51 protein-coding genes (2 of these 51 cut by a window edge) are annotated in these 56841 nt (G+C 66.1%); 22 read left to right on the forward strand and 29 right to left on the reverse strand.

Going from position 1 to position 56841, the window contains the following annotated elements:
* On the reverse strand, nucleotides 1-73 hold the 5' end (the start) of the coding sequence (locus tag FVD38_RS05960; protein WP_147933957.1) for a DnaJ domain-containing protein. The gene continues 221 nt to the left of window position 1, outside the view; the window shows 73 of its 294 coding nt (coding positions 1-73); the start codon lies at nucleotides 71-73; its stop codon lies beyond the left edge, outside the window.
* Between the two features lie 165 nt (nucleotides 74-238).
* Here FVD38_RS05960 and FVD38_RS05965 point away from each other — a divergent pair, with 165 nt between their 5' ends.
* From FVD38_RS05965 to FVD38_RS05980, 4 genes are all read left to right on the forward strand, one after another.
* Nucleotides 239-1993 carry a glutamine--tRNA ligase/YqeY domain fusion protein gene (locus tag FVD38_RS05965; protein WP_147933958.1) on the forward strand — a complete coding sequence of 585 codons (1755 nt, stop codon included), beginning with the start codon at nucleotides 239-241 and terminating at the stop codon, nucleotides 1991-1993.
* A gap of 166 nt (nucleotides 1994-2159) precedes the next feature.
* Complete coding sequence (locus FVD38_RS05970; RefSeq protein WP_147933959.1) at nucleotides 2160-4352, forward strand: metallophosphoesterase family protein; 2193 nt, start codon at nucleotides 2160-2162, stop codon at nucleotides 4350-4352.
* 230 nt (nucleotides 4353-4582) lie between these two features.
* Nucleotides 4583-6424, forward strand: a complete 1842-nt coding sequence (locus FVD38_RS05975) for a sensor histidine kinase (RefSeq protein ID WP_229493433.1) — start codon at nucleotides 4583-4585, stop codon at nucleotides 6422-6424.
* A 258-nt stretch (nucleotides 6425-6682) separates the two neighbouring features.
* Complete coding sequence (locus tag FVD38_RS05980; RefSeq protein WP_147933960.1) at nucleotides 6683-7348, forward strand: glycine-rich domain-containing protein; 666 nt, start codon at nucleotides 6683-6685, stop codon at nucleotides 7346-7348.
* Nucleotides 7349-7407: 59 nt separating this feature from the next.
* Here FVD38_RS05980 and FVD38_RS05985 read toward each other — a convergent pair whose 3' ends face one another.
* Together FVD38_RS05985 and FVD38_RS05990 are read right to left on the reverse strand one after the other, a co-directional pair.
* A complete protein-coding gene (locus tag FVD38_RS05985) occupies nucleotides 7408-7680 on the reverse strand; it encodes a hypothetical protein (protein ID WP_147933961.1) in 273 nt (90 codons plus the stop codon).
* A gap of 169 nt (nucleotides 7681-7849) precedes the next feature.
* Nucleotides 7850-8737: an NAD(P)H-binding protein gene (locus FVD38_RS05990; RefSeq protein WP_147933962.1), complete on the reverse strand. Its 888-nt coding sequence runs from the start codon at nucleotides 8735-8737 to the stop codon at nucleotides 7850-7852.
* Between the two features lie 149 nt (nucleotides 8738-8886).
* Here FVD38_RS05990 and FVD38_RS05995 point away from each other — a divergent pair, with 149 nt between their 5' ends.
* Nucleotides 8887-9915 (forward strand): CDP-6-deoxy-delta-3,4-glucoseen reductase, encoded by a 1029-nt coding sequence (locus FVD38_RS05995; protein ID WP_147933963.1) that lies wholly within the window; start codon nucleotides 8887-8889, stop codon nucleotides 9913-9915.
* A gap of 76 nt (nucleotides 9916-9991) precedes the next feature.
* A complete protein-coding gene (locus FVD38_RS06000; protein ID WP_147933964.1) occupies nucleotides 9992-11239 on the forward strand; it encodes an MFS transporter in 1248 nt (415 codons plus the stop codon).
* 17 nt (nucleotides 11240-11256) lie between these two features.
* Here the strand turns inward: FVD38_RS06000 and FVD38_RS06005 are convergent, their stop codons facing one another.
* On the reverse strand, nucleotides 11257-12879 hold the full coding sequence (locus FVD38_RS06005; protein WP_147933965.1) for a methyl-accepting chemotaxis protein: 1623 nt from the start codon (nucleotides 12877-12879) through the stop codon (nucleotides 11257-11259).
* 310 nt (nucleotides 12880-13189) lie between these two features.
* Here FVD38_RS06005 and FVD38_RS06010 point away from each other — a divergent pair, with 310 nt between their 5' ends.
* On the forward strand, nucleotides 13190-13567 hold the full coding sequence (locus tag FVD38_RS06010; protein ID WP_147933966.1) for an HPF/RaiA family ribosome-associated protein: 378 nt from the start codon (nucleotides 13190-13192) through the stop codon (nucleotides 13565-13567).
* 40 nt (nucleotides 13568-13607) lie between these two features.
* Here the strand turns inward: FVD38_RS06010 and FVD38_RS06015 are convergent, their stop codons facing one another.
* Complete coding sequence (locus FVD38_RS06015) at nucleotides 13608-14432, reverse strand: helical backbone metal receptor (RefSeq protein ID WP_147933967.1); 825 nt, start codon at nucleotides 14430-14432, stop codon at nucleotides 13608-13610.
* Nucleotides 14433-14546: 114 nt separating this feature from the next.
* On the opposite strand from FVD38_RS06015, the gene FVD38_RS06020 reads away from it, so the two are divergent.
* Both FVD38_RS06020 and sbcB read left to right on the forward strand, forming a co-directional pair.
* Nucleotides 14547-15509, forward strand: coding sequence for a GGDEF domain-containing protein (locus FVD38_RS06020; protein WP_147933968.1), 963 nt, complete (start codon nucleotides 14547-14549; stop codon nucleotides 15507-15509).
* 96 nt (nucleotides 15510-15605) lie between these two features.
* Complete coding sequence (gene sbcB / locus FVD38_RS06025) at nucleotides 15606-17051, forward strand: exodeoxyribonuclease I (protein WP_147933969.1); 1446 nt, start codon at nucleotides 15606-15608, stop codon at nucleotides 17049-17051.
* A 152-nt stretch (nucleotides 17052-17203) separates the two neighbouring features.
* On the opposite strand, the gene pyrF is transcribed toward sbcB, so the two are convergent.
* On the reverse strand, nucleotides 17204-18028 hold the full coding sequence (pyrF, locus tag FVD38_RS06030; protein WP_147933970.1) for an orotidine-5'-phosphate decarboxylase: 825 nt from the start codon (nucleotides 18026-18028) through the stop codon (nucleotides 17204-17206).
* A gap of 149 nt (nucleotides 18029-18177) precedes the next feature.
* On the opposite strand from pyrF, the gene FVD38_RS06035 reads away from it, so the two are divergent.
* The 3 genes from FVD38_RS06035 to FVD38_RS06045 are packed head-to-tail and all read left to right on the forward strand — an operon-like array spanning nucleotide 18178 to nucleotide 20135.
* Nucleotides 18178-18789: a LemA family protein gene (locus tag FVD38_RS06035; protein WP_147933971.1), complete on the forward strand. Its 612-nt coding sequence runs from the start codon at nucleotides 18178-18180 to the stop codon at nucleotides 18787-18789.
* Between the two features lie 6 nt (nucleotides 18790-18795).
* A complete protein-coding gene (locus FVD38_RS06040) occupies nucleotides 18796-19623 on the forward strand; it encodes a TPM domain-containing protein (RefSeq protein ID WP_147933972.1) in 828 nt (275 codons plus the stop codon).
* Entirely contained in the window at nucleotides 19623-20135 is a 513-nt protein-coding gene (locus tag FVD38_RS06045) for a TPM domain-containing protein (RefSeq protein ID WP_123071534.1), read from the forward strand. Before FVD38_RS06040 ends, FVD38_RS06045 begins: the two co-directional genes overlap by 1 nt.
* Here FVD38_RS06045 and FVD38_RS06050 read toward each other — a convergent pair.
* From FVD38_RS06050 to FVD38_RS06070, 5 genes are read right to left on the reverse strand one after another with little or no spacing between them, the layout of a single operon-like run.
* Entirely contained in the window at nucleotides 20125-20742 is a 618-nt protein-coding gene (locus FVD38_RS06050) for a hypothetical protein (protein ID WP_147933973.1), read from the reverse strand. The genes FVD38_RS06045 and FVD38_RS06050 overlap by 11 nt on opposite strands.
* Nucleotides 20739-21251: an RNA polymerase sigma factor gene (locus tag FVD38_RS06055; RefSeq protein WP_147933974.1), complete on the reverse strand. Its 513-nt coding sequence runs from the start codon at nucleotides 21249-21251 to the stop codon at nucleotides 20739-20741. Before FVD38_RS06055 ends, FVD38_RS06050 begins: the two co-directional genes overlap by 4 nt.
* Nucleotides 21251-22429 carry an ABC transporter permease gene (locus tag FVD38_RS06060; protein ID WP_147933975.1) on the reverse strand — a complete coding sequence of 393 codons (1179 nt, stop codon included), beginning with the start codon at nucleotides 22427-22429 and terminating at the stop codon, nucleotides 21251-21253. The genes FVD38_RS06055 and FVD38_RS06060 overlap by 1 nt, the downstream gene beginning before the upstream one ends.
* Nucleotides 22426-23160: an ABC transporter ATP-binding protein gene (locus tag FVD38_RS06065; RefSeq protein WP_147933976.1), complete on the reverse strand. Its 735-nt coding sequence runs from the start codon at nucleotides 23158-23160 to the stop codon at nucleotides 22426-22428. The genes FVD38_RS06060 and FVD38_RS06065 overlap by 4 nt, the downstream gene beginning before the upstream one ends.
* A gap of 8 nt (nucleotides 23161-23168) precedes the next feature.
* Nucleotides 23169-24566 (reverse strand): alpha/beta hydrolase, encoded by a 1398-nt coding sequence (locus FVD38_RS06070; protein ID WP_147933977.1) that lies wholly within the window; start codon nucleotides 24564-24566, stop codon nucleotides 23169-23171.
* A gap of 140 nt (nucleotides 24567-24706) precedes the next feature.
* On the opposite strand from FVD38_RS06070, the gene FVD38_RS06075 reads away from it, so the two are divergent.
* The 4 genes from FVD38_RS06075 (at nucleotide 24707) to FVD38_RS26415 (ending at nucleotide 27685) form a co-directional block, all read left to right on the forward strand.
* Nucleotides 24707-25474 (forward strand): SDR family NAD(P)-dependent oxidoreductase, encoded by a 768-nt coding sequence (locus tag FVD38_RS06075; protein WP_147933978.1) that lies wholly within the window; start codon nucleotides 24707-24709, stop codon nucleotides 25472-25474.
* 631 nt (nucleotides 25475-26105) lie between these two features.
* Nucleotides 26106-26408: a hypothetical protein gene (locus FVD38_RS06080; RefSeq protein ID WP_147933979.1), complete on the forward strand. Its 303-nt coding sequence runs from the start codon at nucleotides 26106-26108 to the stop codon at nucleotides 26406-26408.
* Nucleotides 26409-26451: 43 nt separating this feature from the next.
* A complete protein-coding gene (locus tag FVD38_RS06085; protein ID WP_229493434.1) occupies nucleotides 26452-26892 on the forward strand; it encodes a VanZ family protein in 441 nt (146 codons plus the stop codon).
* A gap of 160 nt (nucleotides 26893-27052) precedes the next feature.
* Nucleotides 27053-27685: a hypothetical protein gene (locus FVD38_RS26415; RefSeq protein WP_187271482.1), complete on the forward strand. Its 633-nt coding sequence runs from the start codon at nucleotides 27053-27055 to the stop codon at nucleotides 27683-27685.
* A 57-nt stretch (nucleotides 27686-27742) separates the two neighbouring features.
* On the opposite strand, the gene FVD38_RS06095 is transcribed toward FVD38_RS26415, so the two are convergent.
* From FVD38_RS06095 to FVD38_RS06115, 5 genes are all read right to left on the reverse strand, one after another.
* Nucleotides 27743-29554 (reverse strand): glycoside hydrolase family 2 protein, encoded by a 1812-nt coding sequence (locus FVD38_RS06095; protein ID WP_147933980.1) that lies wholly within the window; start codon nucleotides 29552-29554, stop codon nucleotides 27743-27745.
* Nucleotides 29541-30641, reverse strand: coding sequence for a galactokinase (gene galK, locus FVD38_RS06100; protein ID WP_147933981.1), 1101 nt, complete (start codon nucleotides 30639-30641; stop codon nucleotides 29541-29543). The genes FVD38_RS06095 and galK overlap by 14 nt, the downstream gene beginning before the upstream one ends.
* The gene (locus FVD38_RS06105) at nucleotides 30638-31726 is read right to left on the reverse strand and encodes a M24 family metallopeptidase (RefSeq protein ID WP_147933982.1); all 1089 of its coding nucleotides are present in this window, start codon (nucleotides 31724-31726) and stop codon (nucleotides 30638-30640) included. Before FVD38_RS06105 ends, galK begins: the two co-directional genes overlap by 4 nt.
* Before the next feature lie 11 nt (nucleotides 31727-31737).
* The gene (galT, locus tag FVD38_RS06110) at nucleotides 31738-32832 is read right to left on the reverse strand and encodes a galactose-1-phosphate uridylyltransferase (protein ID WP_147933983.1); all 1095 of its coding nucleotides are present in this window, start codon (nucleotides 32830-32832) and stop codon (nucleotides 31738-31740) included.
* Nucleotides 32833-33233: 401 nt separating this feature from the next.
* A complete protein-coding gene (locus tag FVD38_RS06115) occupies nucleotides 33234-34754 on the reverse strand; it encodes a dipeptidase (RefSeq protein WP_147933984.1) in 1521 nt (506 codons plus the stop codon).
* A gap of 122 nt (nucleotides 34755-34876) precedes the next feature.
* Here FVD38_RS06115 and FVD38_RS06120 point away from each other — a divergent pair, with 122 nt between their 5' ends.
* Nucleotides 34877-35749: a pirin family protein gene (locus tag FVD38_RS06120; protein WP_147933985.1), complete on the forward strand. Its 873-nt coding sequence runs from the start codon at nucleotides 34877-34879 to the stop codon at nucleotides 35747-35749.
* On the opposite strand, the gene FVD38_RS06125 is transcribed toward FVD38_RS06120, so the two are convergent.
* Nucleotides 35740-36129: a hypothetical protein gene (locus FVD38_RS06125; RefSeq protein ID WP_147933986.1), complete on the reverse strand. Its 390-nt coding sequence runs from the start codon at nucleotides 36127-36129 to the stop codon at nucleotides 35740-35742. The genes FVD38_RS06120 and FVD38_RS06125 overlap by 10 nt on opposite strands.
* A 407-nt stretch (nucleotides 36130-36536) precedes the next feature.
* On the opposite strand from FVD38_RS06125, the gene FVD38_RS06130 reads away from it, so the two are divergent.
* Nucleotides 36537-37562 carry an asparaginase gene (locus tag FVD38_RS06130; protein WP_147933987.1) on the forward strand — a complete coding sequence of 342 codons (1026 nt, stop codon included), beginning with the start codon at nucleotides 36537-36539 and terminating at the stop codon, nucleotides 37560-37562.
* 130 nt (nucleotides 37563-37692) lie between these two features.
* Nucleotides 37693-39294 (forward strand): methyl-accepting chemotaxis protein, encoded by a 1602-nt coding sequence (locus FVD38_RS06135; RefSeq protein WP_308616740.1) that lies wholly within the window; start codon nucleotides 37693-37695, stop codon nucleotides 39292-39294.
* A gap of 138 nt (nucleotides 39295-39432) precedes the next feature.
* On the opposite strand, the gene FVD38_RS06140 is transcribed toward FVD38_RS06135, so the two are convergent.
* Together FVD38_RS06140 and FVD38_RS06145 are read right to left on the reverse strand one after the other, a co-directional pair.
* A complete protein-coding gene (locus tag FVD38_RS06140; RefSeq protein WP_147933989.1) occupies nucleotides 39433-40290 on the reverse strand; it encodes a hypothetical protein in 858 nt (285 codons plus the stop codon).
* Nucleotides 40291-40411: 121 nt separating this feature from the next.
* Entirely contained in the window at nucleotides 40412-40936 is a 525-nt protein-coding gene (locus tag FVD38_RS06145) for an alpha/beta fold hydrolase (RefSeq protein ID WP_147933990.1), read from the reverse strand.
* 109 nt (nucleotides 40937-41045) lie between these two features.
* Between FVD38_RS06145 and FVD38_RS06150 the strand changes: the two genes are divergently transcribed.
* On the forward strand, nucleotides 41046-41924 hold the full coding sequence (locus FVD38_RS06150) for a hypothetical protein (RefSeq protein ID WP_147933991.1): 879 nt from the start codon (nucleotides 41046-41048) through the stop codon (nucleotides 41922-41924).
* On the opposite strand, the gene FVD38_RS06155 is transcribed toward FVD38_RS06150, so the two are convergent.
* The 8 genes from FVD38_RS06155 to FVD38_RS06190 form a co-directional block, all read right to left on the reverse strand.
* Nucleotides 41825-42514 (reverse strand): fumarylacetoacetate hydrolase family protein, encoded by a 690-nt coding sequence (locus FVD38_RS06155; RefSeq protein ID WP_147933992.1) that lies wholly within the window; start codon nucleotides 42512-42514, stop codon nucleotides 41825-41827. The two genes, FVD38_RS06150 and FVD38_RS06155, sit on opposite strands and share 100 nt — an antisense overlap.
* Nucleotides 42515-42594: 80 nt before the next feature.
* Nucleotides 42595-44823: a hybrid sensor histidine kinase/response regulator gene (locus tag FVD38_RS06160; protein WP_147933993.1), complete on the reverse strand. Its 2229-nt coding sequence runs from the start codon at nucleotides 44821-44823 to the stop codon at nucleotides 42595-42597.
* Between the two features lie 140 nt (nucleotides 44824-44963).
* Nucleotides 44964-45947: a LysR family transcriptional regulator gene (locus tag FVD38_RS06165; RefSeq protein ID WP_147933994.1), complete on the reverse strand. Its 984-nt coding sequence runs from the start codon at nucleotides 45945-45947 to the stop codon at nucleotides 44964-44966.
* Between the two features lie 25 nt (nucleotides 45948-45972).
* Nucleotides 45973-46953 carry a galactofuranose ABC transporter, permease protein YjfF gene (yjfF, locus tag FVD38_RS06170; protein ID WP_147933995.1) on the reverse strand — a complete coding sequence of 327 codons (981 nt, stop codon included), beginning with the start codon at nucleotides 46951-46953 and terminating at the stop codon, nucleotides 45973-45975.
* Entirely contained in the window at nucleotides 46950-48044 is a 1095-nt protein-coding gene (locus FVD38_RS06175) for an ABC transporter permease (protein ID WP_147933996.1), read from the reverse strand. The genes yjfF and FVD38_RS06175 overlap by 4 nt, the downstream gene beginning before the upstream one ends.
* Entirely contained in the window at nucleotides 48041-49564 is a 1524-nt protein-coding gene (locus FVD38_RS06180; protein WP_147933997.1) for a sugar ABC transporter ATP-binding protein, read from the reverse strand. The genes FVD38_RS06175 and FVD38_RS06180 overlap by 4 nt, the downstream gene beginning before the upstream one ends.
* Before the next feature lie 7 nt (nucleotides 49565-49571).
* Nucleotides 49572-50534, reverse strand: coding sequence for an ABC transporter substrate-binding protein (locus tag FVD38_RS06185; protein ID WP_147933998.1), 963 nt, complete (start codon nucleotides 50532-50534; stop codon nucleotides 49572-49574).
* 143 nt (nucleotides 50535-50677) lie between these two features.
* Entirely contained in the window at nucleotides 50678-51655 is a 978-nt protein-coding gene (locus FVD38_RS06190; RefSeq protein WP_147933999.1) for a ferritin-like domain-containing protein, read from the reverse strand.
* A gap of 241 nt (nucleotides 51656-51896) precedes the next feature.
* On the opposite strand from FVD38_RS06190, the gene FVD38_RS06195 reads away from it, so the two are divergent.
* Nucleotides 51897-52484, forward strand: a complete 588-nt coding sequence (locus FVD38_RS06195; protein ID WP_147934000.1) for a sigma-70 family RNA polymerase sigma factor — start codon at nucleotides 51897-51899, stop codon at nucleotides 52482-52484.
* Nucleotides 52481-53185: an anti-sigma factor gene (locus tag FVD38_RS06200; RefSeq protein ID WP_147934001.1), complete on the forward strand. Its 705-nt coding sequence runs from the start codon at nucleotides 52481-52483 to the stop codon at nucleotides 53183-53185. The genes FVD38_RS06195 and FVD38_RS06200 overlap by 4 nt, the downstream gene beginning before the upstream one ends.
* A 10-nt stretch (nucleotides 53186-53195) precedes the next feature.
* On the opposite strand, the gene FVD38_RS06205 is transcribed toward FVD38_RS06200, so the two are convergent.
* Together FVD38_RS06205 and FVD38_RS06210 are read right to left on the reverse strand one after the other, a co-directional pair.
* A complete protein-coding gene (locus FVD38_RS06205; RefSeq protein WP_147934032.1) occupies nucleotides 53196-55523 on the reverse strand; it encodes a glycoside hydrolase family 127 protein in 2328 nt (775 codons plus the stop codon).
* A gap of 43 nt (nucleotides 55524-55566) precedes the next feature.
* On the reverse strand, nucleotides 55567-56841 hold the 3' portion of the coding sequence (locus FVD38_RS06210; protein WP_187271484.1) for an alpha-N-arabinofuranosidase. Its footprint extends 273 nt past the window's final position; the window shows 1275 of its 1548 coding nt (coding positions 274-1548); its start codon lies off the right edge, out of view — the gene reads right to left on this strand; its stop codon occupies nucleotides 55567-55569.

Genomic DNA, 56841 nt, shown 5'->3' on the forward strand with positions numbered 1-56841 from the left:
AGCGGTAGACTTTCTTGATCTCGTCGTCGGTGGCGTTCGGCGCGACGCCGAGGATCGCATATAAATTTTCCAACAGAAACTCTCCCGGCAACTATCTTAAAATACGGTAAACAGAGATTATCCTATAGAAAACGCCGGACGTGGCGCGAGCGCCCATGTCCGGCTCGCGACGCGGGCAACCTCAGCCGCCTCCGGGTACGGTAAAATGCCCCCCAACTTACCCTTCCAGAACTATTTCATGAGCAACGACAAGAATACCCCGGCGCCGGGCAATGCACCGTCGTCGAATTTCATCCGTGCGATCGTCGAATCCGACCTGGCCGCAGGCACCCACCAGCGCGACGGCCTGCCGCCGGTCATTACCCGCTTCCCGCCGGAACCGAATGGCTACCTGCACATCGGCCACGCGAAGTCGATCTGCGTGAACTTCGGCCTGGCGCGCGACTACGCCGGCCTGTGCCACCTGCGCTTCGACGACACCAATCCGGAGAAGGAAGACCAGGAATACGTCGACACCATCATGGATAGCGTCAAGTGGCTCGGTTTCTCGTGGGAGCGCGAAGGCCAGCAACACCTGTACTTTGCCAGCGACTATTTCGAGCAGCTGTACAAGATGGCCGAATACCTGATCGAGAAGGGCTACGCCTACGTCGACAGCCAGAGCGCCGAAGACATGGCGAAGAACCGCGGCAATTTCGGCACCCCGGGCACCAACTCGCCGTTCCGCGACCGCCCGTCCGCGGAATCGCTGCAGTTGTTCCGCGACATGCGGGCCGGCAAGTACAAGGACGGCGAGCACATCCTGCGCGCCAAGATGAGCGAGGATGCGATGGCGTCCCCGGTCATGACCAACCGCGACCCGGCCCTGTACCGCATCCGCCATGCGCACCACCACCGCACGGGCGACGCCTGGTGCATCTACCCGATGTACGATTACACGCACCCGATCTCGGATGCGATCGAGAACATCACTCACTCGCTGTGCACGCTGGAATTCCAGGACCACCGTCCGTTCTACGACTGGCTGGTGGCGACCCTGGCCGAGGGCGGCTTCTTCAACAAGCCGGTGCCGCGCCAGTACGAATTCGCGCGGCTGAACCTGACCTACGTTGTCACCTCCAAGCGCAAGCTGCGCGCGCTGGTCGACGACGGCACCGTGACCGGCTGGGACGACCCGCGCATGCCGACCATCGTCGGCCTGCGCCGCCGCGGCTATACGCCGGAATCGATCCAGCTGTTCTGCGAGCGCATCGGCGTCTCGAAGGCCGACGGCTGGATCGACATGGGCACGCTGGAAGGCGCGCTGCGCGACGACCTGGATCCGAAGGCGCCGCGCGCCATCGCCGTCCTGCGTCCCTTGAAGCTGATCGTCGATAACTTCCCTGAAGGCGAGTCGGTGGAATGCTCGTCGCCGGTCCATCCGCACCATCCGGAAATGGGCAAGCGCACCTTCCCGTTCACGCGCGAGCTGTGGATCGAGCAGGAAGACTTCATGGAAACCCCGACCAAGGGTTACTTCCGCTTCACCCCGCCAGTGGGCGACCAGCCGGGCAGCCGCGTGCGCCTGAAGTACGGCTACGTGGTCGAGTGCACCGGCTTCGACAAGGATGCCGACGGTAAGGTGATCGCCGTGCACGTGAAGTACTTCGAGGATTCGAAGTCGGGCACGCCGGGCGCCGATAACTACAAGGTCAAGGGCAATATCACCTGGGTCAGCGCGGCAGGTGCGCTCGAAGCCGAGGTGCGCCTGTACGACCGCCTGTTTACCGATCCGCAGCCGGACGCGGGTGGCAAGGACTTCAAGTCGGTGCTCAATCCGAATGCCCTGGAGACCATTACCGCCTACCTGGAACCGGGATTGAAGGATGCCGTGGCCGACCAGCGCTTCCAGTTCGAGCGTCATGGCTACTTCGTGGCGGACCGCGTCGATTCGCAACCCGGCAAGCCGGTGTTCAATCGTGTGACCACGCTGAAGGATAGCTGGGGTAAGTAAGTCCTTTGCTGCCACGAACGAATCCCGCCCCGGCGTTGCCGCGGCGGGATTTTTACTTTGCGGTGAAGGCGCGCAAGACAAAGGTGACGCCCGAGGCGTCTCCTTGTAACAAAGCGGTCATGCAAGAATGCCATCATGCCGGCCATCTTTCCGACCGGAGACTTGCATGACCCCCTTACGTTTCACCGCCGCCGCTTCCTGCGCCGCCGCCCTTTCCCTGGCCCTGCTGGCCGGCTGCAGCCCCAGCGATCCATCCGATCCCGTCGCGACCACGCCGCCACCGCCGCCAGTGCAGACGCCGGACCCTGCGCCCGCTCCGGTGCCGACGCCGGTCGCCTTCATGAGCGACGTGCACTTCCAGAACGTCTACGGCGACTTCAAGAACAGCCAGTTCGCCGGCATCCCGACCAAGGATGGCAAGAACGCGACCATCCGCACGATGTACGCGCAGCTGACCTCGACCCGCCTGTTCAACGAGAATTACTTCGCCTTCTTCGCCGCGCTGGACGACGCCTACGCCAAGGGCATCCGCGTCGTGGCGCTGCCGGGCGACTACACCGACGACGCCCAGCCGATGAACGTCGACGGCATTGCCGAGATCATGAAGACCTATCAGGCCAAGGGCATGCGCTTCTTCCTGGCGCCGGGCAACCATGATCCGGTCGAGCCCTACGACGACAACGAAGCCGGCAAGAACGACTTCCTGACCAAGGAAGGCAAGGAACAGAAGATCTACGCGACCGGCAATCCGGCCTGCGTCGCCAAGGACCCGACCGTGATCTGCACCGACCAGATCATGGAACAAGGCACCGAACGCCTGATGACCAAGATGGCGGAATTCGGCTTCATGCCGAACAAGGCCGACCTGCTGTGGGAAACCCCGTTCAGCAAGTACGCTGGCGGCAAGTACAGCTATGACGAAGCGCTGGCCCAGGCCGCGGTGAAGAACCGCCAGTTCGAGATTTGCCTCGAAGGTTCGGGCGGCGCCTACAAAGCGGCCGGCGAAGCCAAGCTGGGCAAGGCCTTCACCAAATGTACCGAGATGATCGACAGCACCTACCTGGTGGAGCCGGTCAAGGGCCTGTGGCTGCTCTCGATCGACGCCAACGTCTTCGTCCCGAACGCGAAGTTCGATCCGGCCAAGCCGCACGACTTCAAGGGCTACGACGGCGCCGGCAACGCCGGCTGGAACAAGGTGATCACCCACAAGATGTTCCTGATGGACTATATCAAGTCGGTCGCCGCCCGCGCCAAGGCGGAAGGCAAGCAGCTGATGGCCTTCTCGCACTACCCGACCATGGACTTCTACGCCAACCAGACCTCGGCCATGAAGGCCGTGTTCAAGTCGGGCGCCTTCCAGACCGCGCGCGTGCCGGACCAGACCGTCGCCAACGCCGTGGCGGCGACCGGCCTGCGCCTGCACGTCGGCGGCCACATGCACTTCAACGGCACCAACGACCACCAGGATGCCGGCGGCAACTACCTGGTCAACGTCCAGTCGCCTTCGCTGGCGGTGTACGGCGCGGCCTACAAGATCGTCACCTACAAGAACCAGGATACGATCGACGTCCAGACCATGCCCCTGAACACGGTGCCGCGCTTTGCCGAGCTGTTCCCGCACTACGTGGTCGAAAACGACTACCTGAAGGGCAGCTCGGCGCCCGTCGACGCCGCCAAGCGCTGGGACCGCGACATCCTCGAGACCCGTTCCTACGGCGAGTACACCCATCAGTACTTCGGTGAACTGTCGCGCCTGCGCTTCATGGACGAATACTGGCCATGCGAGATGAAGGAAGCGGCGATGGCCCTGAATGGCAAGCAGATGCTGATCCTGTCGCAGTTGCAGACGAAGGTGACGCTGGCCCAGCTGAAGGACGCGCCTGGCGTCGTTCCATTGACCGCAGCCTGCGCCGCACCGGGTACCGCAGCCGGCACCGCGGCGCCGGCCTCGACCCTGGCGACCGACTGGGCTGACGCCACCGCGCGCGCCGACAAGCTGGCCAGCGCCGCCGGCCTGCGCCTGGACGACTTCGCCGCCATCTCGGCCTATGATTTCTACGGCGACTTCCACCGCACCGTGTATGCGGGCGAACTGGCCCTGCGCGATATGGGCCAGCAGCGCGTGAACCAGTACAAGCTCCTGATGGCCGCCTTCCCGGCAACGCCGGCGGCGATCGTCAAGGTAGGCGACAAGCCATCCGACCAGAACCCGGTGCACGTGCCGTTCCAGAACCAGTTCAAGCAGGTGTTTGCCATCCTCAAGGGCCTGGGTTCGGCCAAGCCGAGCGACCATTTCACGGTGGACCTGAAAGGCAAGAAGGTCAGCAACGCCAGCAATAATGGGCTGAGCTTCAACTAACTGCCGCTCCGAGTCACCCCAAGGCGCTGCAGCCCATGGCCGCAGCGCTTTTTTTGCAAGAACGACGATGCACTCCCTGAGGCATACGTCGGCAGCCTCACTTCCAGACGTCGTGTTTTTGTAAAACCTAGTAAACCTGATAGCTCCTGTCTCGTCAGACATTGCTTAGCGTACGTAAGTATTGACGCCGAGCGCGACCACGCGCCACCCCGCATTTTCGAGACCACCGCATGCCTTCAGATCGACCTTCCGCGATGTTCGCGCCAGCCACGCTGATCACGGGTGTGCTGCTGTCGCTGGCTTTCGGCGCCGGCGCCTATTTCGCCACAGCGGAGGCGATCGAGAGCGATGCCCACGCGCGATTTCGCGGCATGGCGCGCGCCGCCCAAAACAATATCGATACCCGTATCAAGAGCTATGGCGACGTGCTGCGCGGGGTCGCGGGGCTGTTTCGCGTTAACCCTGACACCACCGCGTCCCAGTTCCGCCAGTACGTCGAGCAACTCGATATCAAGCGCAATTTTCCCGGCATCGTGGTCCTCAATTATGCGCGCATGGTGCGCGCTGACGGCCTGCCGGCACTAAACGAGGAATTGCGTGCACGGCTGGCGAAGCATGGCGTGCACCATCACACGCCGCTCTTGCCCTCATCCGAGCGCGACAGCTACACGGTGCTGGTGTATATGGAGCCGCTGTCGCCCGACCTGTACGACAAGCTGGGCCTGGACCTGGAGGCGCGCGGCATCACCCGGCGCGTCATGGCGCATGCGCGCGACAGCGGCCTGCTGAGCGCTTCCGGCACTCGCATCGCCTTGCGGCCCGAGCCGAACCAGATCGCGCTGGCGTTGCGCCTGCCGGTCTATCGCGGCGACATGCCCGCTTCCAGTGCGGAACAGCGGCGCCTGGCCTATGTCGGCTCGGCCGGCCTGGGGTTCGGGGTTACGCCGCTGGTCAACGGCGTGCTGGACGAGTTCCCGGTCGAAGGCGTGCGCCTGATGTTGACCGAGCTGACCGAGCCTGGCGAACCGGCGCCACGGACCGTCCTCTACGACAGCCTGGCCACCGTCGAACACCCCAAGCCGGCGCCGCCACCCGACGACGGCAGCGTGTTCGCAACCAGCCTGCCGATCGAATTCAACCAGCGCGTATGGCGCGCGGACTTCAGCGTCGCCAAGTCGGCGCTCTACACCCGTTTCGACATGTACTACCCATGGTTGGCATCCTTCGCCGCCAGCATGAGCGCCGCCCTGCTCTACGCCCTGTTCCAGACCCTGGCCTCGTCGCGTCGCAACGCCTTGCGCATGGCCGAGGAAATGACCCGCGAGCTGCGCGCCAGCCAGGCCAAGCTGCAGGCCAGCCACGAAAAGCTGCGCCTGCTGGCGGCGCACGCCGAGCAGATCAAGGAAGGCGAACGCAAGCGCATCGCGCGCGAGATCCACGACGACCTGGCGCAGAACCTGCTGGCGCTGAAGATCGAGGCAGAACTCCTGGCCAATCGCACCCGCGGCGGCCACCGGCGCCTGCACGCGCGCGCCGACGCCACCGTGCGCCAGATCGAGGTCACCATCCGCAGCGTGCGCCAGATCATCAACGACTTGCGTCCCAACGTGCTGGACCTGGGCCTGTCGGCGGCAGTCGACTGGCAGGTGGCCGATTTCGCGCGCCGTACCGGCATCGAGTGCGAACTGGTCGACGACGACGGCGAGCATCGCATCGACGACCATTGCGCGACCGCCTTCTTCCGCATCCTGCAGGAGTCTCTCAACAATGTCGCGCAGCATGCGCGCGCTACCAGGGTCAGGATCGCCTTGCAGCAGCAGGCCGACATGCTCACCATGACCATCCGCGACAACGGCGTCGGCATGCAGCCTGGCAGCCGCAACCGCAACGGTTCGTTCGGCCTGGTCGGAATCGAAGAGCGGGTCGGCATCCTTGGCGGCTCGTTCTCGATCAGCAGCGGGCTCGATTCGGGCACCACGATCGTCGTCACGATCCCGGTGATCGGCATGTACAGGGACCTGGGCATGGACTTCTATCCCGGCAAGGCGTCTCCGATCGCAGTGGCTGCCTGAAGTGACTGGCAATGTGCGTATGGCTGTTGCCAAAAACCCGCAAAGTCCCCGGCATTTGAGCAACCTCAACAATTACTCTGACAGACCGCAGGACAATTCCTATAGCTGTCGCCGGTCAACACACCGGAATTCTTCCTTTATCGAGCATGCAGGAGGCCATTATTGACCATTGAGCAGCACAAGCGCAGTACCTAAGCGCAGCAGGAAAAACAGGGATGAAGCACCACCAACGTCTACAACACAAAACGAGGTGAAACGATGTCGACCAATACCGAATTCTCCGTCTTTGAAGCACTCGACCTGGCCCCGATCAAGATGAAACTGATGCACGTGGAATCGGGCGAAGGCTGGTCCGAACACCGTGCCAATGCCGTCGAGGCCGAGTACCGCCGCTTCCTGTTCCTGATGAAAAAATACCCGGATGCGGGCGCGTCGCCGACCTTCGACGTCGACACCTTCTGGCACTATCACATCCTGGACACCATGAAATACGCCCGCGACTGTGAGGCCACCTTCGGATTCTTCCTACACCACTATCCGTATGTCGGCATGGGCGCCGGCGCCGACGATGGCGAACGCCAGCGTGCCGGCGACCGCATGCGCGACATCTATGAGGCCGAGTTCGGCGTGGTCATCAAAGGCGACGTCGCTTTCTGCGCAGCGCCGGGCAAGCAGGCCAGCGATACCGCATTCTGCGCATTGCCAGGCAAGCAGGCCAGCGATACCGCATTCTGCGCCTCCCCGGGCAAGCAGGCCAGCGCTACCGCGTTTTGCGCCGCCCCGGGCAAGCAAGCCAGCGACACCGCGTTTTGCGCCGCCCCGGGCAAGCAAGCCAGCGACACCGCGTTTTGCGCCGCCCCGGGTAAGCAGGCCAATGCCACCGCGTTTTGCGCTGCCCCCGGCAAGTCCCTGCACACCGCCTGATCTGCCTGCTTGACCCTCGCAGCCGGGATGGCAGCCATGCCGCCATCCCGGCTGTCGCTTTATTCGGCGAGCGCCAGCCCTGCTTCGCTTCCCTTCCTGATCATCAGCGCACGCAATTCGCCGATGCTGAAATCGCTCTCCTCGTGCATGCGGATCAACAGCGTGGCCCCGATCGGCAGCGTGCTGTGGCGGATCTTGCTGATCACGGGTGGCGCGACTTCGAGCAGCCGCGACAGGGCGGCGTCGTTCTTCAGGCGCAGGCGGGAAATGATGGCGTCGAGGACCCGGTTAGGGTCGTACTCGGCGCCGGGTGGAAGGCGGCGAATCGGCATGGCTCTTTCAGTATTATTGTTAATTTGCTATTTAACACGTTGCACCGCGAAAAATTAGCAGAAAGAGGCAAACCGTTAGTATTTATACGGCTGTTTTCGCGGGACGCGAAATTATACAGATAGTCGATAAATAATGTTTACTAATCCATAAGGGCGTTCTCATGGGACGTCATGGGCCCCGGCGCAGGCGCGCCAGCGTCGTGGCGACGTCGGGATGGCGCAGGCGCACCCGCAGTTCGCGGCGCAGGCGCGTGTCGTCCAGCTGCCGCGATTCCGACATGAAGGACAGCAGCATCGGCGACACCGCGGTTTGCAGTTCGGCGCGCGCCAGGCGCGGCGGGCGCTGCATGCCGAAGGCGTCGGCCACGGCATCGAAATAGTCGGCCATCTTCATGCGCGTGCGGTCGACCGCGTGCACCACACGCCCGGGCCGTCCGCGCAGCAAGGCTGCCAGCACGATGCGCGCCAGGTCGTCGGCGTGCACGTGGCTGGTGTAGACGTCGTCCTCGGCACGCAGCGCCGGCGTGCCCTGCTCCAGCCGGCGCAGCGGCAGGCGGTCGTCGGCATAAATGCCCGGCACACGCAGGATGGCCAGCGATGCGCCGGTGGCCAGGGCCCACGCGCGCAGGACGCGTTCGGCGTCCACGCGCCGCCGCGCGCGCGCATTGCGCGGCGCCACCGGGCGGTGCTCATGGACCAGCGCGCCGCCGCAATCACCGTACACGCCGCTCGTGCTCACATACACCATGCGCTCGACCTTTCCCAGCGCTGCCGCCAAGTGGCGCGTGCGCCGATCGTGCTCGCCATCCGCCTGCGGCGGCGCCAGGTGCAGCACCCATGGCGCCAGCCGCCCCAGGCGCGCCAGGGTCGCGGGGCGGTCAAGGTCGGCCACCACCGGCACCGCGCCCAAGGCACGCAACTCGGCGCGGCGCTCGGGCTGGCTGGTCAGGGCGAACACCCGGAACCTGCCGGCCAGCAGCGGCAACAGGCGCATGCCGACGTCGCCGCAACCGACGATGAGCAGGCGGGGACGGGCGAAAGGGGCGCGTTGGGACATGGGTGGGTAGCTGGACAATGCGGATCGCGGCACTTTAGCACAGGGCCGTGCCCGGCAAATCCGGGGCCAGTGTAAAATAACGCCCTGCTTCGACAAAACCGCCATCGGATCAACCACTTGCGCCAGTGCGCACCTACCTCAGACTTCGCATGACCTTCCAGATCACCGTCCAGCCCAGCGGCAGCCAGTTCACCTGCGAAGCCGATGAAACCGTTCTTTCCGCGGCCATCCGCGCCGGCATCGGCCTGCCCTATGGCTGCAAGAACGGCGCCTGCGGCTCGTGCAAGGGCAAGGTGCTCGATGGCGCGGTGGAGCACAAGCCGCACCAGCAGCGCGCGCTGTCCGACATCGAGAAGACCGCCGGCATGTCGCTGTTCTGCTGCGCCGTGCCGAGCACCGACCTGGTGATCGAGGCGCGCGAAGTGGGCGGCAGCTCGGACTACCCGCTGCGCAAGATGCCGACCCGGATCGCCGCCATCCGCCGCGCCGCGCCCGACGTCGCGATCGTCAACCTGCAGCTGCCGGCCAACGAACTGCTGGCCTACCGCGCCGGCCAGTACATCGAATTCCTGCTCAAGGACGGCAAGCGCCGCGCCTACTCGATCGCCAACGCGCCGTCGTTCGAAGGCCCGCTCGAACTGCACATCCGGCACCTGCCGGGCGGCCTGTTCACCGACCACGTGTTCGGCGCCATGAAGGAACGCGACATCCTGCGCTTCGAGGGCCCGCTGGGCACCTTCTTCCTGCGCGAAGAATCCGACAAGCCGATCGTGCTGCTGGCCTCGGGCACCGGTTTCGCGCCGGTGAAGGCCCTGGTCGAGCACCTGATGCACCTGAAGTCGACCCGCCCGGTGCGCCTGTACTGGGGCGGCCGCCGCCCGCAAGACCTGTATATGGACGAGCTGTGCCGCGCCTGGGAAACCACGCTGCCCGACTTCACCTACGTGCCGGTGATCTCGGACGCGCTGCCCGAAGATGGCTGGACGGGCCGCACCGGCTTCGTGCACGCGGCCGTCATGCAGGACGTCATCGACCTGTCGGGACACCAGGTCTACGCCTGCGGCGCCCCGGTCATGGTCGATTCGGCGCGCCGCGACTACACGGCCTTGTGCGGCCTGCCGGAAGACGAGTTCTTCGCCGATTCGTTTACCACCGAGGCGGACCTGGCGGGCGGTTGAACCGCCGCTGGCGGCGCCGACGCGGCGCCGCATCTTCGGGCACAATGATGGGTTATCCCGTCGCCCCGAACAATCCATGTCCCTGCTGTCTCCCTCCGGCCGCCTCGGCGTCCTGCGCAACCGCAATCTCGCCTTCTATCTCTCGGCGCGCTTTCTCGCCACCTTTGCCGTCCAGATGCAGAGCGTGGCGATCGGCTGGCAGGTGTACCAGATCACCGGCAGCCTGTTCGATCTCGGCCTGATCGGCCTGGCGCAGTTCGCGCCGTTCCTGTTATTTATCCTGTGGGCCGGCCACGTGGCCGACCGTTACAACCGGCGCCTGATCGTCATGGCCTGCATGGCGGTGCAGCTGCTGTGCAGCGCGCTGCTGATCGCGTTTACCGCCAGCGGCAGCACGGTCGTGTGGCCGGTGTTCGCGATCCTGGTGGTGTTCGGCAGCGCGCGCGCCTTCATGATGCCGGCCTCGCAGGCGGTGCTAAAGAACCTGGTGCCCGACCGCGAGTTCAGCCAGGCGGTGGCGCTCGGCTCGTCGACCATGCACGTGGCGATGATCCTGGGGCCGATCGTCGGCGGCCTGCTGTATGTGTTGGGCGCGCAGGTCGTGCACATGACCTCGGCCAGCCTGCTGGCGCTGGCGGTGCTCCTGATGACGAACACGCGCAGCATCCAGCAGATCATCAACAAGGCGCCGGTCAGCTGGCACACCCTGCTCGAGGGCCTGCGCTTCGTGCGCTCGCGCCCGATCGTGCTGGGCGCCATCTCGCTCGACCTGTTCGCGGTGCTGTTCGGCGGCGCCACCGCCCTGCTGCCAGCCTACGCCCACGACATCCTGGGCGCCGGCCCCACCGGCCTCGGCTTCCTGCGCACCGCGCCCGGCGTCGGCGCCGCCCTGTGTTCGATCACGCTCGCGATGTTCCCGATCACGCGCCGGGTCGGGGCCTGGATGTTCGGCGGCGTCGCGCTGTACGGCGTGTGCGTGATCGTGCTCGGCCTGACCGACAGCTTCCCGGTCGCGCTGGCCGCCCTGTTCCTGCTCGGCGTGGGCGACATGGTCAGTGTCTACATCCGCCACCTGCTGGTGCAGTACGAGACCCCGGACGAGATCCGCGGCCGGGTCAGCGCCGTGAACTCGGTGTTCATCGGCGCCTCGAATGAGCTGGGCGAATTCGAGTCCGGCGTCACCGCCGGCTGGCTGGGCCTGACGCGCGCCATCCTGCTGGGCGGCGTCGCCACGCTGGTGGTCACCGGGCTGTGGGCGGTGCTGTTCCCGGTGCTGTCAAGGATGGACCGCTTCCCGCACCACGAAAAAGAGCGCGGGAATTAAACTCCCGCGCCCTGGCTTCAGGCCACCGCCAGCGCGCGCTGGTGTGACGCCGACGCTGCCGACGCCGGACGGGCCGCGCCGGCATTGCGCTGGCCGGTCCCCAGGTTGAACACGCTGACCGTCTCGGCCAGCAGCGCCGACTGTTCCTTCAGCGACTGGGCGGCGGCCGCCGCCTCTTCGACCAGGGCCGCGTTCTGCTGGGTCACCGCGTCCATCTCGGTCACCGCCTGGTTGATCTGCTCGATGCCGTTTTCCTGCTCGTGGCTGGCGACCGTGATCTCGCCCATGATGTCGGTCACGCGCTTGACGCTCACGACGATCTCGTCCATGGTGGCGCCGGCCTGGCTCACCAGGCGGCTGCCTTCGTCGACCTTGTTCACCGAGTCGTCGATCAGGGTCTTGATTTCCTTGGCCGCGCTGGCCGAACGCTGGGCCAGGTTGCGCACCTCGCTCGCCACCACGGCAAAGCCGCGGCCCTGCTCACCGGCGCGCGCCGCTTCGACCGCCGCATTCAGCGCCAGGATATTGGTCTGGAAGGCGATGCCGTCGATCACCGAGATGATGTCGACGATCTTGCTGGCCGACGCGTGGATGGCGCCCATGGTCTCGACCACGTCGGACACCACGGCGCCGCCCCGGATCGCGACGTCGGAGGCCGAGCGCGCGAGACCGTTGGCCTGGCGTGCGTGTTCCGCATTCTGCTTGACGGTCGAGGTCAGTTCTTCCATCGACGAAGCGGTTTCTTCCAGCGAGCTGGCCTGCTGCTCGGTGCGGCTCGACAGGTCGAGGTTGCCCGACGCGATCTCGTCCGAGGCGGTGGCGATGGTGTCGGTGCCTTCGCGCACCTGGCTGACGATGTCGCGCAGGTTCGTGTTCATGTCTTTCAGCGCACCCAGCAGCTGGCCGGTTTCATCCAGCGAGGTCACCTCGATGTGGCTGGAGAGGTCACCGGCGGCGACGGTGCGCGCCACTTCCACGGCCCGGTTCAGCGGGCGGGTGATCGAGCGGGTGATCAGCCAGGCGATGGCGACCGCCGCGATCAGGGCGAAGCCGCCGACGCTGAACATCAGCACGCGTGCCTGCGCATAGGCGTCGCGTCCACGGGCCTGGTCTTCATTGTTGCGCGTACTCTGCAGAGTGATGATGTCGTCGATCGAGGTGGTCCAGCCGCGCATGGCCGGCACGAACTCGTTGCGCAGGAAATCCCGGCCAGCATCGAGGTCGTTTTGCCGCGCCAGCGCTTCGCCCTTGGCGATCAGCGGCAGCACCTTGGCGGCGGCCGCAGCGGTGTTGGCCAGCTGGGCCTTGCCTTCATCGGAAGTGATCGACCCATCCAGTAGTCTGGCGCCGGCCTCGTAGGCTTCGCGCGCCTTGGCAATCGCGGTCGACTGTTCCTGCATCTGGGCTTCGTCCGAAATGATCGTCATGTCGCGTACGGCGATCGAGATCCGGCGCAGGTTGTCGCGCATCGCGCCGGCGGCGTCGATGCGCGCATTGTTCACTTCCACGACCTTGACCAGCAAATCGTTCATGGCGCTCAGTTTCTGGACGCCCGTCGCCAGCACGACAGCCAGCAGCACAAGTACCAGGCCAAACGCGAGCGCCAGGCGCTGGCCGATTTTCAGTTGCTTCAATTGCATCTTGTTATTCCTGTTCCTGTCATTGCATTGGCCGTGTAACGCGGAGGCTTCTGCGTGTTTGATCGGTTTTTCCACGCGCAACCTTTTTCGAATCTTGTGACTTTCGAACGTTAAGGCGAAACAATTCGATAGAATTGGCGGTTTCAGGCAATTTTAGTAGGACTATTCCTACAAAAAGAGCAAATAATTTCTATGTGGCAATTCAGCAACAACGATAGAGAATTGGAATTAGCAAGACGCTAACAGAGCGGGCGCGGCGAAAATCGCGAGAGGTGTAAGATGAAGCCGTAACGACTTACAGGAGCCATCCATGCAGATCAACGTAAATACCGATAACACCATCAACAAGCATCAGGGCCTGGACGAGCACGTGCAGGAAGTCGTGCGCACCTCCATCGGCCGTTTTGGCGACCAGGTCAACCGCGTTGACGTTCACTTGAGTAATGAGAACAAGGAGAAAAAGGCGGACGGCGGCAATTCGTGCATGCTCGAAGCACGCCTGACCGGCATTGCGCCGATCGTCATCCACGAGCACGCCACCGACCTGCACCAGGCCATCAACAACGCCGGCGGCAAGCTGGCGCGTGCGCTGGACAGCGCGCTCGGCCGCCTGCACGACAAGCAGCGCGCCGCCTCGATCACGCACACCGAAGATCCAACCGCCGACAAGCACCTGACGGATATGTGATCGTGCTCCAATGAAGCGCAGGCCCGTCCGGGCCTGCACTTCAGCCTGCGCTTCCTTCCAGCATTTCCCTCACTTCGCGCAGATAGCGCAGGCCCGCCAGGGCTCGGCTTCCATACCACGACATCATCTCGCCATCGACCAGCAGCACGGGAATCCCGATCTGCTTTTCCAGCGCGTCCGCGTGCGCCTCGGTAAACCGGTAAGGTTCGGTCGACAGCAGCACGGCGTCGAGCCCGTCCACCAGGGCTTCGGACCAGTCGAAACGGGGATAGCGGGCCGCCCCCAGTTCGGGCACGCGCCAGCCCAGTTCGGCCAGCATGGCGGCGATATACGTATCCTTCGACACGCTCATCCACGGGTCTTGCCAGATGCAGTACAGGACCGTGCGCGCGGGACCGCGCGCCAGCGCGCGCAGCCGCGCCAGTTCATCCTCGAACTGCGCGCACCATAACGCGGCCTGCTCCCGGGCGCCAAAGATGCCGCCCATCAGCCGCGCCAGCGCCAGGTTGTCCTGCGGGACCAGCGGATGCGTGACCACCACGTGCGGCACGAACTGCGCCAGCGCATCGACGGTCGGCTTTTCGTTCTCGTCGATATTGACCACGACGTGGGTCGGGGCCAGCTTGCGGATCTTCTCGAGGTTGACGTCCTTGGTGCCGCCCACTTTGGGGATGTCCGCCACCACCGCCTTCGGGTGGATGCAGAAACCGGTGCGGCCGACCAGCCGCGATGCCAGGCCGAGGTCGCACAGCAGCTCGGTGATCGACGGCACCAGCGACACGATGCGCGCATCCGGGGCCAGCCGATGCGCGTGCCCAAGTGCATCAATGAGCACATCATCCAGCCAATTGTCAGAATCACTCATGCCGTCATGTCACCATTGTTGTTTAAGGCGCGCCGAATACGCATTCCAGGTCCGATAGGCTATCATTTCACCGCTGTAAGGACTCAACCTTACGCGATTCGCTCGAGGCCCCACTTGGAACACATCGGCACCTTCGGTGCTTCCCGTACCACCATCCGCGACCTGCACCTGTTTCGCGACGAGACCGACCCGGCCATCGCCGCGATGGTGGCTGGCTGCGCCGTCGTGCGCATGGCGCGCGGGCGCCGCATCGACGATGGCGGCCAGGCGCGCCTGTACATCGTGCTGTCGGGCGTGCTCGAGATCGCACCCGACGCCCATGCCGGCGACGAGGGCAACACCAGCCGCATCCTCCCGGGCGAGAGTGTCGGCGAACAGGCGGTGCTGGACGACGCGCTGAACCTGGCGGCGATGACGGCGCTCGAGGACACCGAACTGCTGGTGATCGAATCCGATATGGTGTGGACGCTGATCGAGCGGTCGGGCGTACTGGCGCGTAACCTGTTGCGCCTGCTGTCCTTCCGCATCCGCGCCACCAACGCCCTGCTGCGCCGGCGCCAGAAGCTGGGCGAATTCTACCGCCAGCTCTCGCTCAACGACCCGCTCACGGGCCTGTACAACCGCGCCTGGCTCAACGAGATGCTGCCCAAGCTGGCGACGCGCGCGGCCACCGACGGCAGCTCGCTGTCGCTGGTGATGATCGACCTCGACCACTTCAAGCGCTTCAACGACACCCACGGCCACATCGCCGGCGACGCTGCGCTGGCCACCGCCGCGAGCGTGATCCGCGGCGCGCTCCGCCCATCCGACTTTGCGGTGCGCTATGGCGGCGAAGAGATGCTGGCCGTGCTGCCCGATACCACGCCGGACATGGCGACCGGCGTGGCCGAACGCCTGTGCCGGCGCCTGCGCCTGGCCGTCGTGTTCCCCGATATGCGCCTGCCGCTGCCGCACCTGACCGGCTCCTTCGGCGTGGCCAGCCTGCTGCCCGGAGGCGACGAGCGCAGCCTGCTGGCGGCGGCCGACGCCGCCCTGTACCGCGCCAAGGAAGCGGGACGGGACCGCGTCTGCGCCTGACGCAATGGCCCGGACCTTTGCCGCCGGTCGTGACTGTTCCGCGCGGATGTGCCACCATGCCGGTTGACGCCGTGACGGCAGCCTTTATAACAATACATGAGCACGCATACCTTCCTCTGGCACGACTATGAAACCTTCGGCGCAGTGCCGCGCCGCGACCGCCCGGCCCAGTTCGCCGCGATCCGCACCGACGCCGACCTCAACGAGATCGGCGAGCCGATCATGCTGTACTGCCAGCCGGCCAACGACTTCCTGCCCGACCCGCAATCCTGCCTGATCACCGGCATCACCCCGCAGCACTGCCTCGAACAGGGCGTGCCCGAGCACGAATTCGCGCGCCATATCGAAGCCGCCTTCAGCGAGCCGGGCACGATCGGCGTCGGCTACAACACGATCCGCTTCGACGACGAGGTAACCCGCTTCCTGTTCTGGCGCAACCTGATCGATCCGTATGCGCGCGAGTGGCAGCACAACTGCGGCCGCTGGGACCTGCTCGACGTAGTGCGCATGGTGTACGCGCTGCGCCCGGAAGGCATCGAATGGCCGACCCGCGAAGACGGCAAGCCGAGCTTCAGGCTGGAACACCTGAGCGCCGCCAACGGCCTGGCCCACGAAGCGGCGCACGATGCGCTGTCCGACGTGCGCGCCACCATCGCGCTGGCGCGCCTGATCCGCGCCAAGCAGCCGCGCCTGTTCGACTTCTGCCTCGAGCTGCGCCGCAAGGACCGCGTCGCCAGCGAGATGGGACTGCACCTCGACCCGGGCCAGCGCCAGCCTTTCCTGCACGTGTCCGGCATGTTCCCGGTGGAGTACGGCTGCCTGGGCCTGGTCTATCCGCTGGCCCAGCATCCGACCAACAAGAACGAAGTGCTGGTCTGGGACTGCCGCCACGACCCGTCCGAACTGTTCGCGCTCGACGCCGACACCATCCGCACCCGCATGTACACGCGCGCGAGCGAACTGCCCGAAGGCGTGACCCGGCTGCCGATCAAGAGCGTTCACTTGAACAAATCGCCGATGCTGGTCGGGAACCTCAAGACCCTGCGGCCCGAGCTGGCCACGCGCTGGGACATCGACCTGGAGCGCGGCCGCGCGCACGCCGCGCTGGCGGCCGGTGGGCCGGACATGCGAGCGATCTGGGCCCAGGTGCTGGCCAAACCCGGTGCGGGCGAAGCGGTGGACGTCGACGAAGACCTGTACGGCGGCTTCGTCAGCCGCGACGACCGCCGCCAGCTGGAGTCGCTGCGCATGCAGAAGCCCGAGGCGCTGGCAAAGCGCGTCAGCTTCGAGGACGAGCGCCTCAACGAACTCTTGTTCCGCTATCGCGCGCGCAACTTCCCGCACACGCTATCGGAAGACGAGATGCAGTTGTGGGAAGCGCACCGCGCTGCGCGGCTGTTCGAAGGCGCGCATGGGGCGCGCACGGTGGACCAGCTGTTTACCGAGATCGATGCGCTGTCGGAGACGGCGGACGAGCGCGCCGAGGAGATTCTTGGGGCGCTGTACGACTATGCGGAGTCGATTGTGCCGGATCGGTATTGAGCTGGGGGCTGCCCTAATGACTTGGGTTCCCGCCTCCGCGGGAACGACGTTGTTGGAGTGTGGGGTGAGCGTTGGCTTCAACTTCGACCACTCCACTCGGCACGTCGTTCCCGCGAAGGCGGGAACCTAAGTACTCAAGCTCCGCCGCGCTATCAACCGTGGCGATGCGCGTTGATCGCATCGCGCGTCTCGCGCGCCACGCGCCGCGCCGCCGCCGCGAAATCCTCACCCTCCTGCGGCGTCGCATACAGGATCGCGCGCGACGAATTGATCATCATGCCCGCGCCATCCGCCGTGCGGCCCGCCTTGACGGTCGCCTCGACGTCGCCGCCCTGGGCGCCCACGCCCGGGATCAGCAGCGGCATATCGCCGATCAGCTTGCGCACCTGCGCGATCTCGTCCGGGAAGGTCGCCCCCACCACCAGCGCGCACTGGCCGTTGCGGTTCCATTTTTCGGCGACCAGCTGGGCCACGTGCTGGTATAGCGGGCGGCCCGCCACGTCCAGGAACTGCAGGTCGGAACCGCCCGCGTTCGAGGTCCGGCACAGCACGATCACGCCGCGGTCCGGCCATTCCATATACGGTTCGACCGAATCGAAGCCCATGTAGGGGCTGACCGTCACCGCGTCGGCGCCATAGCGCTCGAAGGCTTCACGCGCGTACTGGTGGGCGGTGGCGCCGATGTCGCCGCGCTTGGCGTCCAGCACCAGCGGGATGTGCGGGTAAGTGGCACGCAGGTAGGCGCAGATTTCTTCCAGCTGGTCTTCGGCGCCGAGGGCGGCGAAATAGGCGATCTGCGGCTTGAAGGCGCAGGCCAGGTCGGCGGTGGCGTCGATGATGGCCTTGCAGAACTGGACGATGGCGTCCGGCTGGCCTTGCAGATGGGCTGGCAGGCGCGCCAGGTCCGGGTCGAGGCCGACGCACAGCAGCGAATCGTTGCTGGCCCATGCGGCGGAAAGTTTGTTGATGAAATTCACCTCTAGCCCCTTGTATCTTTGTAAATGCAAACCCATTATTGTACCTGCCGGCGGTCCATCGCCGCCAGTCGGCGCCCGCCCGGACGCCCAAGCATGTCTGTTTCAGGTATATTTTGATCATTCGACAACTTGTACACACAAACATCATCATGACCAATTCCTTCTTCTATCGCTGGACCCGTCTTCTCGGCGGCGCCGTCCTGGCCGGCGCCCTGCTGTCCGGCTGCGGCTACAACGACTTCCAGACCAAGGACGAGGCCACCAAGGCGGCATGGAGCGAAGTGGTGAACCAGTACCAGCGCCGCGCCGACCTGATCCCGAACCTGGTCAACACCGTCAAGGGCTATGCCTCGCACGAAAGCGCCACGCTCGAAGCAGTGACCCGCGCCCGCGCTCAGGCCACCAGCTTCCAGATCACGCCCGAGGTGCTGAACAACCCTGAGGCCTTCCAGAAGTTCCAGCAGGTGCAGGGCGAGCTGTCGGGCGCCCTGTCGCGCCTGATGATGGTCTCTGAAAAATACCCCGACCTGAAGGCCGATACGAGCTTCCGCGACCTGCAGTCGCAGCTGGAAGGCACGGAAAACCGCATCACGGTGGCGCGCCAGCGCTATATCGCCTCGGTCCAGGATTACAACGTGACCGTGCGCCAGTTCCCCAAGAACTTGACGGCGATGGTGTTTGGCTATGAGACCAAGCCCTCGTTCACCGTCGAGAACGAGAAGGCGATTTCGACCGCCCCGACGGTCGACTTCGGCAAGTAAGCCGGCATGACCGCACTGTCGCGTTTCTTCTGCATCCTGCTGCTGGCGCTCCTGACCGGTGCGCCGGCTTTCGCCCAGCTGCAGCCGGTGCCGACGCTGACCACGCGCGTCACCGACCAGGCAGGCATGCTAGACGCCGCCCAGCGCCAGCGCCTGGAAGCCGTGCTGGCCGACTATGAGGCCAAGACCGGCAGCCAGATCGCCGTGCTGCTGGTGAAGTCGACCGAGCCCGAGGCGATCGAGCAGTACAGCATTCGCGTCACCGATGCCTGGAAGCTGGGTCGCAAGGGCGTCGACGATGGCGTGCTGCTGCTGGTGGCGCGGGATAATCCGTCGTCACTGCGCCGCCTGCGCATCGAGGCCGGGCGCGGCGTGCAGGGCGTGCTGACCGACGCCCAATCGAAACGCATCCTGCAGGACGTGATCGCGCCGCACTTCCGGCAAGAACACTATTATGAGGGCCTGGTCGCCGGCGTCGGCGCCATCGCCACCCTGCTCAACCAGGAAGCCTTCCCGGCGCCGCCACCGCAGCAACAGCAGCGCCAGGCGGCGAGCGACGGTGGCTTCCCGCTGTGGGCGATCTTCCTGATCATCATCGGCGCCTCCATGCTGCGCTCGGTGTTCCGGCCACGCCGCGGACGCACCATCGGCACCCGCCGCGGCCAGTCGCACTGGGGCAGCGCCACCACCGGCTTCGTCCTCGGCAACATCATCGGCAATATGAGCCGCGGCGGTGGCGGCGGTTTCGGCAGCAGCGGCGGTGGCTTCGGCGGCGGCGGCTTTTCGGGCGGCGGTGGCAGCTTCGACGGCGGCGGCGCCTCGGGAGACTGGTAATGGGATCGATGACACACAAGATGCGCCGCGCCTGGCGCCACTGGAAGAGCAGCGCGAGCGAAGCGAAACAGGCCTTCCCCGATACGACCCTGGACGCGATCGCCGAGGCGATCGACCTGGGCGAACAGACCCACCGCGGCGAGGTGCGCCTGATCGTCGAGAAGGCACTGCCTTTCGAGGCGGCCTGGGAAGGCGTCACCAACCGCCAGCGCGCGATCGCGCTGTTCGCCGACTATGGCGTGTGGGACACCGAAGACAATTGCGGTGTGCTGATCTACGTGAACCTGGCCGAGCACAAGATCGACATCGTGGCCGACCGCGGCATCGACCGCAAGATCGACGCCGCCACCTGGCAGGCCGTGTGCCGCACCATGACCGAGGGTTTCAGGCAGGGCAGCTTCCATGAAGCGACCCTGGCGGCGGTCAAGCAGGTCAACGAGCTGCTGCGCCAGCACTTCCCGGCCAGCGGCGAGCGGCCGAACGAGCTGCCGGACCGGCCGCTCATGCTGTAGTCGTCCGATCCTGCGTCCCTTCCTGCGGCTCGTCCAGCCATTCGCGCGCCAGGGCGTCGACTTCGGCCAGCTCGGCCTTCATGCGGCGCGCCTTGTCGCGCGCCCACAGCAAGCCGCCAGCCAATAGCATTGTCACCACCGCCGTACTCCACGTGGCCGACCAGGCGTCGCGCGCCGTGAATAGGGTGATGAATGGGGCCGGTAGCATGGGGAAGGTCGTCCAGCGCGTCAGTCGCACCAGGCGCAGGCTCAGCAAGGCGCGGCGGCGGCGCAGCCCAAGCCAGTCGCGCAGGCTGGCGCCCGCCGGCTCGCGCAATGCGGCCAGGCGGGTCCAGGTGAAGCTGATCATCACCACGACCATGAACAACAGGAAGTACACCCACCACAGCAGCATGTAGCCGTTGGCCGTCGCCCGCGGCCAGTCCCGCACCAGCATCACCACAGCCACCAGCGCCAGCGCCCACTCGCCGGCAATCGTCCATAGGATCAGATGGCGCTGGCGCCGCGCACGCGCGATCATCGCCGTCACGTCCGGCATCGGCGGAGCCGCCGGCGCATCCGCGCCCCAGGCATCCTGCAGCCTCGCCCATTCATCCGCATCGTTCATCGTTCCTCCAGCCTTTCCTTGAGCGCAGCCTTGGCGCGGTTCAGGCGCACGCCGACATTATTCACCGAGATGCCGAGCAGCTGCGCGATCTCTTCATAGGACATGCCTTCCAGTGCCAGCAGCACCAGCTGGCGCTGCCCCACCGGCAACTGGCGCAATGCCGCCAACAGGCGTTGCTGCTGCTGGTTCAGGCCGGCCAGGGCTTCCGGCCCCGGCTGCTGGTCGGCCCATTCTTCGTCCAGCTCCTCGTGCTGCGGCTGCGCCACCGCGCGCATCACATGGCTGGCACAGCGCCGGTGCGCGACGCCGACCACATAGGTCTTGATGCTCGATTCGCCGCGAAAGGCCGGCAAGGCCTGCCACACGGCGAGCATGATGTCCTGCACCAGGTCGTCACGCGCGTGGCGGTTGCGCTCGAAGCTGGCGGCGAAGCGCACCAGCATGCCGCCATGCTCGGCCATCAGGCGCTTGAACTCGCGCTCGAACTCGATATCCTGCGAGCCTGCCATCACAGCCCGAATACAAAGCCTTCGCTGCCCAGGCGCCGGCTGCCGAAAGCGATCAGCAAGGCGGTAGCGCCAAGGCAGCCGGCCACCGACAGCGCCAGCATCTGCGGCGCCGGCGCTCCGCCGCTCACCAGCGCGCCCAGCTGCGCGTGCTGGCTGAACAGCGGCAACAGGTGGGCGGCAGGCGGGGACGCGGCCCCGATCTTTTCCACCATCAGCAGCATCGGCGCCAGTTGCAGCAGGTTCAGGTAGATCTGGCCTTCCTTGTGGGTACGGGCGTGCAGCGCCACCACGCATTGCAGGGCGCCCACCAGCAGCGCCAGCGGCAACAGGATCAGCAGCATCTGCGCCTGCATCGCCGCGTCCGGCGCGAAGGCCATGCCCACTTCGTACAGCGGCAGGCGCTCGAGGGCGACCACCGACAGCAGGAGCGCGGCGGCGCTGCTCACATAGCCGAACAGCGAGGCAGTCAGCAATTTACCGATGAACAGCGTACCGGGCGCCACCGGCTGCGCCAATAAAGCCTCGAGCGAGCGCCGTTCGCGTTCGCCGCCGGTCGCGTCCAGCGCCACATGCGAGCCGCCGACGAACAGGCCGAGCAGCCAGAACAGCGGCAAAGCGCCCAGCACCAGCGCCGTGCGGCCGCCCTGCCCGCCCATGTCGCGCAGCTCGAGACGCAGGGCGCCGGCTCGATCCGGCGCCATGCCGGCGCCCAGCAGGCGCTGCCCGGACAGCTGGGCGCCATAGGCAGAAACCAGGGCTTGCACGCGCTGGGCCTGGCGCCGCGCGTCGTTATTGGACATATCGGCCCACAGGGCCAGCGTGGCCGCGCGTCCCCGCGCCAGATCGCGCGGGGACGCGGTCGGCACCTCGAGCACGACGGCGCCGGGCAAGCGTGCGAGCAGGCTGTCCGGGGCCTCCTCGCTCGCCTGCAGCGTGACCCCGGCGGCTTCCAGGTGACGCACGAGTCCCGGCGCGTGAGCGGCGCCGACCAGGTGCAGGGGCCGTCCGCCGGCATCGACCTCGGACGCGATCAGCGCCTTGAGCACGCCCGCCAGCACGAAGGGGCCGAGCAGCGCGAACAGCAGGCCGGCCATCATCGAGCGGCGGTCGCGCACGGCGTCCATCACCTCTTTCGACACCACAATCCACAAACTCTCAACGAATTTTTCACGTCTCATGCCGCAATCCCCTCATCGCTGCCGATCACTTCCACGAAAGCCTGCTCCAGACCGCTGCTGCCGGTCTGCGCCAGCAGCGCCGGCGTCGTCCCCGCAAAACGCACCCGGCCGGCCGCCAGCACCACCACCTGGTCGCACAGCTGGGCCGCTTCTTGCATCACGTGGGTCGACAGCAGCACCGCCGCGCCACGCGAACGCGCCCGCACCAGGGCCTCGCGCACGGCGCGCGTGCTCATCACGTCCAGGCCGCGCGTGGGCTCGTCCAGCACCAGCACGGCAGGATCATGCAGCAAGGCGCGCGCCAGCGCCACCTTGATGCGCTGGCCGGCCGAAAATCCCTTGCAGGCGCGCCCTGCTTCGGCCTCCAGTCCCACCTCCTGGACCACGCGCTCGATGGCGCGTTCGAGCATCGCGCCGCGCATGCCGTGCAGGCGGCCGAAGTAGCGCAGGTGGTCGCGCGGCGTGAGCCGCTCATAGAGCCCGAATTCATCGGTGACGATGCCGAGCCGGCGCCGCGCGGCGAGCGGCGCGCGCGTCACGTCGATGCCGTCGATGGCGACCGTGCCGCTGTCCGGCGCCAGCAGGCCATACAGGATGCGCAGGCAGGTCGACTTGCCGGCGCCGTTGGGGCCTAGCAGCGCGGTGATGGTGCCGGGCCGCGCGGTGAAGCTCACCTCATCCAGGGCCTGCAAGGCCTGGAAGCGCTTGCCGATATTGTTCACGACGATCATGGTGCTCCTTACAGGGTGGGCTGGCCATCGGCCAGCACGAACGGCGGACGGCGGATCGCCGCCAGGCAGGCGCCATCCACGGCGGCCGGGTCGGCATGCTCGAGGAAGGCGGCGATCAGGCGCGGCGCGCAGCCGGCGCCGCTGAAGGTGTGGCCAGCGCCATCGGCCACCAGCACCCGGCTGTGACGCAGGGTGCGGGCCGCCAGATGGGCGTTTTCCGGCGGCGTGACCGGATCGAGGCCGCCTGCCAGCAGCAGGGTCGGGATGTCGGACTTCACAGCGCGCGTCAGTTCCGCACTCAGTTGAGCGTCGAAGCGCGCGGCCGGCCATACCTGGCACCAGTCGCGCCAGCCCCTGGCATAGGCCTCACCGAAACGGCTGCCGGCGCCGTCCTCGCGCATCGCGGCGGCATGGGTGAATGGCGCTTCTTCGGCGCACAGCACCGACAGGGTCTGGCCGAAGGTCATGCCTTCGAGGCTCCAGCCGGCCAGCGCGTCGTACAGGGCCAGCATTGGCTGCGGCCGGCCATTGGCGGCGGCGTGGATGGCGAACGGCAGCACGCTGGCATGCTGGGCGCTGTACATGGCGCCACGCAGCAGTTGCGGCACCGCCGCGGCCTGGTGCGGGCCCAGGCTCGGCAGCGCCAGTACAGCGTCGAGATCCTGCGCCAGGTTCGGGAAAGCCCTTGCGCAGCCCTGATCTGCCGCGCAGTCGGCCAGCAGGCGCTCGAGCGCGGCCTGGGCGTGACGCGACGACAGCAGAATGCGGGCATTGGGAGGGGCCACCGAATCGAGCACCATGCCGCGCACGCTGTCGGGATAGCGCCGCGCATACATCAATGCGGTGCGGGTGCCGTACGAACCGCCCCACAGGCTGAACTGGCGATAGCCGAGCGCGCGCCGCAAGTCCTCGAAATCGGCCAGTGCGGCTTCGGTATGGAAGTGGCGTGGGTCGGCGTCGAGTCCCGCCAGGCAGCCGCGCAGGGCAGCTTGAGCGGCGGTCGTGTCGCCTTGCGCGATCTCCTGTTCGGGCATAGGGCAGCGCAGCGGGTTTGACCTGCCGGTGCCGCGCTGGTCGACCAGCAGGATGTCACGGCGCTTCCTCGCTTCACGGAAGGCGCTGGCCAGGAGCGGCCCGTAATCCGTGGCGGCCTGGCCGGGACCGCCGGCCAGCACCAGCAGCGGGTCGGGCGCCGCCGGTTTCGCGGTGGCCTTGATGCGGGCGAAATGGATGGTGATGCGGCGGCCGGCCGGATTGGCGCGGTCTTCCGGCACCTCAAGCGTGCCGCACTCGACCCGCTCGGGGAGGTGCGGCAGGTGGCAGGGTTCCAGGGCGGCGGCCATGCTGGAATACAGCAGCATCGCCAGGAACAGGGTCCAGGCAAGGACGAGATGCTTGCGGGTCATGTTTGTTTTCGTTGTGGTGGAGATACCCGGTGAGTCACGCGCCGCGCGAAAAACTTACACGCAAATCGACGATCATGCATTCCGGGTAGCCATGCCGAGTGGTTAGAATGGCGGACTTTGCCTCTCTACGAAAGCCCGCCATGAAACTCAACCAGAAAATCGCCATCGTCACCGGCGCCAGCCAGGGCATCGGCCTGGCCTGCGCCCAGCGCCTGGTGCGCGAAGGCGCGCGCGTGATGCTCGTCGACCAGAAGCCCGAAGTCGAGCAGGCCGCCGCCAGCCTGGGCGACGCCGCCCGCTTCTTCCGTGCCGACGTCGGCGTCAAGAAAGAGGTCGATGCGATGGTCCAGGCCACGCTCGACGCTTTCGGGCGCATCGACATCCTGGTCAACAACGCGGGCGTGACCCACGCGGCCGATTTCCTGGATCTGGAAGAAGACGATTTCGACCGCGTGCTGCGCATCAACCTGAAATCGATGTTCCTGTGCAGCCAGGCGGCGGCGCGCGATATGGTGAAACGGGGCGAAGGCGGCTGCATCATCAATATGTCGAGCGTCAACGCCGAGCTGACCATCCCGAACCAGGTGCCCTATGTGGTGTCGAAAGGCGGCGTCAACCAGCTGACCCGGGTGGCATCGATCGCCCTGGCCCACTATGGCATCCGCGTCAATGCGATCGGCCCGGGTACCATCCTGACCGAACTGGCCAAGCAGGCCGTGCTAGGTAGCCCGGAAGCGCGCCACACCATCCTGTCGCGCACGCCGCTGGGCCGCTGCGGCGAGCCGGAAGAAGTCGCCTCGATCGCCGCCTTCCTGGCCAGCGACGACGCCTCGTACATGACCGGCCAGACCTTGTACGCCGACGGCGGCCGCATGGCACTGAACTACACGGTGCCGGTGCGCGACTGAAAGCCGGCCAAAGTGGGGCAGATATTACCGTAACGCATGTCTGGTATCCGAACTCGCAATTGGACACCTGCAAGGCCGACCCCGATAATTACACCTGTCTCCACTATTCTCCTCCAAGAAAATAGTTTTAAGCCCGCACAAGAGCGGGCTTTTTTTTTGCCGAAAATAGCAAGGAAGGCCGTCGCTACGTAGTTCTACGTATAACCCACGCTGATGACATGACGGGCGTTCGCCAGTCATTTGATACCGCCGGAACTTTGCGTTTGGTCACAATCGCGTCACAAACGCTGCCTATACTAAGAATCACCTGTCATACACGCAACCGATATGCCTGATGGCAGCAGGTGTGCGGCGCCCCGGGTGCTACACACCAACCGATTTCATATCTCTTGGCCCGATCTTGGGTTGTGCCCGCCACCAGCGGGCATTTTTTTAGGCGCTGTTCGCGTTGTTTCTGCGAACCTGGCGGGTTGCAAACCGGTCTTATTCTCTGCCCCCGCGCAACTCGCGGTAAAAAAATTGTCATAGCGCTTGAACCCGTCGCTGATTTGGCTATCATAAAGTTTGCCCTTCCGATTCGGCCACCGGTCGGAAGACCACGTACAACGAAACGTCCAAGGGAACCTGTCCTATGAACTTACGTGTACCAGCCAGCGCCACGCCCGATACTTGCCGCCGCCATCATGAAGACGGCGACCTCGTCCTGAGCGAACTCAATCCGCGCACCGTCGTCGACACGCTCGACAACGACAGCACGCCGCTCAACCTGCTCACCTTCGGCAGCGTCCGCGAAGTCTGCCCCAAATGCCAGCAAACCCACCTCAAGCTGGTCCTGCGACAGGGAAGCGTACGCATGGCCCACCTGTTCTGTGCCGATTGCGAAAGCTGCTTCGACGCCCATTACGCAGACGGCGCACCGGCCCTGACGATCTGAGCGTTACTGGCGTGCGGGCAATTGGCTGCATGGCGTGGTAAGGTTGGCGCTTCACGTACCTTCGCCGTTCGTATCGATGCCCGCCCTGTCGTCCCTGCTGCAGCCCCCAGTCAAAGTCCGCCGCGCCCTGCATGCCTTCGCCCTGCTCGGGCTGCTGGCCATCCTGGTGGCGGGCTCGATTCCCGGCGCCCGCGCCGAGGTTGGCGCCTATGCGTCCGGCGCGGTACTGCACGGCATGACCTACGCCTTCCTGGCCGCCTTGTGGTTCCTGGGCGCCACCGGCACGCCGCTGCAGCGCGCCCTGAAGGCGATGCTGGCCATCGCGCTGATGGGCGCCGTCGATGAATGGGTGCAAAGTTTCTTCCCGTATCGCTCGGGCGACGTGCGCGACTGGCTGGTCGACGTCACGGCCGCCACCCTCGCCTCCACCGTGCTGGCGGTGCTGGCCACCCTCGCCCCACAAGCGGCGCCACGCCGCCACTGACCATCGTCGCCCGTTCAGGTTCCGCAAAGAACCCTCGCGCTTGATCGAACCGGCCTCCAAAGGAAGTCAGCTGGAACGCTGACGCGCTTCGCGCCTCTTATCCTCGTGGCGCGCGGCATCGTCACATCCCCCCACTAAACATCCAAACGAGGAGTTGATCATGAAGCAAACTCACCAGAGCGTGGCCATGGCGGGCCTGCTGGCGGTCGCGCTCGCCATTTCGGGGTGCGCCGCCATGCGTGGCGAATCGTCGAGTGACACTAGCGGCAGCAGCGGCAGCACCGGGACCAGCGACTACGGCTCGGGCAGCAGCGGCAGCTCCGGCAGCTCCGGCACCTCGGGCAGCAGCGGCACGACCACCGATGGCACCCAGGACAGCGCGGGCGTCTCGGGCACTACCGACACCTCGGGCGGTACGGACACCTCGGGCAGCTCGGGCAGCTCGGGCGCCTCCGGCAGCAGCGGTTCCGGCACCTCCAGCATGCAGGACGACAGCGGCGGCAGTGCATCGACCGCGGGCGCCGCCGCGGCCAGCGCGGCGCCCAACAGCACCGTGCTGGCGATCGAGATCCTGCCGGCGTCGAGCGGCATTACCGAGGGCGATTCGTCGATGGGCAGCAGCGGCGCGGCCGGCGCCACCGGCAGCGCTGGTGCCAGCTCTGGTGGTAGCCAGTCCTACCGCGTCACCGTGCGCATGGACGACGGCAGCACGCAGGTGGTCACCCACGGCACCACGCCCGACTTCCGCAGCGGCGACCGGGTCAACGTCACGGGTGGCAGCATCCAGCGCTAGCTGGCTGCCGGGTGGACGGTCCGTCCACCCGTGCGAGTAGCGAAGGGGTTGCCGGGCTCAGGGCGTGCCCGGGTCCTTGCCTTCCTCCACCTCGCGGTGAAACATCGGGATGTTGCGGGTCGCATTGCTGATGACTTCCAGCGGCAGCTTGGGCGTCCGGTCGGCGTTCAGCAAGCCATTGGCTTCCTGGAAGGTGTCGGCGAACTGGGTATAGCAGAAGCCGCTGAACATGAAGGTCTCGTTGACCACCTGCAGCAGGCGCCGGTACTGCTTGAGGTAGCTCTCGGCCGTGTGCGCGCGGCTATAGCCCCAGGTGCTCTCGTCCGGGTTCGGGGTCTGTTTCGGATCGTAGGCGATGCCGCCGAATTCCGTCAGCACGATCGGCTGGCCACGGTGCGGGAAACCATCCAGGGTCAGGATGCGCCCGCCGGGACGCCGCTGGTCGAACAGGGTGCGCACCGGATCGGTGACGGCGTAGCGCGCCAGGATTTTTTCCGGATCGCTGTCGTAGTCGTGGATGCCGAGGATGTCGGTGGCCGACGCTTCCCATCCATCGTTGCCGATCACCGGACGGGTCGAATCGAGCGTGCGCGTCAGGTGGTATAGCGCTTCCACCGCATTGCGATGGGCCTGGGTCAGGGTCAGGTTGGGCACGCCCCACGACTCATTGAAGGCCACCCACACGATGATGCAGGGGTGGCTGTAGTCGCGTTCGATCGCCTCGGTCCATTCCTTGACCATGCGCGTGATGGCACGCGGGCTGAAGCGGTAGGCCGAGGGCATTTCTTCCCACACCAGCAGGCCCAGCTTGTCGGCCCAGTATAAAAAGCGCGGATCCTCGATCTTCTGGTGCTTGCGCACGCCATTGAAACCCATCAGTTTGGCCAGCTCGACGTCGCGTTTCAGGTGCTGGTCGGACGGCGCCGTCATGAACGATTCCGGCCAGTACCCCTGGTCCAGCACCAGGCGCAGCTGGTAGGGGCGGCCATTGAGCATGAAGCGGTCGCGGTTGATCGATACCGAGCGCAGCGCCGTGTACGAGCGGATGCGGTCCAGCACCACGTCGCCGCAGCGCAGGGTCACTTCGGCGTCGAGCAGGGTCGGCCGCTCGGGGCTCCACAGGATCTCGTTGCGCGAATCGTCGATGCCGGGGTCGGACAGCGCGATCTTGCGATTGGCTTCGCCGGCCAGCAGCTTGTAGTAATCGTCCGCCAGCAACTGTTCGCCGTGCCAGATCTTGACCTCGACAAACAGCTCCTGCTGGACGTCGCCGGCCGCGAACACTTCGCAGCCGATCTCGTAGGTTTCGAACACCGGCGTCCAGCGCAGCTTCTGGATATAGGTCGACGCCACCTGCTCGATCCAGACCGTCTGCCAGATGCCGGTCGTGCGCGGATACCAGATCGAGTGCGCATCGAGCAGCCAGTCCTGCTTGCCGCGCGGCTTGGCCAGGTCGGCCGGATCGTCCTCGACCCACACCGTCACCGTCTGTTTGCCGTCGCCCTGCATCGCGCAGGTGATGTCGGCCGCGAACGGCGTATGGCCGCCCTCGTGCTCGGCCACCAGCTGGCCGTTGATCCACACGCGCGCAGCGTAGTCGACCGCGCCGAAGTGCAGTATCGTGCGCCCGTCGTTGGGCATCAATTCGAAGTCGCGCTCATACCAGACCACGCGGTGGAAACCCGTGTCCTGGATGCCGCTCATCTCGGTCTCGGCGGCGAACGGCACGGTGATCTCGTGGGTCCACTCCTTGACGTCGGACGGCATGAAGTACCTGCCCTCGTCGTCGAAGCAGAACCGCCACTTGCCGTTCAGGTTCTGCCACTGGTCGCGCACCAGCTGTGGACGGGGATATTCAAACTGGTTCATCGTGGTCCTTTCTGTCTGTCGGCACCGGCACCAGGATCCGGCCTTGGCGTCCATCTTGGTCATAGGCCGCCAGCGCGCTGGCGGCGGCTTGCTGCGCCTGGCCCTTGCGGCACAGCGCCACGCAGGCGCCGCCGAAGCCGGCGCCGGTCAGGCGCGCACCCAGCACGCCGGGGGCGGCGCGCAAGGCCTCGCACAGCGCGTCGAGTTCGGGAATCGAAACCTCGTAGTCGTCGCGCAGGCTGAAGTGCGAGTCATTCATCAATTCGCCGAAGCGCTCGGCGCTCACGCCTTGCGCGGCTTCGAGCACGCGCAGGTTTTCCCGCACCACGTGGCGCGCCCGCTCGCGCAGCGGCGCCGGCAAGCTCTCCACCGCGGAGGGGTCGGCCACGTCGCGCAGCGCCTGCACGCCGAGCTTCCTCGCGCCCTCCTCGCACTCGGCGCGGCGCTCGTTGTACTTGCTGGCGGCGAGCTTGCGCGCCACGCCCGAGTCGACCACGATCAGCTCGGTGTCCGCGGGCAGCGGCACCAGGCGGTGTTCCAGCGTGCGGGCGTCGATGAACAGCATATTGCTCTCGTCGGCCAGGCTGGACGCCATCTGGTCCATGATCCCGCAGTTCACGCGCGCATACTCGATCTCGGCGCGCTGGGCGATGCGGGCCAGCTTGACGTCGTCCAGTTCGAACCCCAGCAGCGCACGCATGGCGCGCAACGTCGCCACCTCGAGCGCGGCCGAGGACGACAGGCCCGAACCGACCGGCAGGTCGGTCTCGACATATACGCGCAGCGGCGGCACCTCGATCCCTTCCGCCTGCACCAGCCGGATGCAGCCTTCGATATAGCTGCCGAAGCCCTGCGGCGCGCTGCCGTCGCGGACGAAGGTCACGCTCGCATCGAGGTTCGGCGAATAGAAATGAAAATGGTCGTCGCCGCTGCGGCTGATCGCCACCATGGTGCGCTGGGGCGTGGCCACCGGCAGCATGAAGCCGTCGTTGTAGTCGGTATGCTCGCCCAGCAGGTTGACCCGGCCCGGGGCCGAGGCGTTCACTTCGGGCGCGCCGCCAAAGAAGGTGTCGGGGTTCAAGGTCATGCTTGCGCCTCCAGCCAGAGCGGCCGCTTGCGGCCATGGACGTCCAGCGCCGGCCAGCCGGGATCGCACGTCAGGTTCTCGAGTCCCTGCGGGCCGAGCAAAAAGGTGTCTTCGATCTTCATGCCGCCATAGCTGGGGTTGAAAGCGAAGGCCATGCCTTCCTCGAGCTGGGTCGCGGTGCTGGCGGTGGCCACGATCTCGCGCGCCAGGTAGCCGGTGATGCCGCCCTGGTGGTGCTCGCGGATCGCGCCTTCGACGTCGGCGTGGTGATAGGCCTGGGCCAGCGCGTGGTACACGCTCGACAGCGATTTACCGGGCGCCACGGCAGCCAGGCCCGTGGCCTCGACCTCCATCAGCGCGCGCTGGGCCTCGGGCGCCGAACCCGCGCCGCCGAAGCTGACGAAGCGGGTCAGGTTGGCGTACAAGCCGTGGCGGCGCGCGCAGAACACCAGCATGGCGCGCTCGCCGAGCGCTTCGTGCGACGGCGTCGCGTGGCGGTACAGGGGCAGGCGGCGCGCGCCGGCCGCCAGCACCAGGGCCGGATGGATGCCGCGCCGCCACAGCGCCTCGGCGCCGGCGCCGGCCAGCTGCTGTTCGGTCCAGTCGGGACGGGCCCGGTGCAGTACCTCGGTCATCGCCTCGGCCGCCTCGCGGCCCAGCAGGCGGTAGCGCACCTGCTCGGCGTCGCCCAGCACCAGCTTGCGTTGACGCAGCGCCAGCGGCAAGGGACGCTCCTCGCCCACGGGACGGTCGGACAGGATGGCGCGGCCCTGGGCCGCACCCGCGACGAAGCGCTCGCGCAGCTCCGGCTCGGCCCACGGTTCGATGTGGAAGGTAAAGCCGCCCGGGACTTCCTCGGCGCGCAGGCGTTCGCCCTCGATCTCGTCGGTCAACACGCAGGCGTCGTCCGCAGTGACGAGTACCTCGGCGATGCCGACGCCGGTGGTCAGCAGCACCGCGCTCGAGCCACCGGCCGTCACCCAGGCGAACCAGTCGGTGCCGCGCAGGCGCACCGCGCCGGCGCCTTCCTGGAGCAGGGTCGCGCGCAGCAGCGCCAGTTTGTCGGCCACTTCAAGGGCACGCATATCCATCTCCGTCATGCGGCGTCCTCCAGGTTCACTTCGACCTGCTGCAATTCATAGGCCGTGGTTTCGGGCAGCACGTCCATCGCGAACATGCCGGCCGCCAGCTCGGTGCCGGCCAGGTATTTCAGGCGGTCGCGCGTGCGGTAGGGCGGATAGAACTGGGCGTGCAGCTGGGTTTCCGGGTGCTGAGCGCCGTCGGTCGGGGCCTGGTACCAGGCCATCAGGTAAGGGAAAGGCCGGTTCCACAGGGTTTCGTACTTGAGCAGCACGGTCTTGAGCGCGCGCGCCAGGCCTTCGCGCTGCGGCGGCGTGAGCGCGGCGAAATCCTTGCACGGCGCGGTCGGCATCACCCACACCTCGTAGGGATAGCGGGCGCAGGCCGGCACGAAGGCGATCGCGTAGTCGTCCTGGTACAGCACGCGCCGGCCGTCGGCGGCCTCGTCGCGCGCCATGTCGCACAGCAGGCTGGCGCCGTGCTGCAGATAGTATTCGCGCTCCTGCGCCAGCATGCGCGCCGGCACCGCCGGCACGAAGGGATAGGCATACACCTGGCCATGCGGATGGTGCAGGGTCACGCCGACCTCGGCGCCGCGGTTCTCGAACGGCAGCACATAGTGGATGTTCTGGTGGCTGCCGATGCGCGTGGTGCGGTCGCCCCAGACCTGCAGCAAGAGCTCGATGCGCGACAGCGGCAGGTGGGCCAGCGCCGCATTCGGGTCTTGCGTGAACACCACCACCTCGCAATGGCCGTTGGCCTGCGCGGTCGGCACCGTCACCGTTGGCGGATCGTGCGACTCCAGCGCCAGCGAGGGAAAGCGGTTGTCGAACACGGCGATCTCGTAGTCGCCGGCCGGCATCTCGGTCGGATGTTCGTCGTCCACGGTCGGCGCCAGCGGGTTGTATTGCGGCGGCGGCTGATAAGTGCGGTTCTGGCGGAAGGCCGCATAGGTCACCCACTCGCCGCGCAGCGAATGCCAGCGCAGGTGCGGATTCGCATGCTGCGGATCGGGGAACGGGCTGGTCGCAACGATGCCGTCAGGGATCGGCATATTGCTGTACAGGGTCAGGTTGCGCCCGTCCGGTTTCTTGAGTTCTTTACTATGCATGGCAACAGTTCAGGTTCGGTGGAGCATTCGGTCAGGCGCGAGCGCGCACGCCGAATACCAGGGCATCGGCGCGCTCGCGGCACGAGAAACCGATCCTAACATGCTGTTTTCGCCACACTTTCCACCCAGAATTTGAGCATTTTCCGGGCGTCAATACTGCTCTGTCACAGGGGCGAGACAGCCCTTGGCATACGGCGTGGATTGGCAGGGAGAGCGTCTGGAGGAACGTCAACCGGCAGGATCATTGTAGTCCCGCACCTACGCAATAATTAGAATTTTTTACACATCTTGGCAAGAAAAACGCCTACCTACTCATCGTAGGCAAGAGCGGCGTTTCAACTGCGAGAGGGAGGTCGGGGGACCGACCGGCCCGGAGGGCCGGGCCAGCGGATGCAGCGGATTTATTTAGCCAACTCAACCAGCACCGCCGTATACATCTGCAGGTTCAACAGCAGCTGCTTGGTGGTGATGAATTCATGTTCCGAGTGACCGGTGTAATTCTGGCCCGGCATCGATGGACCGAAGCTGACCGCGTTCGGGAACAGGCGCGAATTGGTGCCGCCGCCGATCGCCACCGGCTTCGCGTCCTTCATGCCGGTGAAATACGAGAAGGTCGACAGCAGGGTCGGCACCTGCGGTGCATTCTCAAGGATCCACGGCTCACGCACACCGACTTTGACGTTCGCCAACGGCAGCCGGCGCGCCTGCCAGTCGGCCAGGGCGGCATCGATCTCGGACGTCAGCTGCTCGGTCGACTTGCCGCGCGGCCGGCGCACATTGATCGCGACCTCGATGCCCTCGTCCAGCTGGCGAATCACGGTCGGCTTGAAGGTCATCGGTCCCATAAAGCTGTCGCGGTAGGCGATCTTGCCGAACTTCTCGCCATGGTAGCCGGTGCCGACCAGGTCGTTCAGGTAGTTCACCACGCCGCCGGCCACCGTATTCGGCCAGCTGCGCACCGCCAGCGCGTCGGCCAGCATGCTGACCGCGTTCACGCCTTCCTGCGGTTTCGATGAGTGGGCCGACACGCCTTTCGCGACCACCTTCAGGTTCGTGCCCTGGCGCTCGAAGGTGTAGCGCATGCCTTCCTGGTTGGCGGCGCGTGCGCGGATCTGCCCCTCGATCTCCGGCGTGGCGTTGGCGACCAGCACCTCGGCGTCTTCGGGGATCTGGGTATTAAAGGAGCCGCCCCTGAATTCGGCGATATGGAGTTCGCCCGCCGCGGGAATCGCGGCGCCGGCCTTCGGGATCGTCACGGCCACGGTGCCGCCGCCCTTCTCCGCCGTCACGACCGGATACTCGGCGTCGAGCGTGATGCTCATTTGCGGCGGCACGTGGGTCTTGAGGAATTCGGTCAAGGGTCCCCAGTCCGATTCCTCGCCCATGTACACATATAGTTCGATGCGCTTGCTCAAAGGGATCTGGCGGTCGCGGATCGTCTTCATCGCATACAGCGCGGTGGCGATCGGTCCCTTGTCGTCCTCGGCGCCGCGCGCGATCAGCTTGCCCGGCTCGCTGGTGCGGTCCAGCACGAACGGCGACTTCTTCCATTTGGCCGGATCGACCGGCTGCACGTCGCCATGGGTCACGATACCGACCCGCTCAGTGCCCTTGCCGAGACCGACGATGACGGTCCAGCCATGATCCTGGTAATCGAGACCGAGACGCTCGGCCTCCTTTTTCAATGCGGCCTTGAACGCGATGTGGACCGGGTTCTTGTCGGACGGGTAGCGCGCATCGGCCACCGTATTGAAGCTGACCAGCTTGGCCAGCGTGTCGACCACGTCGTTGCGGTAAGTCTGAACCGCATATTTGGCGGCGCTGACGGCGGTGTCGCTCGGGGCCGGCGCCGGTGAGGCGGCGGATGCGACGGTGGTGGTCCACGCCAGCACCAGGCTGGCAATCAGGGCTTTCTTGTACATACGGCGCCGGTCTCCATGAATCCATGATTGCAAATGCGCAAGGAGTCTAGCACATGCATGTGTGCACCCGATCCGCGTTTTCCGCGTATCGTTACGCGCTTCGCACCGAGAGAAAAAGCACCATGACCGACAAGACCATCTGCCGCCTGCACCCGGCGCTGCGCGACGATATCGGCGACCTGCTGACGCAGCGTCCCGTGCCCTCGGACCAGCTTGATCAGATCGATCCTTTCCTGTTCCTGAACCACCACGGCCCGCAGGTCTACGGGCCGCACAACCGCGGCCTGCCGTTCGGACCGCATCCGCACCGCGGCTTCGAGACGGTCACCTTCATCGTCGACGGCATGCTGGCGCACCGCGACAGCGCCGGCCATGAAAGCGTGATCCACGCCGGCGGCATCCAGTGGATGACGGCGGGCAGCGGCATCGTGCATGCCGAGGTATCGCCACGCGATTTTCTGGAACACGGCGGCCCGCTCGAGATCCTGCAGCTGTGGGTCAATCTGCCGTCGCGCCTGAAGATGAGCGCGCCTGCCTACACGGGGTTGCAGCGCGATGAAATCCCTGCCCTGCCGCTCGATGGCGGCAAGGTGACCATGAACCTGATCGCCGGCGAATGGGATGGAAACACGGGGCCGGTGCGGTCGCTGACCGGCGTGTTCATGAGCACGGTCGCGATGCAGGCCGGAGGGCGATTGACGGTAGCCGGCCTGCAGGGCCGCAACGTGCTGCTGTATGTGGTGCGGGGACGCATCGGCGTGGGCGACCACGGCGATCTCGTCAACGCTTACCAACTGGTGGAACTGGATGACGACGGCGACGCCCTGCACATCAGGGCCGAGGCCGATTCGCTGCTGCTGTTCGGCCATGCCGAACCGATCCGCGAACCGGTGGTGGCGCACGGGCCGTTCGTCATGACCACCCGTGAAGAGATCGTGCAGGCGATCGCCGACTACCAGGCCGGGCGCTTCGGTTCAACGCCGGCTCAGCGCTGAGTCGAGGCCACGGCGCGCTTGTCGCCTTCGCGCACGAAGACAGTCTCTGGAATCCGGTCGCCCTGGAAGCGCAGGCTCAGGTCCCGGTCCACGGCAACGAAGCGCTTCTTGCCGACGTGGACCAGTTCGACCGGTCCGTCGCCCAGGTCGGCATACAGCGCGCGTTGACCGTCACCGATCTTGCCCTTCACCTGGAGGACACGGCCGTCTTCGAGCGCGTATTCGCCCTGCACACGGTCATACATGAACGGCGCCATCATGACCTGCTTGACGTTGGGAGCGCGGACTTTCACTTCATTGTCGGTCGTTTGCGGCGCTGCGCCGCTGGAGAACGAAACGGCGGCGATGGCGGCGAACAGGGCGATGTGCTTGATGCGCATGATGTCTTTCCTTTCAGGTCGAGTGCGAAGAAGAACCGGTGCGGCAAGCGTTCGATCGCTCGTGAAGAGACCGCGTGGTCCACGTGTTTCGTTGTCGCCAGGGCTGCTTTTTGTCTGGCGATGAACCCAGTCTAGCCAGACTTCGCGCGTACTCAAGCGGCAGTGGGATGAAGCGCCGAAACGCGCGATGAAATGCTGAAAACGTGAAGTGAACGGGAGGTGCATATGCGTGTCGTTCGTACACGTCTGCACCCCGTCTGCATGTCTGTTTTCAGGCTTTTTTTTAAGGCCGGTTACCTGCGCATGTCCACGCCGGCGGGACTGCCGAGGCACCCTGTCAAACGTGTGTCTGCATCGCGTGCAGATGCCGTACATTAGGGCCATCGACAACACACCAGACCCAACCCATGCAAGCGATTCCCCTCGTCGCGACCACGCGCGGCTATCCCGACTCAGGCAATGCGATCGAGAACGTCCACTGGGGCTCGATCGCCGTGGTCGACACCCGCGGCCGGCTGTTGTGGTCGGCGGGCGACCCTGACTATCCCACCTTCACCCGCTCGGCCCTGAAACCGTTCCAGGCCCTGCCCTTCATCCTGTCCGACGGCCCGGCGCGCTTCGGCCTCACGCGGGACGAAGTGGCGCTGCTGTGCGCCAGCCATTCGGGCGAAGACATCCACCTCGAGGGCGTGCGCGCGATCCTGGACAAGATCGGCCTCGAACCCGGCCACCTCGAATGCGGCTGCGCGCAGCCGCTGCACTACGAGTTCACGGGAACGAAGCCGCCACCGGATGCGCAATGGACGCCGCTGCACCACAACTGTTCCGGCAAGCACAGCGGCTTCCTGGCCTGGTGCCGGCTGCACGACGCGCCCACCGCCAACTACGTCGAGCGCGCCCACCCGCTGCAGCAGGCGATCCGCGCCACGCTGGCCGACGCCGTGGGGCTGCCGGTGGACGCCATGCCAACCGGGATCGACGGCTGTTCAGCGCCGAACTACGCGCTGCCGCTGTCGTCGCTGGCGCAGCTGTATGCGCGCCTGGCGCACGGCAGCAGCGACCCGCAGCTGGGCGGCGCGATGGGCATCCTGGGTGAGGCCATGACGGCGCGGCCCGACATGGTCTCGGGCCAGGAGCGTACCGACCTGCACTGGATGACGGCGGGCGGCGGCGACTGGGTGGCCAAGATCGGCGCCGACGCGGTGCAGGCGATCGGCGTGCGCTCGGCCGGGATCGGCATCGCGATCAAGATTGCGGACGGTAACAGCCGCGCGCTGCATCCGGCCGTGTACGCCGTACTGGACCAGCTAGGCCTGCTCGACGCCGGGCGCAAGGCCGCGCTCGAGCGCTACCGCCAGCCGGCCATCAAGAATGCGCGCGGTACGGTGGCGGGCGACATTCGTCCCATATTCACCCTGGATGAGGGGCGGTGAACAGGTGAATTCGCCGATTTAACATACGATGCGTCCATACAACAGCTAGCACATCGGGAGATTTCATTTTAGGTTTAAACAGGTGATACTTGCCCTACGGAATTTTCCGTTTCTACGGGTTATTGACATCGTGTTAAAAAATCTACGCATCGGCTCGCGCCTGACGCTGGCGTTCGCCACGATCCTCGTCCTCTCCCTGGCCGGCACCGCCTTCGCGCTGTACACCACGCGCAGCAGTGCCGAAGCCACCCACCAGATGATGCAAAAGCCCCTGGCCAAGGAACGCCTGGTGTCGGACTGGTATGTCATGACCTATTCGGCGATTGCCCGCACCTCGCTGATCGCGCGCAGCACCGACAGCACCCTGTCGACCGTGTTCGCCAAGCCGATCAAGGACAGCGTCACCGACACCACCGCGATCCTCAAGAAGGTCGAAGTCCTGCTCGATTCGCCCGAAGAAAAACAGACGCTGCAAGAGATCCTGGGCCTGCGCAAGCAATACCAGGCCGCCAAGGAAGTGGTGATGAACGCCCGCACCGCGGGCGACGGCGCCGGCGCCGAGCAGGCCTATGAAGCGGTCTTTTCCCCGGCCGCGACCGCCTATGGCGCGCGTGTGCTGAGCCTGCTGCAAATCCAGCGCAAATCGATCGACCAGATCGCGCTCGACATCGAAGCCGCGAACGATCGCAGCACGCGCCTGGTCATCCTGCTCACCGTGCTGGCCACGGCGCTCGGCTCGGTGGCCGCCGTCATGATCACGCGCAGCATCACCCGGCCGCTCGACAGCGCCCTGGACGTGGCAAGGACGGTGGCGGCGGGCAACCTCGGCAATACCTTCGCCACCTACCCGAAAGACGAAGTCGGTGACCTGATGCGGGCCCTGGAAACCATGAACGGCGCCCTGGCGCGGGTCGTGGCCGAGGTGCAGCAAGGCACCACCGCCATCTCCACCGCATCGGGAGAAATCGCGGCCGGCAACCTCGACCTCTCGAGCCGCACCGAGCAGCAGGCCAGCTCGCTCGAAGAGACGGCGGCCTCGATGGAAGAACTGACGGCGACCGTGCGCCAGAACGCCGACAATGCGGTGCAGGCCAATGGCCTGGCGCAGACGGCCTCCGAAGTGGCTGCGCGCGGCGGCGCCATCGTCGGCCAGGTGGTCGACACGATGGGCTCGATCGACGCCTCGGCGCGCAAGATCGTCGACATCATCGGCGTGATCGACGGCATCGCCTTCCAGACCAATATCCTGGCCCTGAATGCGGCCGTGGAAGCGGCGCGCGCCGGCGAACAGGGCCGCGGCTTCGCCGTGGTGGCGAGCGAGGTGCGCAACCTGGCGCAGCGCTCGGCCAGCGCGGCCAAGGAAATCAAGGGCCTGATCGGCGACTCGATGACCCAGGTGAACGCCGGCACGGCCCTGGTGCAGCAGGCCGGCACCACGATGAACGACGTCGTGACCAGCGTGGCGCGCGTGACCGACATGATGTCCGAAATCACCTCGGCCACCCAGGAACAGCGCACCGGCATCCACCAGGTGAACGAGGCGATCACGCAAATGGACCAGGTGACGCAGCAGAACGCGGCGCTGGTGGAACAGGCCGCCGCGGCCGCGGCCAGCATGCAGGAACAGGCGGCACGCCTGGCCGAGGTGGCGGCAGGGTTCAGGCTGGGCAATGCGGAGACGGATACGCGGCCGCGCCTGGCGCTGCGCAAGAGCCCGGCGCTGGCGATGTGATAGCCAGCTCGCACGTCATTCCCGCGCAGGCGGGAATCCAAGGCCGTAGCGTAGTTGCCAGCTCAAGCTTCATTGGCCGAGCATGAAACTTGGATTCCCGCCTGCGCGGGAATGACGGGCGAGCGCCAGTGGATTGGCCTAAGCCGCCAGACGGCGCAGCATGGCGGCGATCGCGTCCAGCACCGCGCCGTCTTCCCAATAATTCTCGTGCGACAGCGGATTCCAGCTGCGCGCGAGCAGGCTGCCAATACTGCCGCTGGCATTGATCGCGCGGTCCTCGACCAAGGCCCGGTAACCGCCCGACAGCGGCTGCAGCGGCCAGCCCAGCACGTCGTCCGGGTCGTAGAAATTGATCCACTTGAACAGCGAGGTGGGCGGCGCGATCGGGATGATGTCCATCTCCTTGTGCGCGGCAACGAAGATCGGGATATTACAGCCGGTGGTGACCAGGCCGGCGCAGGTGCCGCCGCCCAGGAACACCCGTTCGCTCGCGGTCAACGGGCGGCCCAGCGCGCCAGAGGCCCAGGCGTCGACGTTGCGCCAGATGCCGGCCCCGACCGGCCGCCCGGCAGCCGCCTTCTGGGCGTCGTACAGATAGCTCGACAGCACTTGTCCACCCAGCGACTGGGCGACGAACACCACCGGCATGTCGGGACGGGCCGCATGGCACGAGAGCAGCGCACTCGCGATCTCGCCCTGGGCCAGCTCGTAGACCGAGCCGGGGATCTCCTTGCGGGTTTCCAGCCCGGCGGCGTCGCCCAGGCCGTACAGCACGAATTTGCGCAAGGCGTCGTACCGCACCTTGCCGCCGGCGACCGTGCGCTCCCAGACCTGGCGCTGGTTGTCGTGCAGGATGCCCTGATAATAGACCGAGCGCATCGTCACCTGCGCCGCCAGCCCGCTCAGCCGGCTGCGCAGCTGCGCCATCAACCCGTCCGCATACGCGGGCAGTGTTTCCCCCATGCCATGCACGGTGATCAATGCGACTTGCGACATGACAACCTCCGCTCGATCTGGCGCAAAGTGCGTCGTTATCGCTAGCGTATCAGTTCATGCGCACTGACGCATCTCAATGCATTGAGCGGGGCATAGCTATATGGGCACAGCTCGTATTGGCTCAGCGGGCGGCAACGTCGGCGTTCAGGAAATCGTCGATCAGCTTGACGGTGGCGTCCGGATTCTCTTCCATCATCCAGTGGCCGGCGCCCGGCACGACGGCTTGCCGCACGTCGAGCGCGGCATTGCGCATCACCGTGGCCATCATCGGGCCGAACGATTTTTCGCCGCCCACCGCCAGCACCGGCATCGTCAGCTTGACCTTCGATGCGCTGCGGTTGTCGGCCACGTCGTGCGTGGCGATCGTATTGAATTGCGCGAACGAGGCCCGCATGGCGCCGGGTTGCGCATACAGCCTGGCCAGGCGCGCGGCCAGCGGGCCCCACATATCGCCGGTGTCGCCAAAGCCGTGGATCAGCACGACCGCCGGGCCCTTGCCGCCAGTGCGCACGTGGATGGTGGCGCCGTCAGCGGTCTGGACGCTGGCCGTCTTGAAGCCCGCGGGCATCGACGGTTCGGCGGCCTGCGCCGCCAGCGCCAGGAAGCAAACGGCGACGGCGCAGCAGAATGAGCGGTACATTTTCATGATCGTCTCCTCGCACGCGATACCGCCAGCCTAGCGCATTCGATCCGGTTTCACGCCTCCCGAAAGACTGGCACAATGCCCAGCTCGTCGCATTCGCACAACCTGCCTCATGGAAATTCTTTTCGACCGTTACGCCGATGCCATTGCTCGCCTGGACCTGGATGCCATCGCCGCACCCGCCGGCATCCCCGACCACTTCCTGTTGGCACATGAAGGGCGTTACCGCAGCTATTACATCCCGTTTGAATCGGTGAACCGCGCGGCGCGTGTGGTGGTGGTCGGGATCTCGCCCGGCTTCGTGCAATGGAAGAATGCGATGCGCGAGGCGCAGCGCCAGATGGCCGCGGGCGCTTCAACCGACGAGGTGCTGGTGGTGGCGCGCCAGGCTGGCGCCTTCAGCGGCGCGATCCGGCCCAACTTCGTGGCCTTGCTCGATGCGATCGGCGTGCAGCGCTGGCTCGGCATCGCCAGCTGCGCCACGCTGTTCGGCCCCGATGCCGGCCTGGTCCACATCGGCGCCATCCTGCGCCATCCGGTCTTCGTCGACGGCAAGAACTACAGCGGCACGCCCGCCATGCCGCGCCACACCTTCCTGCGCGAAGAAACGCTGCGCTACTTCGCGCATGAAGCGGCCATGCTGCCCGACGCCTTATACATCCCGATGGGGGCCAGCGTGGGAGAAGGCCTGGACTGGCTGGCGGCGCAGGGCGTGCTGGCTGCGAGCCGCATCCTGCACGGCCTGCCCCACCCTTCCGGCGCGAACGCCGAGCGGGTCGCCTACTTCCTGGGCCGCAAGGACCGTTCCACCCTATCGAGCAAAACCAACGGCGCCCAGCTCGATGCCGCGCGCCAGGCCTTGCAGGCGCAGATGGAGAGTTTGATCGACGATCAGCGGATCTCGAGCTCGAAGGTCTCGACGCCGTCGACGCCGCCGCGCACGCGGTCGCCCGGCTTGAGCGCCGCCACGCCCGACGGCGTGCCCGAATAAATCAGGTCGCCCGGCGCCAGGGTCACGAAGCGCGACAGATAGGCGATCACGTCGGCGATCGGCCAGATCAGTTCGTTGAGGTTGCCTTCCTGGCGAAGGGCGCCGTTCACCTCGAGCCAGATGCGGCCTTCGGCCGGGTGGCCTACTGCGCTCACCGGATGCAGGGCGCTGCATGGCGCCGAAGCGTCGAAGCCCTTGGCCATATCCCAGGGACGGCCGGTGTCCTTGGCCACCGCCTGCAGGTCGCGCCGGGTCAGGTCCAGGCCCACGCCATAGCCCCACACCAGGTCGAGCGCCTTGGCCGGGTCGACGTTGGCGCCACCTGAACCCAGCGCCACCACCAGTTCGATCTCGTGGTGCAGGTCGTCGGTCGACGGCGGATATGGCACGGCGCCACTGGCGGGCACCACGGCGTCGGCCGGCTTGGTGAAGAAGAACGGCGGTTCGCGGTTCGGATCGCTCCCCATCTCGCGCGCGTGCGAGGCGTAATTGCGGCCGACGCAGAACACGCGGCGCACCGGGAAACGGCTGCTCGAACCGCTGACGGCCACCGAAGGCGTGGCGGGAGCGGTGATGACGAATTCGGACATGCTCATCCTTTCATAGAGGGAAGCATGATCATACTACCGCCGCCGATAGCCGTGGTCCCGGGCAATATCCCGGGCAATATTCAGGCCGGCGCCATCGCTTCTTCGGACTCGGACGCCGATGCCGGCTTGGGCATCGCGCGGGCCGCCTCTGCCTGCGCCTCCGCTTCCGCCACCGCCGCGAGCGCCGCGCTGGACTCGAGAATGCGCGCCAGCGCCGTCATGTCGACCGGCTTGACCAGGTGGTGGGCGAAGCCCGCCTGCAGCGCCCGTTCGCGGTCCTTGGCCTGGCCGTAGCCGGTCACCGCAACCGGCACCGTGGCCGCCGTCTCGGGCAGCGAGCGCAGTTCCTGGGCCAGCTGGTAGCCGTCGACGTCGGGCAGGCCGATATCGATCAGCATCACGTCGGGCCGCTCGGCGCGCGCGCGGCGCAGCGCCGACTGGGCGTCGTACTCGACCGAGGTGGCATGGCCCTGCACCTGCAGCAGGGTGGACAGGCTGTCGGCGGCGTCGCTGTTGTCGTCCACGATCAGCACCCGCAGCTTGCGCTGCAGGACGGCGCGCGCGGCTTCCGGGTCGCCCGGCTGCGCGTCAGTGCCACCGCAGGCGCCCGCCACGCAGGGCAAGGTCAGCGTGAAGGTGCTGCCGAAACCCACGCCTTCGCTATGCGCCGCCACCTCGCCTTCGTGCAGGTCGACCAGGCGCTTGACCAGGGTCAGGCCCAGCCCCAGCCCGCCCTGCGAGCGCGCCAGCGTGCGCGCGCCCTGGGTGAACAGGTCGAACACGCTCGGCACCAGGTCGGGCGGCATGCCGGAGCCGTTGTCGCGCACGCGCAAGACCATTCGGCCGTCGACCACCTCCAGCGCGAGCGCGATCTGGCCGCCTTTCGGCGTGTACTTGGCGGCGTTGTTGACGATATTGGCCACGCTCTGCACCAGGCGCGTCTGGTCGCCGCGCACCCAGACCGGCGCCTTGGGCAGCTCCACCCGCACCTGGTGCGATTTTTCCAGCACCAGCGGGCGGGTCTGGTCGAGCGCCCCGGTCACCACCTCGCGGAAGTCGACCGTCGCCAGCTTGAGCTTGACCAGGCCGCGCGTCACGCGCGAGACGTCCAGCAGGTCGTCGATCAGGCGGCTCATGTGCTTGACCTGGCGGCTGATGATGGAACTGGTCTGGCAGATGCGCGGCTCGGTGGCGAACTGCATGCTCAGCAGGCTGGCCGAGCTGCTGATCGGCGCCAGGGGATTGCGCAGCTCGTGCGCCAGCATGGCCAGGAATTCGTCCTTGGCGTGGCTCAGGCGCTCGGCCTGCACGCGCGCCAGGCGCTCGCTCTGCAGCAGCGCGTCGCGCTCGAGCGCCGCATCGCGCAGGGTTTCCTCCAGGCGCGAGCGGCGCACCACCTCGCGCGTGTGACGCGCCACGTCCTCGGCCATCGCGGTTTCTTGCTCGGTCCAGTGGCGCGCAAATGGCTCGTGCAGGTAGAACACGGCCGACAGGCGCGCTTCTTCGATGATCGGCACGATCACCACCGCGCGTGCGCCGATGCCGACATAGGCCGCGGCGCACGGCGCCGAGCGCGCGTCGGCCGCGACGTCGTCGATGCGCACGGTGCGGCCCTGGCGCAGCATGTCGGCAATGTCGGAGCCAAAATCGTCCAGGGCATGGGACATGCCGGCCAGGCTCGCCATGCGGCCCTCGGTCCAGTCGCGGTCGATGCTGACGGTGCGGCCGGCGGGATCGATCTCGCCATAGCCGACGCGCGCCACGCCTAGGGTCTGCCCGGTCATGGCGCTGGTAGCCTTCATGATGTTAACCGCGTCGTCCAGGCCGTCGAGGGTCTCGCCCAGCTTCTGGTGAAAAGCGTGGCGGTGCTCGGACAGCACGTCCGAGGTGGTCTCCGTGAGCACGCAATAGACGCCGGCCACCTCTCCCGCATGGCGCACCGGCGACAGCGAGACGGAAAAGAAACGCCGCTCGCGCTTGCCGTTGCGCTCGAATTCCATCAGGGCGTGCTGGAGCTGGGTCGCTTCGCCGGCCAGCACGAGTTCGAAATAGGGACGCATGCGCTCCCACAGCTCGGGGCGCACGCTCGCGTACGGCGCGCCGCGCGCCGCCGGGTGCTTGTCGCCGAGCAGGTCGGAATAGGCGTCGTTGTAGAACAGGCGCAGGTCGGCGCCGATGGCCAGGAACATCGGGAAGCGCGAGGCCAGGATCAGGTCGCCGATGGCGCGCAAGCCCTCGGGCCACGTGTTCGGCTCTCCCAGCGCCAAGCCGCCGACGGTCGCCGGCGGGAAACTGCTCAGATTGCTCATCAGGATTACCCAGTGTGGTTCTCGCGAAGCTGGCTGGGCTTAATACACTGGAACGTATCCCCTCGCGTTCTTATTGCCCCGCCGCCAACATTTTCTTATTGCTGGGGATTATATCGAGCAAATTGATTGGGCTGCGCCCGTTACACATCTGTGACTTTTGGTGGTTGTGCTGATGACACAGTTTGATAGATCTCAGCGGCGGCGGCCCGGACCGCCTTCAGCAGCAGGTCGGCGCCCGGCGACAGCAGATGGTCTTGCTGGCGGATGATGCCGAAGGCATCCATCTTGCATGGCAGCTCGATCGGCAGGATTCGCATCACGTTCAGCGAGGCGTAGTACTGCGCCACCTCTTGCGGCATCACGTGCAGGGCGTCGGTCTGCTGCAGCAGCGCCGTCACCAGCAGGATCGCCGTGGTGTCGACCACATTGACCGGTGGCGGCAGGCCGGCGCGTCGGAACATCATGTCGAAGCGGTGGCGCAGGATGCTGCCCGGCGACGGCAATATCCACGGGCTGGCGGCGATGTCCTCGAGACTCAGGCCGCGCCGCTCCAGCAGCGGATGGCCGGGGCGCACGACGGCGCAGGCCGGCTCCTCGCTCAGCTCCTCGTAGATCAGGCCCGTCGAATCCTCCTTGTCCAGGATGCGGCCGATCATGAAGTCGAGGGCGCCGTGTTTGAGCTTGTCGAGCAATACGTTGCTGGATTCGAGCTGCACGCCGATGCGCAGCAGCGGCGCCTGCGCCTTGATGCGCGCGATCGCGCGCGGCAGCAGCGCCATCGCCGGCGCCATGATCACACCCACCTCGACCTGCCCCGCCAGCCCGGCCTTGAGCGCGACGATGTCGTCGTGCGCCAGCGCCAGGCTGGTAAGCGCCATGCGGGCGTGGCGGATCATGGTTTCGCCGTAGATGGTCGGTTCCATCCCGCGCGGCAGGCGCTCGAACAGGCGCACGTCGAGCATCTGTTCCAGGTCCTTGACCTGCTTGGACGCCGCCGGCTGCGTCATGTGCAGCTCTTCGGCTGCGCGGTGGATGTTGCGGTAATCGTCCAGCGCGATCAGCAGCAGCAGCTGGCGCGTCTTGAGGCGCGCCTTCAGGAACCAGTTCGGGTTTGTCGTATCCATCAGGAAATCATATCAGCCCGGCGTCTCACGGTGATTTGAACGCCATCACGCGCTGCACCACGCAGAACACGAACAGCAGGCCGCCGATCACGATCTTGGTCCACCATGAACTGAGCGTGCCGTCGAAGGCGATCAGGGTCTGGATCGTGCCCAGCACCAGCACGCCGGACAAGGCGCCCAGGATGTAGCCGTAGCCGCCGGTGAGCAAGGTGCCGCCGATGACGACGGCGGCGATCGCATCGAGCTCCGTGCCCTGCGCATGCAGGCCGTAGCCGGACAGCATGTAGAACGCGAACAGCAAGCCCGCCAGCGAGGCGCAGAAACCGCTGAAGGCATATACCAGGATCTTGGTGCGGCCGACCGACAGGCCCATCATCGCGGCCGATTGCTCGTTGCCGCCGACCGCATACACGGCGCGGCCGAAGCCGCTGTAGTGGGCGAGCCAGACGGCGCAGGCCAGCATGGCGAGCGCGATCAGGGCGCCGGGCGAGAGGAAGCCGCCGAAGAACGGGATCTGCGTCTGCGACATCGCCACGAACAGCGGATCCTCGATCGTGATCGACTCGATGCTGATCAGGTAGCACAGTCCGCGCGCCAGGAACATGCCGGCCAGGGTGACGATGAAGGGCTGCAGGCGGAAGTAATGGATGACAGCACCCATCCCGCCGCCGAACAGGAAGCCCAGCGCCAGCACGGTGGCGATCACCGCCAGCGGCGGCCAATGCGCCACCTGCAACAGCCAGGCCGCGATCATGGTCGACAGCGCCAGCACGGCGCCGACCGACAGGTCGATCCCGCCCGACAGGATCACGAAACCCATGCCGATCGCGATCACCAGCAGAAAGGCGTTATCGATCAGGAGGTTAAGCATCACCTGCAGCGATAGAAAACCTTCGTACAGGGCGCCGCCGACCAGCAGCATCGCGGCCAGCAGGACCACCGTGACCAGCGAGGTGAAGGATGGCGCACTTGACAGCTTGCGTGCGTGCGCGACGACCGCGTTCATGCCGCCCTCCGCTTCCACAGGCCCTTGAACTGATCCGACTGCGAAACACAGACCAGGAACACGACGACCGACTTGACGACCATATTGACCTCGGGCGGCACGCCCAGTGAATAGATGGTGTAGGTGAGCGTCTGGATGATCAGCGCACCGATGATGGAGCCGGCCAGGCTGAACTTGCCGCCGGCGAGCGAGGTGCCGCCCAGGGTCACGGCCAGGATCGCGTCGAGTTCCAGCATCAGGCCGGCGTTGTTGGCGTCCGCGCTCTTGACGTTGGAGCTGATCATCAAGCCCGCCATGCCGGCGCAAGTGGCCGCGAACACGTAGACGAACACGATCAGGGCCGCGGTGCGTATGCCGGCCAGGCGCGCCGCGACAGGATTGATGCCGACCGCCTGGATGAACAGCCCGAGCGCGGTATGGCGCAGCAGCAGCGCGGTGACGCCGAACACCGCCACCACCACGAACAGCGCGAACGGCAGGCCGAACAGGTAGCCGCTGCCGAGGAAGAAGAACGGCTGATAGTAGACGGTGACGATCTGGCCGTCGGTGAGCAGCTGGGCCAGGCCGCGCCCCGCCACCATCAGGATCAGGGTCGCGACGATGGGCTGCAGGCCCAGGCCGGCGACCAGCGCGCCGTTCCACAGGCCGCACAGCAGCGCCGCGCCGAGGGCGGCGGCCATCGCCAGCAGCATCGGCGTCTCGGCCACGTAGACCGGCACGCCGTCCTGGATCACCATCGTCCCTCCGATCAGCATCGAGGCCACGGTGCCGGACAGCGCCACCACGGCGCCGACCGAGATGTCGATGCCGCGCGTGGCGATCACCAGGGTCATGCCGATCGCCGCCAGCATCAGCGGCGCGGCGCGGTTGACGATGTCGACCAGGGAGCCGTACAGGTGACCGTCCTTGATCTCCAGACGGAAGAAGCCGGGGATGAGCAGGAAGTCGATCAGCAGCAGCGCTGCCAGCGCGGCCAGGGGGCGGAACAGGTGGTGGGCCAGCGCCCGCGAGAGCAGCGAATCCTTCACCGGCACGGCGGGCCTTGCGGCCTGAGTGGCTGCCACGACGGGCGGTTGTTCCTTGACGATCATTGGCAGCCCTCCCCTGCGATCACGTGCAGCACCGAGCTGTCGTCCAGCTCACCGCGGCGGTACTCGCCGCAAGCCTTGCGGTCGCGCATGACGACGATGCGGTCGGAGACGCGCAGCACCTCGGGCAGTTCGGACGAAATGAACAGGATGGCCATGCCCTTGCGGCACAGCGTGGTGACGTAATCCATGATTTCCTGCTTTGCCCGCACGTCGATGCCGCGGGTGGGTTCGTCGAGGATCATCAGCTTGGGCTCGGTGGCCAGCCAGCGCGCCAGCAGCACTTTTTGCTGGTTGCCGCCCGAGAGCGTGCCGATCGGCGTCTCGATACTCGCCGTCTTGATCCCCAGTTGTTTGACGTAGTAGTCGGCCAGCTCTTGCTGGCGCCGCAGCGGGATCGCGCGCAGTAACCCCTGGCGCGCCTGCAGGGCCAGGATCAGGTTCTCGCGCACCGACAGGTCCAGGATCGCGCCCTCGTGCTTGCGGTCTTCGGAGCAGAAGCCGATGCCCTGCGCGATCGCATCGCGCGGGGTGGCGAAGGTGGTCGAACGGCCGCCGATCTCGATCGCGCCATCGTCGGCTTTATCGGCGCCGAACAGCAGGCGCGCGGTCTCGGTGCGGCCGGAGCCCAGCAGGCCGGCAAGGCCCAGCAACTCGCCCTGCCTGATGGTCAGGTCGAGCGGCGCCAGCACGCCGCGGCGCGCGAGTTCTTTTGTTTGCAGCAGGGTCGGGCCGGCCTGGTGGCCTTCTTCGATGCAGGTCTGCGGCTGCTCCCGGGTGTCGGCGGCCACGCCGATCATCTTGTTCACCAGGGCCAGGCGCGACAGCTCGCTGCACAGGTATTCGCCTTCGCGCTCGCCGTTGCGCATCACCGTGATGCGGTCCGAGATCGCATAGGTCTGCTCGAGGAAGTGGGTGACGAACAGGATCGCCATGCCCTGCTCGCGAAGGTTTTTCAACACCGAGAACAGCAGCTGCACCTCGGCCTCGTCGAGACTGGACGTGGGCTCGTCCAGGATCAGCACCTTGGCCGAGATGTTCAGCGCGCGGGCGATGGCCACCATCTGCTGGATCGCCAGCGGATAGCTGGCCAGCGGCTGGCTGACGTCGACGTTGACCTGCAAGCGCGCGAGCAGCTCGGCAGCGTCGCGGCGCATGCGGCGCCAGTCGATCATGCCGAAGCGCTTTGGATAACGGCCGATGAAGATGTTCTCGGCGACCGACAGGTTCGGGCACAGGTTCACTTCCTGGTACACCGTGCTAATGCCGAGTTCCTGGGCGTGCTGGGTCGAGCGCGGTTTGATGTGCTCGCCATCGAGCACGATGCCGCCGCGCTCCGGCTGGTAGACGCCCGTCAGCACCTTGATCAGGGTGGACTTGCCGGCCCCGTTCTGGCCCATCAGGGTGTGCACTTCGCCCGGATACAGGCGCAGGCCCGCATCCGACAGCGCTTTCACGCCCGGGAACTGTTTGTGGATGCCGGAGACGTCGAGCACCGGCAGCGCCGTGGTCGAGGCGAGCATGGCCGCCTCAATACTTACGGTTCGGGAATTCCTTGGCTGCGACTTCGGCCGGGAAGACGCCTTCTTGCACCACGATACGCTTCGGCACCGGCTTGCCGGCCTTGACCGCCTTGGCCGCTTCCATCAACTGCGGGCCGAGCAGCGGGTTGCATTCGACGGTCACGTTCAGCTTACCCTGCAACATGGCCTCGAACGCACCGCGCACGCCGTCGATCGACACGACCAGGATGTCCTTGCCCGGTTTCAGGCCGGCCTCCTCGATCGCCTGGATGGCGCCGATCGCCATGTCGTCGTTGTGCGCGTACAGCACGGTGATGTTCTTGCCCTCGGACTTGAGGAAGGCTTCCATCACCTCCTTGCCCTTGGCGCGGGTGAAGTCGCCGGTCTGGGAACGGATGATCTTCAGTCGCGGCTCGGTCTTCATGATTTCTGCGAAGCCGGCCTTGCGGTCGATGGCAGGGGCCGAGCCCACGGTGCCCTGCAGCTCGACGATGTTATAGGCGCGGTTCGGGTTCTTCTTCGCGTGCTCGACCAGCCAGCGCGCGGCGCGGCGGCCCTCTTCCACGAAGTCGGAACCGAGGAAGGTGACGTACAGCGACTCGTCGCTGACCTTGACGCCGCGGTCGGTCAGGATGACGGGGATATTGGCGCGCTTGGCTTCTCGCAGCACGGTATCCCAGCCCGATTCCACGACCGGGGAGAAAGCGATGACGTCGACCCGCTGGGCGATGAAGGAGCGGATTGCCTTGACCTGGTTTTCCTGGCGCTGCTGGGCGTCGGCGAATTTGAGGTTGACGCCGGCCTTTTTGGCGGCGTCCTTGATCGAGGCGGTGTTGGCGGTGCGCCATTCGCTTTCGGCGCCAACTTGCGAGAAGCCGATGGTGAGGGGTTTGGCGGCGAAGGCCGCGTTCAGCGGCACAACTGTTGCGGCCACGGCCACGCCCAGGACGTTCCTACGGGTCAGTCTCATCACTTTGTCTCCGGTATTGTTGTTCTGCAATCCTAGGACAAAGCGAGATACTGATCCAATCAATTTTTTGAGAGTTGCGATATGTTTTCGAATATCGATCGCAACCTGCCCCCGGACCGGCAGGCAGGCCCTCCGGTCACGGCTCAGGAATATGCAGAGCTCATATTCAGCACCCCATTCGCCCCGCGCGGGAAGAACCCGCCCATGGTGACCGACTCCCTGGTCAGATAAACGATATTGAGCACATCGCCCGGCGTGCGGCTGAAGGCAATGCCGTCCTTGTCCAGCGGTACGATGTTCGACACGGTCGCATCCGACGCGTGGACGATGCCCTGATCCACATCGCTCGTCCCATCGAGGCTGTCGCGCGCATCCGAGATCGCGCCGGCCGCGGTGCGCAGCGATGGCGTGCTCAATCCCTTCGAGTACAGCACCGTGCGCACCAGCCCCGCGTGATAAGCCTCGGCCGCCAGGATGCCGGCCGCCGCCTCGAGGAAAGTCTTGTTCTGGATGAGGGGTGAAGCGCCCTTGTACGCGGTCACGCCGACGTCTTCGAAGATGAAGGCGCCGAGCAGGAAGTTCTCGTCGCTGGCATACGGGTCGAAAGCGACGCCCGGGCCGACCAGGCCGGCCGCGCGCGCCGCGCTCGAGAACGCGCCGTTCGGATCGGTGCCGCCGATGTCCAGCGCCGGCTGGGCCACCGCCGCCTCGCCGAGCGCGCCGCGCAGGAAGGCGACGTGGGCGATCTCGTCCTGCGCGATTTCCTTCGCATACTGGGCCACCAGCGGATCCTTGAACTGCACCTGACGGCCGCCGGTCACCGCGCCCTGCGTGCCGGCGCCGGTCAGCAAATTGGCTGGAAGGCCGATGCCCAGCGCCGCATAGGAATAGAACTGTGCTTCCAGATACTCCAGATTGAGCGCGAAATTGAGGATGTCGACGTCGGTCGGCGCCGCAGCCTGGGCGATGGCGTCCTTGACCGAGCCGCCGCAGGCGCTCAGGAAGGTGCCGCCCACCATGCCGACGCTGATGCCGCCGACATTCTTGAAGAAGGAACGCCGTTTTTCGAGCTTCTGCTTGCGTGATTCGAGTAGTGCCAAGGTCACATTCGTGTCTGTCATGGTAGTTCTCCTGTTGGAATAGCAATCAAGAAACTTCGCCAGCGCATGCTTAAGAATTTCAATCAGGAAATCTGCTCGAAACCGGCGACACGGCGCATGCAGCTTGTACTCGCGCCGGCTGCGTTCGGTTTCAACTATTTGAAGACAGGCGCGGCCGCTCGCGTGCGCGTGCTCGGCGATAGCGCGTGATATTGTCGAAACAAACAGATTTCTTTCCAACGCGCTAACCTCAAGGTGCCCGGTGCCAGACTCCCACCCGATCGATCCCGAACAGCTGAGGGGCTGGCTGCAAGCAGCGGCGCGGCACGATGCGCCCGCGTTTCGCCTGCTCTACGACGCCACATCGCCAAAACTGTTTGGCTTCGCGCTGCGTATACTGGGTAAGCGGGAATTGGCAGAGGAAGCCCTGCAGGATGGTTTCGTCGCGATCTGGCATGGCGCCGCCAGTTATCAGGCACACCTGGCCGCGCCCATGACGTGGATGACGACCATCGTGCGCAACAAGGCGCTCGACCTGCTGCGCAGGCAAGCGCACGATGTCGGTATCGACGGCCCGATGTTCGACGAGGGCGTCATGGCCGCCCTGCACGATCCGCGCGCGACGCCGATCGATGCGCTGCTCATCAGCCGCGACGCCAAGGCGCTGGCCTACTGCATGTCGACGCTCGCGGGTGAGCACCGGCAGGTCGTGGGGCTGGCATTCTTCCATGACCTGTCGCACAGCGAGGTAGCGCTACAGATGGCCATCCCCATCGGCACCGTCAAGACCTGGATCCGGCGCAGCCTGGAACGTCTCAAGGCCTGCCTGGCGAAAGGCCAACGGGCATGAAGCTGCGCGACCATCCCGCCCTGTGCGACAAACTGGCCGCCGAATACGTCCTGGGCACGCTCAAGGGCGGCGCGCGGCGCCGCTTCGAGACCCATCTGCGCGACGACGCGGCCTTGCGCCGCCTCGTGCACGAGTGGGAAGAGCGCCTGGCGCCGATGGCCGAGTTCTCGACCCCGCAGGCCGCGCCCGAGCGGGTCTGGCTGGCCGTCGAACGGCGGCTCGGATTGCGGCGCCGTCACGCCGCATGGCAGTTCTGGCGCAGCGAATCGCTGGTCTTCTGGCGCACGCTGGGGCTGGCCTCGATGGCCTGTGCGCTGCTTCTGGTGGGCGTACTCGGCTCGTCGCTGCTGGACCGTCCACGGGTCGACTACCTCGCCACGCTGCAGGACGACAAGGCCCGCACCGCGCTGCTGCTGACCGGCGACAGTCGCCGTCAGGTGCTGACCGTGCGTCTGGTCGAGCCGGCCCCGGTCGCCGCCGACCGCAGCCTGCAGCTGTGGGCCGTGCCGAAGCAGGGCAATCCGCGTTCGCTCGGCGTGCTGTCCGACCGCGGCGTTATCGAACTCGGATTGAGCCGGGCGGCGATTGGCGACGACGTGGCGCTGCTCGCCGTGTCGCTGGAACCGCGCGGCGGCTCGCCGAACCCGGACGGGCCGACCGGGCCGATCCTCTACAAGGGCAACTGGGTGCGGATGCTGTAGCTGCCGCCCCTTATCTTAGTAACCGCAAGCCATACAGCCGGCCGGTCACCGAACCCGGCCTGGCGACGAAGCGCACGCTCAGCTTGCCCTGGGCGGCCTGGCGCATTGACGCGGGAATCGGATAATCCACGGTGTAGATCTGCGCTTCCGCATCCGCCGCCAGGGTAACGCTCGCCAACGGCTGGCCATTGAGCAGCACATCGAAGCGCCGCCCGGCATCCTCCCTGGAAAACGTTAGCCGCAACACCCTGGCCTCACCCTTCCGGTCGTTCAGCTCATAGCTGAACCACTTGCTCGCATGCCGCCAGTGCCGGCCGTTCTCGATCCCGGCCTCACTGCCCTCCCCCTTGAAGAAGTGATCCGACTCCGGCTGCTGCTCGCCCGGCGCCACCTGGTCGATGGTCCTGGCATTCAACGCGATCCGATCCGCCTCGCGCGCCGCATTCGCGGCCTGCTGCGCCTTCAGGCCACCCGGCGTCGCATGCTGCCAGTACATCGTGTAGCGCGATTCGTGCAGGCGAAAGAAGGGAATGAACTCGGTGCGCGGCCCATCCGCGCCATGGACGAGCCCCGGCGCGGTGAAGGTCAGCGGCTTGCCGGCCACCGGCTTGAAGCGGGCGATGAAATCGGTCGAGTCGCTGACGAACATCGGCGCGGCCTCCAGCGGGCAAGTTGGCCCCGAGGCGATATGCCCCATGCGCGAGTCGTCGGCCAGGTAATTGAGCTTGTCGTCGCCGAACAGGCGCGTGCGCGCCGCCAGCACGACCGGCCCGTGCAGCACGGCGTAGTAATTCAACTTGCCCGGCATTTGTTCAAGGTGGGTGGTCATCGGCAGCCTCACGTCGACCCGGTCGCCCTTGCGCCAGGCGCGTTCGATGGTCGCATAGCTGCCCGGCCGGGCGTCGATCTTCACCGCCGCGCCATTGACCTTCACCTCCATGCGGCCAGGCGCTATCCATGCCGGGTAGCGGATCTTCATCGCAAAGCGGCCGTCGCCATCGACCGTCAGGCGCGTGGTGTCGGCATCCGGGAAAGCCGTGGCCTGGGTGATCCTGACGCCCTTCTCCTTCCAGTCCAGGGTGGAGGCGACGAACAGGTTCACGAACAGCGTGTCCTTGTCGTGGGCATAGATGAACTCACCGTATTTGGCGTGGCTTTCGATGCCCGAGCCGACGCAGCACCACATGCCCTTGTCCACCTGCGAATACACGCGGTAGTGGTTCGGCCGCATCGGCGTGAAGTAGACGAAGCCGCCTTCCGGCCGCTGCGACGACAGGATGTGGTTGTACAGCGCCCGCTCGTAGTAGTCCCCGTATGTACCCTTCTGCTCCGACCGGAACAGCATCCCGGTCAGCTTCAGCATGTTATAGGTGTTGCAGGTCTCCGGGCCTTCGACCTCGTGCACCATGGGCTCGAAGTCGTCGGTGCTGTGGAAGTGCTCCTTGACGCTGTTGCCGCCGATGGCCACCGTGCGCTTGTCGACCACGGTCTGCCAGAAGAAGCGGGCCGCCTCTCCCATATCCTGCCGTCCCGTGATGTCGGCGATGCGCTTGAAGCCGATCACCTTCGGGATCTGGGTATTCGCATGTAGCCCGGTCAGCTGGTCCTGCTTGCGCGCCAGCGGCTGCAACACAGCCTGGTGCGAGAAGGCCAGCGCCAGGTCGAGGTATTTGCGATCGCCCGTCATCTCGGCCACGTCGACGAAGATCTCGTTCATGCCGCCATGCTCGCTGCGCAGCATGGTCTGCATCTGCTGCGGCGACAGCTTCGAGCTCAGGGCCAGCGCCCAGTCGGACAGCTGCACCAGCATGGCTTTCGCATCCTCGTTGCCGGCGTAACGGTAGGCGTCGCGCAGTCCCGCGTACACCTTGTGCAGGTTATACCAGGGCACCCACTTGCCGTTGACCGAGAAGTTGTCGGCTTCCAGCTTGCCGGCTGCGATGTCGCGCCAGGCCTGGCGTCCGCCGGGAATGCCGCCGATATAGCCGTCGCCGTTGGCCTGCTGCGCGCGTTTCAGTTCGGCCACGAAATAGTTCAGGCGGCGCAGGGCTTCCTGGTCGCCGGTCGACGCGTACATCAATGCCAGCGCCGACAGGTAGTGGCCGCCCATATGGCCATCCAGGCCGGTCGACTCCCAGTTGCCGTAGCTGGGCTGGCGCGGCCGCAGGCCGGCTTCGCGCAGGAATGGCGCCAGCAGGCGGTCGGGCTCCATCGCCATCAGGTAGTTCAGGTTGGTGGTCTGGGCGTCGAGGAAGGGGCCGGGGCCCAGTCGCACGACGGCGAGCGGAAACAGCTCGGCGGCATGCGCCGCACTGGTCAGCGCGGCCGACGCCGCCATCGCCGCGGTCAGTGCGACCGCGGCTACGTGCGCGGCCTTCACATCATGCCTCGACGGCCAAGACCATCACGGCCTTGGCCGGCACCTTGATCGTCAGCTTGCCGTCGGCCGCCTTCGCGCTGAACGGCGCCGGCTTGACCGCCTGCGGCTGCTCGAAGGTGTTGTGGGCATCCATCTTCTCGGCCGTGAGCACCTGGCCCGAGACGCTGCCTACGTTCAGGCCCGCCACGTTCAGCGCCACGTCGCTGGCGCGGGTCGGGTGCGTATTGACCAGGGCGACGTAGACCTTGCCGTCCTTGCCGCGCGCCGCGGTGGCGCTGATGCCCGGCACCGCCTTGCCATTGCTCGAATAGGCCACGTCGTTGTCGACCGCCACCGGCAGCTTGGTCGCGTCCTGGAACGGGATGTACATCTTGTAGGCGTGGTAGGTCGGCGTGAGCAGCATCTTGTCCTTGTCGGTGATGATCATCGCCTGCAGCACGTTGACCATCTGCGCGATATTCGTCATGCGCACCCGCTCGGCGTATTCGTGGAAGATGTTGAAATTGAGCGCCGCCACGACCGCATCGCGGATCGTGTTTCGCTGGAACAGGAAGCCCGGATTGGTGCCCGGCTCCACGTCATACCAGGTGCCCCATTCGTCGACATAGAAGCCGATCTTCTTCTGCGGATCGTTCTTGTCGAGGACGGCGATGTTCTGCTTGATCTGTTGGTCGATGCGCAGGGTCTGCTGGATGGTCGAGAACCATTCCGATTCCGGGAAGCCGGTCGCGGCGCCCTTCTTGTCCCACACGCCTGTCGGCAAGGTGTAGTAGTGGTAGCTGATGCCGTCGGTGCCGCGCGCCGCCTCGCGGCTCAAGACGTCGGTCCACTTGGTGTCGTTGTCGTTGCCGCCGCTGGCGACGATCTTCGGCCGCGCACCCGGCGGCGTTTTCAGGAAGGTGGCGTAGTGGTTGTACAGGTGGGCGTAATACTCCGGCTTCATATTGCCGCCGCAGCCCCAGGCCTCGTTGCCGATGCCGAAATAGGCGACTTTATAGGGCTCCTTGCGGCCGTTCTTGCGCCGCAGTTCGGCCAGCGACGACTTGGTATCCGAGGTCATGTACTCGAGCCATTCGGCCATCTCTTGCGGGGTGCCGGAACCGAGATTGCCGTTGACGTAGGCTTCGGTGCCCAGCAGCTCGACCAGGTCGAAGAACTCGTGGGTGCCCACCGCGTTGTCCTCGGCCACGCCGCCCCAGTGGGTGTTGACCTTGACCGGACGCTTGTTGCGCGCGCCGATGCCGTCGCGCCAGTGGTACTCGTCGGCGAAGCAGCC

Source organism: Massilia arenae, assembly GCF_008014745.1.
Lineage (GTDB): Bacteria > Pseudomonadota > Gammaproteobacteria > Burkholderiales > Burkholderiaceae_D > Telluria > Telluria arenae.

Excerpts from the sequence above, each read along its gene's own strand:
- FVD38_RS05965 (WP_147933958.1), top strand. The coding sequence starts at position 239 with ATGAGCAACGACAAGAATACCCCGGCGCCGGGCAATGCACCGTCGTCG.
- FVD38_RS05970 (WP_147933959.1), top strand. The coding sequence starts at position 2,160 with ATGACCCCCTTACGTTTCACCGCCGCCGCTTCCTGCGCCGCCGCCCTT.
- FVD38_RS05975 (WP_229493433.1), top strand. The coding sequence starts at position 4,583 with ATGCCTTCAGATCGACCTTCCGCGATGTTCGCGCCAGCCACGCTGATC.
- FVD38_RS05980 (WP_147933960.1), top strand. The coding sequence starts at position 6,683 with ATGTCGACCAATACCGAATTCTCCGTCTTTGAAGCACTCGACCTGGCC.
- FVD38_RS05985 (WP_147933961.1), bottom strand. The coding sequence starts at position 7,680 with ATGCCGATTCGCCGCCTTCCACCCGGCGCCGAGTACGACCCTAACCGG.
- FVD38_RS05990 (WP_147933962.1), bottom strand. The coding sequence starts at position 8,737 with ATGTCCCAACGCGCCCCTTTCGCCCGTCCCCGCCTGCTCATCGTCGGT.
- FVD38_RS05995 (WP_147933963.1), top strand. The coding sequence starts at position 8,887 with ATGACCTTCCAGATCACCGTCCAGCCCAGCGGCAGCCAGTTCACCTGC.
- FVD38_RS06000 (WP_147933964.1), top strand. The coding sequence starts at position 9,992 with ATGTCCCTGCTGTCTCCCTCCGGCCGCCTCGGCGTCCTGCGCAACCGC.
- FVD38_RS06005 (WP_147933965.1), bottom strand. The coding sequence starts at position 12,879 with ATGCAATTGAAGCAACTGAAAATCGGCCAGCGCCTGGCGCTCGCGTTT.
- FVD38_RS06010 (WP_147933966.1), top strand. The coding sequence starts at position 13,190 with ATGCAGATCAACGTAAATACCGATAACACCATCAACAAGCATCAGGGC.
- FVD38_RS06015 (WP_147933967.1), bottom strand. The coding sequence starts at position 14,432 with ATGAGTGATTCTGACAATTGGCTGGATGATGTGCTCATTGATGCACTT.
- sbcB (WP_147933969.1), top strand. The coding sequence starts at position 15,606 with ATGAGCACGCATACCTTCCTCTGGCACGACTATGAAACCTTCGGCGCA.
- FVD38_RS06035 (WP_147933971.1), top strand. The coding sequence starts at position 18,178 with ATGACCAATTCCTTCTTCTATCGCTGGACCCGTCTTCTCGGCGGCGCC.
- FVD38_RS06040 (WP_147933972.1), top strand. The coding sequence starts at position 18,796 with ATGACCGCACTGTCGCGTTTCTTCTGCATCCTGCTGCTGGCGCTCCTG.
- FVD38_RS06045 (WP_123071534.1), top strand. The coding sequence starts at position 19,623 with ATGGGATCGATGACACACAAGATGCGCCGCGCCTGGCGCCACTGGAAG.
- FVD38_RS06050 (WP_147933973.1), bottom strand. The coding sequence starts at position 20,742 with ATGAACGATGCGGATGAATGGGCGAGGCTGCAGGATGCCTGGGGCGCG.
- FVD38_RS06055 (WP_147933974.1), bottom strand. The coding sequence starts at position 21,251 with ATGGCAGGCTCGCAGGATATCGAGTTCGAGCGCGAGTTCAAGCGCCTG.
- FVD38_RS06060 (WP_147933975.1), bottom strand. The coding sequence starts at position 22,429 with ATGAGACGTGAAAAATTCGTTGAGAGTTTGTGGATTGTGGTGTCGAAA.
- FVD38_RS06065 (WP_147933976.1), bottom strand. The coding sequence starts at position 23,160 with ATGATCGTCGTGAACAATATCGGCAAGCGCTTCCAGGCCTTGCAGGCC.
- FVD38_RS06070 (WP_147933977.1), bottom strand. The coding sequence starts at position 24,566 with ATGACCCGCAAGCATCTCGTCCTTGCCTGGACCCTGTTCCTGGCGATG.
- FVD38_RS06075 (WP_147933978.1), top strand. The coding sequence starts at position 24,707 with ATGAAACTCAACCAGAAAATCGCCATCGTCACCGGCGCCAGCCAGGGC.
- FVD38_RS06080 (WP_147933979.1), top strand. The coding sequence starts at position 26,106 with ATGAACTTACGTGTACCAGCCAGCGCCACGCCCGATACTTGCCGCCGC.
- FVD38_RS26415 (WP_187271482.1), top strand. The coding sequence starts at position 27,053 with ATGAAGCAAACTCACCAGAGCGTGGCCATGGCGGGCCTGCTGGCGGTC.
- FVD38_RS06095 (WP_147933980.1), bottom strand. The coding sequence starts at position 29,554 with ATGAACCAGTTTGAATATCCCCGTCCACAGCTGGTGCGCGACCAGTGG.
- galK (WP_147933981.1), bottom strand. The coding sequence starts at position 30,641 with ATGACCTTGAACCCCGACACCTTCTTTGGCGGCGCGCCCGAAGTGAAC.
- FVD38_RS06105 (WP_147933982.1), bottom strand. The coding sequence starts at position 31,726 with ATGCGTGCCCTTGAAGTGGCCGACAAACTGGCGCTGCTGCGCGCGACC.
- galT (WP_147933983.1), bottom strand. The coding sequence starts at position 32,832 with ATGCATAGTAAAGAACTCAAGAAACCGGACGGGCGCAACCTGACCCTG.
- FVD38_RS06115 (WP_147933984.1), bottom strand. The coding sequence starts at position 34,754 with ATGTACAAGAAAGCCCTGATTGCCAGCCTGGTGCTGGCGTGGACCACC.
- FVD38_RS06120 (WP_147933985.1), top strand. The coding sequence starts at position 34,877 with ATGACCGACAAGACCATCTGCCGCCTGCACCCGGCGCTGCGCGACGAT.
- FVD38_RS06125 (WP_147933986.1), bottom strand. The coding sequence starts at position 36,129 with ATGCGCATCAAGCACATCGCCCTGTTCGCCGCCATCGCCGCCGTTTCG.
- FVD38_RS06130 (WP_147933987.1), top strand. The coding sequence starts at position 36,537 with ATGCAAGCGATTCCCCTCGTCGCGACCACGCGCGGCTATCCCGACTCA.
- FVD38_RS06140 (WP_147933989.1), bottom strand. The coding sequence starts at position 40,290 with ATGTCGCAAGTCGCATTGATCACCGTGCATGGCATGGGGGAAACACTG.
- FVD38_RS06145 (WP_147933990.1), bottom strand. The coding sequence starts at position 40,936 with ATGAAAATGTACCGCTCATTCTGCTGCGCCGTCGCCGTTTGCTTCCTG.
- FVD38_RS06150 (WP_147933991.1), top strand. The coding sequence starts at position 41,046 with ATGGAAATTCTTTTCGACCGTTACGCCGATGCCATTGCTCGCCTGGAC.
- FVD38_RS06155 (WP_147933992.1), bottom strand. The coding sequence starts at position 42,514 with ATGTCCGAATTCGTCATCACCGCTCCCGCCACGCCTTCGGTGGCCGTC.
- FVD38_RS06160 (WP_147933993.1), bottom strand. The coding sequence starts at position 44,823 with ATGAGCAATCTGAGCAGTTTCCCGCCGGCGACCGTCGGCGGCTTGGCG.
- FVD38_RS06165 (WP_147933994.1), bottom strand. The coding sequence starts at position 45,947 with ATGGATACGACAAACCCGAACTGGTTCCTGAAGGCGCGCCTCAAGACG.
- yjfF (WP_147933995.1), bottom strand. The coding sequence starts at position 46,953 with ATGAACGCGGTCGTCGCGCACGCACGCAAGCTGTCAAGTGCGCCATCC.
- FVD38_RS06175 (WP_147933996.1), bottom strand. The coding sequence starts at position 48,044 with ATGATCGTCAAGGAACAACCGCCCGTCGTGGCAGCCACTCAGGCCGCA.
- FVD38_RS06180 (WP_147933997.1), bottom strand. The coding sequence starts at position 49,564 with ATGCTCGCCTCGACCACGGCGCTGCCGGTGCTCGACGTCTCCGGCATC.
- FVD38_RS06185 (WP_147933998.1), bottom strand. The coding sequence starts at position 50,534 with ATGAGACTGACCCGTAGGAACGTCCTGGGCGTGGCCGTGGCCGCAACA.
- FVD38_RS06190 (WP_147933999.1), bottom strand. The coding sequence starts at position 51,655 with ATGACAGACACGAATGTGACCTTGGCACTACTCGAATCACGCAAGCAG.
- FVD38_RS06200 (WP_147934001.1), top strand. The coding sequence starts at position 52,481 with ATGAAGCTGCGCGACCATCCCGCCCTGTGCGACAAACTGGCCGCCGAA.
- FVD38_RS06205 (WP_147934032.1), bottom strand. The coding sequence starts at position 55,523 with ATGGCGGCGTCGGCCGCGCTGACCAGTGCGGCGCATGCCGCCGAGCTG.